Source organism: Penaeicola halotolerans (genome assembly GCF_016464625.1).
Taxonomy (GTDB): domain Bacteria; phylum Bacteroidota; class Bacteroidia; order Cytophagales; family Cyclobacteriaceae; genus Penaeicola; species Penaeicola halotolerans.
The window spans coordinates 1-57,671 of record NZ_JAEAGO010000002.1; the positions used below are offsets into that span (position 1 = coordinate 1).

Sequence of the window (57,671 nt, forward strand, 5' to 3'; positions counted from 1 at the left end):
ATGTCTTCAAAGGTATTGTCTCCATTATTGCGATAAACCCGACTGATTCGTCCACTTGCAGCTTGACCTGTTAATAAAATATCCAAATCACCATCACCATCATAATCTCCCCAGGCTACTGAACTAAAACCTACCCCTTCTAAACCTGCGTTAATGTCTTCAAAGGTATTGTCTCCATTATTGCGATAAACCCGACTGATTCGTCCACTTGCAGCTTGACCTGTTAATAATATGTCCAAATCGCCATCTCCATCATAGTCACCCCAAGCTACTGAACTAAAAGATACCCCTTCTAAACCTGCGCTGATAGCTGTAAAATTATCTCCTCCATCATTGCGATAAACCTGACTGATTCGACTACTTGCACTAAAACCAGTCAACAAAATATCGAGATCACCATCTCCATCATAATCTCCCCAAGCTACTGAACTAAAAGATACCCCTGCTAAACCAGCGTTAATGTCTGTAAAAGTGTTGTCTCCATTATTGCGATAAACCTGACTGATTCCTTGACCACTTGCATTTCGACCTGTTAATAAGACATCCAAATCGCCATCCCCATCATAGTCTCCCCAAGCTACTGAACCTTCAGCAACTCCTTCTAAAACTGCGTTGATAGCTTCAAAGGCTGGTAAAGCCTGTGCCATGACTTGCTGTACTGATATAGTCATCAAGCTACTAAAGATCAGGATGATTGTTAGTAAAAATCTCTGCATGTAAATTCGATTAGTGGTTAAGCTTTATTTGTTCAATGTCCTGTTCTATCTCTTGCTGCTTGAGCTGATAGTACCTGATGATCATGATTCCTATGAGTAGTAGTATCACGATGCAAAAAGCTAGCTTCAGTTCTCGAGCGGAAATAATATGATTCATGTACACAAGGTAGGCTGGGGACAAAAAAAAACGGGCGAAATGCCCGTTACAAGTGCGTTACAAATGCAGAAACCTGCCTTTATTGACCAGAAAAGAGGGTTTCAAAAAATAATGCAGGAGGGAAGTCTTTTTGCAAATCGAGCTTTTTACGGATCCTGTACCAAGTCACACGCAGGGAAGCAGGGGATACGCCTAAGGCATTGGCGATCTCTAATGAGGATAATTCTAGTTTGGTTAGCAGTAAAAATCTAACATCTGCTGGTGAAAGATTGGGGTAGCTATCCAGCAGTTTTTCCAGTAGCTGTGGAAAGGCTTTTTGAAACTGTGCCCTAAAAGCATCCCAATCAGTCTCTGTGAGGATCGTGGTAGCGCGAAGTGCCTCTATGGTCTTTTCCTTTTCACCTATATCTTCCGCATCTTCTAAAGATTGTATGATCTTAGAATTATTGTTGATCTTACGTCTGTAGGTTTCAAGTAAGGTTTTGGCACTTTCTAGTTCTATATGGGCTTGGCTCAACTCAGCCTTTTTAAGTTTCCGCTCTGCTTTGATGCGTTGACTTTGTTGTTGGTAAATGATCAACAAACCTATCAAGATAATTCCTAGGACAATCAAGCTAGTATTTCTGACCAACCTGTTTCTTTTCGCCTTTTCATTCAGCTCTTGGATGGCCTTTTCATTTTGGCTGGCTATCACCTCTTGGTTGGCCCTCATGAGTTGCAAAGCACTGAATTTTTCATTGACACTTTTCTGCCAGATGAGTGCTGAGTCTAGGTAAAGAATTGCCTTCTGGGGCTGATTCATTTTAGCTTGCCATTTACTGGCTATTGGGTAGTACCTTGCCAAGCGATCGAGTTGTTGTGTTTGGTAGATATACCTCTTTGCTTTTTTAAGATAATCGCCAGCCAGTGTTAGTTTACCTTCTGATAAGTAGATATCCGCCAGCGGGATATAGGCTCCAGCTGCAAGTCCAAGTTCTCCATATTGCTCTGCTATCTCAATGTCTTTTAGCAACAATGGAATCGCTCGGGCAAAATCCTTTCGCAAATAAGCATTATATCCCAAATTTCCTGATGCTATTCCTACCCACTGTGGGGAAGTAGAATCTGCATGAGCTAAAAGCTTCTCAAAGACTACATCTGAACTGTCTAATTGATTTAACTCCCTGTGAGAAAGGCCAAGGTCATTTAAGGCATGTCTAAAGGCAAAAGTATATAAATCAGTAAATGGCATATCGATGACCCTTTTAAAGTAGCTGATAGCTCTTTGATAATCACCAAAAAAGAAGAAGTCATTGCCAATTTCCTGCAGAAAGATGGGTTTGTCCGGAAATTCCTCCAATTCTAGATTACTCATGAGCTCATCTAAGAGCAAATGCCACCGGATAGATTTTTCAAATTCCTGTTGCTCCCAATAGGTTTCTGCGATCGCATTGGCCGCGCGACAGGCGATGTATAGTTGACCTTCTCGCTCGCTTTTCTCTTGTATAGCTATCAGTTTGTCTACTGGACTAAGCTTTCTTGAGACATAGTAAGAGGCTTCTAATAAATCTGCCTCCAACATCAAATCTGGATCATTCGCCAAAGCCGCCAACTGACGCATCCCCGATAAAGTATCTTGAATAGATATATCTGCATACTTCGCTTGATAATACAGCGAGGATAATATGCCTACTTGATCTTTGTACGGCTTACCCAGTAGCTGTGCATATTGCGCCTCAATACGCAGTGATAGTATAAAGAAGAAACCAATAAAGGCTATCGCAAATCTCATTCTAAAGCACTTATCCCTAAGCTTTCAAAGATAGTAGAAAAAACAAATTCCACTATTCATATTAAATAAAGACTATCTGTCATGGGTCTAATATTAAAATACTATAATTAAACAGACCATGGCTTAAATCACCCTCGGCACCAATTTCCCACATAGAGACGCGATAAATCGCGTCTCTACTTGTTATGATTTCGGATAGTTTTCTATGCCTAAGTGTATTTGGGCAATGTATTCCTCATCATGATTAAATAGGGTAAGGCTTATTTATGGCTTTGGTGACGGTTTGCATAGGGGTTAAGTCCCCTTTATATGCAGGTATTCTCCATTTATACATGGTGTTCTATTGGTGTTGAATTGGTGCTGAATTGGTGTTCTATTGGAGTTCCACTTTCTAAAATCTAAAATAATTACAATTTTTCTTGACATATTTTTAATTAGTTATTATTTTAGAATTTCACCAAATATTTACAACTATGGCGAGACAAGAAGGCTCAAATAAACTTAGAGGTAGAATAGGTGATATTACCTATTACAAAACTAAAACTGGTTATTTTGCCAAAAGATATACCTCACCAGTCAAAGCCCTTCAGCAAACAGCTGGATGGCATCGTAGTATTAAAACATTTGCTAATAGCTCCAATATTTCAAAAAACATCCGCGATTTGGTAAGTCCACTCACTCATGAGTATGAACACAGATATGTGTATCAAAAACTCAATGGTTTGATGCAGCGGATCACCAAAACTGACAAGATAAACGAAACTAAATACAAAAAAGTTACGTTCGGAGAACTTGGTTTATTGAAAGGTTTTGAATTTAGTAAAGAACCTAAGCTTAGGAACTACCTGCATAGCTTTCCTCGAATCAGTCAAGAGGGTATGCTACTCGAACTCAATCACGAGGTAATCTTCTCTAAAATCCCTCCATCTGTGACGCATTTCAAGATGCAGTATCATGTGATCATGTTTAATGAAACTTGGGAATTTAATGGCTTGCTGTGTCTCCATGAGAGTGATTACCTTCCTGTACCAAAGGCTCACCATGTAGGAGATCAGGTGTCTGTTTCGATGTCTGTAGAAGATATCTTGAAAGGAGTAGAAGGACCTGTCGTAGGCATTTTGATGTGTACGATGGAGTTCTTTGATGTGATCAATGGAGAGCCTAATAAGCTCTACACGGGTAGTGGCGCTGGGTTTGTGAGTGCTTGGCGACTGATCAAGTATTGACGCTTTATTTATGGCTATTTTATTGGGAGCCCGTGCATTTGCGCGGGCTTTTTATATACAAAACAAAAGCCCTGCTTTTATAAACAGGGCTTTGAAATGAAATATGTTTACAATTATTATTGAGCTCTATTCTTCAGATAAGCTTGAGCAAACTCATGATCGGTATCAATGAAGATATAATTATAGATCACTTTGCTGTCTCTGTGCATCAGGGTAATAAAGCCATCAGCCTCCAGATTGACCACTTCAAATACCTGCTGTTTTGTCTTTGGCACCCCACTAGTTTTGATCATCACCTTACCATCTTCTACATAAAAACCGTTCAAGGTGAGTTTCTCTAGAGGTTTCTTGGACTCATAAAAAGGATTAAAAGTATTAGGACTCCAAGCATTCCTATTAAGCTTATTGATCATAAAGGGCAGAAACTCCTTACCAGCAGTCATCGCTTGCACTTCATCTAAGCTGATCTTATCTGTAGAGAAAGCAGTCCCAGAAAGTGATGTCATCGTAGAGACGCCTGCTTGGTTTTTACCTCCAGCTTGATTGCCTCTTGTAAAAGTATTACCTACAAAAACCACATTAGCTCCTAGCATAGCTGCCTCTGCTTTAAGTTTATCTGTAGCACGATTATTCACTGTATTGATCGCACTCAGGGTTGTCACCCCTACTGCCTTAGAGAACACAGAGCCTTTGGACAAGAGGCCATCAACCTCATCTTGAATGTATGTCAGGTAAACATTATTCGCATCAGATAGCCCCTTGACTGGCTTCACAGGTACATCAAAAACCTCCTCTCTACCCGAAGCAAAGATGACCTTTTCTACCTGCAACTTACTCATTGAATAGATCGCCTCTTCACCAGGATATCGGTATTTAATCTGTTTAGACCCTACTTCTATGATCTTTACAGGGGTCTTCTCTCCTTTGTAGACAAGGTAGTCTACAGCATCTTGGGCCATAGCAGAGAATGCTACAGCAATGATTAGTAATGAGCTTATGAATATTTTTTGCATAGCATGAGGATTTGTATAAGTATTCTTTAAAAACTAAAATTAAGTAAGTCTACGGAACTTTTTCATGTAAAGTTATAAAATTACTTAGTAGTTAAAATTAACCTACTAGCCACTTTTCCATCATGGTTTAATAAAGTAACCATATTGTCTTTGATACTGACAACCTCCCAATTAATTATTTCATTGCCTGGATAGTTTACTTGCAAAAACACTTTGTTACCTACAGCCTCTACATTGTCTATATCTACAGCAACATCAAACGTTTCCTTATTATCAGTTGAGAACCAGAGTGATCTTCGAAATTTGCTTATAGAAGATACGTAGAGCTTATTGGCAGTTATAAAGTCATTGACTGTCTCAAGACTTGGTCTTGGATTAAGCGCGTAAGCTACTGCACTATAGGTTTGGAGCTTATCTCCAAAATCATGTTTTAATTCTGATTCTTGAATAAGCAGCACATCTGCTCCATAAAACTCAGCCTCTAATTTTAGCTTACGCAAAGCCCTATTATTGACATTGTTTACAGGACTAACCAGCAAGGTAGCTCTTGCTTTGCTGAATATTCTACCAACTTCAGTAAGCCCCGCTATATCTCGAGAATCCTTTGTAATGTACATGCCAGAGGCATACCCCTCATCTTTAAAACCATCGAAACGGTTAGGAATACTCTCCTTTGACCCATTGGCATAAGTGATCTCTGATATGGCAAGTGTAGATAAACTACGCAAAGCCTTTTGACCAACTAATTGGTACTTGATCTGTTTGTCATCTATTTCTACTACAGTACCCTCGATAGTGCTTCCATCTACTTTGGTAATACGATCTGAAGTGCCTTGCGCTATAGCTAGATAACTCAATGAAACGGTCAATAATGATAAAATGTACTTTTTCATAAAAATTGATTTAGATGGTAATTATTATATTAAATGGTTAATGAAATTCTTATTGCTGATTATTTAATGACATACTTCTTTTTCTATCCAACTGTGGATGATTTTCTATTTTGATCAATTCATAATTAACTAGAAAACCATCCTTCCGCTTCGCAAGCACTATTTTCCCCTCACTAGCAAATATGACATGACTACGATTAGCCTCTAAAACATGTAACTCTACATCTAAAAATACAGCTTCCCCTTCCGTGAAGAGGTTATTTACGCTGGCTGGAAATAAGCCATTAGAGGAATGATCAATTATTCTTGGACTATCCGCAAGCCAGCCATACCTAATTTCCTTTGATAGCCCATATAAATTAGTTTCAAGCCATCCTTGCAATGATTTTTTATCAATAGATTGGAGACTAAAAGCATGGATACTTGGAGATGCAGAGAGATAGTTACGTGAACCCATTAAATACTCGGGAGATATATAAACAATTTCAGCCCCAAGCATAGCTGCTTCTAATCTAATACGATCCATTATAGAATGGTCATAGTCAGGATCATCGTTATAACCAGAATAGTTATAGACAAAATCTGGGGATACTATTCCCATATCTACAAGACCAACTACATCCTCTTTATGATATGAGATATAGACATTCTTAAAATCTTCTAAACCATTTACTTCCTTGATAGGTGATTCAAAAATGAGCTTCCTACCACTGCTAAAGATGATACTATCAACGTAAAGTTTACTCTTAGAAAATACTGCATGTTCTTCAGGATACTTGTATTTTATGACCTCATCAGCTACCTCTGTTACTATAACTGCTTCTGAAGTACCTTCATAAAATAAGGTGTCCCAATTATCAAACCCTTGACCACTAGCCGATAAATAAAAGAAAGATACAACAAGGGGTATTATGAGAAAACTGATTTTCATTAAAGTAAATTTAAATAGTTTTTAAAACTGCTTTTACTTACGAAAATCGATCTATACGGTTACTAATATAATTAAAAATATATTTAATTTAATAAATATTAACCTCAAAGACATAAAAAAGGGCTACCAATGGCAGCCCTTTTTTATTGATTATCAGCTTATTGCTCAGTTGAAAATATATCTTAAGCTGAATTGTAATTGCCATACATCATTCAAAGAAGCGGCATCTCTAAATGTACTTGTTCCAAGCACACCGTTTGTTCTTTGTAACTGGTAAGTAGGTACACCATTCGCATCGATTGCCGATACAGATAGTAACTGAGTATTGTTAGTTACTCTAGCTACACCTAGGTCACTATTGATCAAGTTACCAGCGTTGATGATATCAGTTCTAAACTGGAAAGTATTTCTTTTTCCTCCAACATTTACGAAGAAATCTTGTACGATAGAAACATCCATTCTAGCTACCCATGGAAGGATACCACCATTTCTTTCAGCATAGCTACCTCTATTTGATCTTAGGTACTTATCCTGCTGAATATACTGCTCAAAGTAAGCTCTTTGCTGAGCAGCTGTAAATGGAGCATTAGCGCCACCAGTGATATCAGCAAAATTCATTGCTTGAACCTCATCAGCTGTTGGGATGTAGATCAAATCGTTACCAAAGATACCGTCTCTGTTAGCATCACCATTGTACACATAAGAGAATCTACCTAGGTTTCTACCCTCCCAGAAAGCTGAGATTTGCGTAGCACCTATTTTATATTCTTTTCTGTAAGAAGCAGTGAAGATCGCTCTATGTCTTTGATCATTATCTGAGAAAGATAGATCAAGTGTATTGTTGCTAGTAATTGTTCTACCGCCATTATAAGATGAACCCGCAGTTGACCCAAGAGATACTAGATCTTTAGTTGCTCCAAAGTTGTAAGCAGCTGAGAAGAAGAATCCATTAGAGAAAGACTTTTGAGCAGAGAAAGTCAAGTTATGACCAAATCCACCACCATAGTTTCCTAATACATAAGCATTGTTAATATTGTCATTAATTCTTCTAGCATTATTGCTTGAACCAAAGAAAGGTCTATTATCTGGACCCGCAAGGTTACCTACCGGCTCCTCAAGGTTTGCATCATAATAAATGACATTATTGATGTTCTGAGTGTAGATGTATTCTACTGTACCTACAATGCCCCCTGGAAGTTGTGCGTCCACTGCGATATTTGATCTCCATACTTGTGGCCATTTAAAATCTCTCTCAGTTGCATTGATAGCAAATGAAGAAGGAGTTGTTGCATTAGCAGGTATGTTTGCATTTACATCTGGGCTCCACGGGAACTGACCAGTATTCGTGTCATTTTCAAAAATGTTACCAGTCAAGATACCATTGTTACCAACTTGGTTAGAGATCCACACGAAAGCTGGACGACCAGAGAAGATACCTGTTCCACCTCTTACCTGTAAGCTTCTGTCACCTTTAGCATCCCAGTTGAAACCTACTCTTGGAGAGAAAAGAATTGAAGCTTCTGGAAGTTGGCTTGTGCTCAGTTGAATGTCATTTCTGTTTGGATCTTGGAAAGTCAAAGACTCAACAGCTGGGTTATTCAAGGCTGTATTACCAAAAGTTGGTATGTCAAATCTTAAACCTGCAGTTAGCTTGAAGTTTCTTGTTACATTCCACTCATCTTGGATATAAGCACCAATCTGATAAGCTCTAGTGATTGCAAATGGAATAGCGTTATTTTCAAGCGCTGAATACGTCAACTGATATCTTGCTAAATCTACGTTTGCTGGGTTGCCACTCAAGAATCCATCAGAAGCAGTATAGAAATCCTCTAGAGAGTTAAAGATATACTGACCATAATAGAATGGTGTAAATCCATTAGTAAACTCAAAAGACTCAAAGTTAGCTCCAACAGTTACTGTATGATCGTTGTAGTAAGCCGTGAAGTTATTCTGTACCTGCCAAGTATCAGTATCTAGTCTGTTATTTGGTGAGAATGGCTCATATCCAAATGAAAGATAGTTACGTCCACCTTCTAAGATATCAACTTGTGGGAATATACCTCCAGTAGATCCTCTAAAATCTCTATTAGCAGTAAAACCAACTAGGAGTCTGTTTGAGAATCTAGTACCAAATGTTGAGTTCAACTCAGCAATACCTGAGTAGATATCATTGTTGATGATGTAGTTAGTAGCCTGAGCACTAAGAGAGAATAGGTTATCTCTTCTTCCACTTATTGAGTTAGAGTTAGAAGCTGGAACATCTCTCAAAGACTTCAATTGATTGTATCTTAATGAAAGTCTGTGATTATTGTTGATGTTGTAATCAAGCTTGATCAAAATTTTGTCAGACTCAGTTCTTAAAGAATAGTTCTCAAACTCACCTGTGTTATATCCATAGTTATCTAGAAGATACTGTCTTAATTGCTGATAATCAGATCTTAGTACTCTAGTCACGTTAGTTCCTTCTCCTGGAGAAGCTATAAACTGAGAGTTTGGATCTGTTCTTCTTTCCGATTCAGCGTTAATGAAGAAGAATAGTTTATTCTTGATGATTGGACCACCTAATCTGAAACCATATTGGCTTACATCAAACTGATCTGTAATTACTGGATTGCCCTTAGCATTATCTCCAAGTAATTCGTTGTTTCTAAAGTTGTAGAAAACTGAACCTCTAAACTCGTTATCACCTGATCTAGTTACTGCGTTGATACCAGCACCTGTAAATCCACCTTGCGTTACATCATAAGGAGAAAGGTTAACTTGGATTTCTTCAATCGCATCAAGAGAAATTGGAGTAGAGTTAGTCTGACCGGCTGGTGTACTTGAAAGACCAAAAGAGTTGTTGAAAATAGATCCGTCAATTGTAAGGTTATTGAATCTTGAATCCGCACCAGCGAAACCTCCACCTGACGCTTGTGGTGTCAATCTTGTGAAGTCGAATATACTTCTGCTGATTGTAGGAAGGGAATTGATTTGCTCATTTGAGATGTTTGTAGCCGCACCTGAACGCTCATCGTTCAAAATTGGGCTTCTCTGAGAAAGAATTTCCACACCTGTTAGTTCAACACCTGCTTCAGTAAGTACTGGATCCAATCTGTAAACTTGACCTAAAGAAAGGTTGATGTTTTCAAACTTAGCTGTTTCAAAACCAACATAAGTAACGGTTACTGTGTAGGGACCGCCTAGACGCATCGCTGGGATTGTAAAACGACCGTCATTTCTAGTAGCTACACCATAACGAGTTCCTGAAGGCTCGTGGATGGCTAGTACGTTTGCTCCTGGTAATGTCTCACCATTCGCGTCTGTCACCACCCCTGTCATCGAGGCAGTAGTCACACCTTGTGCATACAATGTCTGTGCACCAAACACAAACATTACTGCTGCAAGGAGATTAATCAGTAATGATTTTTTCATAATTGATTTTTAGGTTTGTTTATTTTTGTAAAGGTTCTAGAATTACTTTTTCAACGTTACAAAGGTAGGCCTTCTCTGTGGTTTGAATTTTCCCTAATTATTAATTTTATGCGAACTTTATTTAAGTTTTGTTAACATTAACTTAACATTGAGACAAAATTTTATCTGCTGTTTTTATTCTTTCACCTTTCGTTTTTCATTAAGAACTGCTTCTATTCCCTATTAATCAAAATTATGTTCCCTCACTGTGATAAACGGTAAATTAACATAGCCTTTGTTAACAATATTAAAAAATTGCCATCATCTGAGTTTTTATTGCCTATTAACAACTCCCCTTTTTTGACACATTTTGCAGACTAATACCAACAGATCTAAAACCGCTCAATCGAACCGTTCACAAAATTTAACTATATATTTAGTATCGTATTTTTATTTTATTGCTTTTTTTTGCTTTATTGGTATTCTCAAAAGCTAAAACCTCAACATAATGCGCTTAACACATAAAGTTCTAGCATTTTTAATTCTATCCGCTCTCACACTTGCCTGTGCCGGAAAATCCGAAGAAGCTAGCAAAGAAGTAGATCCAGTCACTGTCAAAGGAGACATAGAGCCAACTACCGTCACCACTGGAAAAGCCAGCTACAAGACTTTTGAATACCTCGTCAATACGACTGGTAAGATAGAAGCTGCTGCTGAAGTACAGTTGGTCGTCCAGCAAAATGGTTACATCAGAAACCTCTCTGCCAAAGAAGGCCAGGTAGTCAATCAAGGACAGCTCATCGCTACTATCGATGCGCCTGAAGCACTACTAGCCTATGAAAAGGCTAAAATTGCTCTGGCATCTGCAGAGTTGGAGTTTGAAAATGAAAAGTTTGCCTTCACAGATGGTGACCTTTCTACCGAATCACTCGCTGCAAGGGAAAATAACTTTAGACTCAAATCAGGACTCAAGGCAGCTGAGATCAGTATGAAAGAAGCCGAACTAGCCCTCGAGAAGACTAAGATATATGCCCCTATCACTGGCAAAATAGCGGACTTATCGCTCAAGCCTGGGAGTCTGGTCAATTCTGGAGACAAGCTCTGCTTTGTCATCAGCAATCAAAACCTGATCCTCAAAGCTAAAGTCCTCGAAGCAGATATCAATCAAATCAAGATCGGCTATAAAGCAGAGATATTTCCTGTCACCGCCATCACCGAACCGATCTCTGCTACTGTCAGCAGTATCAATCCTAAAGTAGATGAAAATGGTATGGTCAGCGTCACTTTGCAAGTCAGCAATAACCAAGCACTCCTCCCTGGCATGAATGCTCGAGCCATCATCAAAGTCCCAAGACAAGACAACCTCATCGTTCCAAAATCCGCGGTAGTGATTCGCTCTGGCAGATCTGTTGTCTTCAAACTAGTCAATGGAGTAGCCAAGTGGAACTATGTAGTCACTGGGCTAGACAATGGCCGAGAGGTAGAGCTTTTAGAGTTTGACCAAATCAAAGATGGGGATGTAGTGATCACTAGCAACAACCTTCAGATCGCCAATGATGCGCCAGTCAAAGTCATCAATTAAGCATATTTAGCATGGTAAAATTTTTAATTGAAAGACCTATCGGGGTCATCATGTCCTTCATAGCCCTGATGGTGTTTAGTTTTATTACTTTCAGGCTACTTCCTGTATCGCTTTTGCCTGCCATAGATGTTCCGCAGATCATCGTCAAGGTCAATGCCCCAAATAGTTCTCCTGAGAATATCGAGCAAAACATTCTCTCCCGTGTCAGAGAATCCCTCATCACGCTCAATGGCCTAGAGTCTATGGAGAGCAAAGCGGGAAGTGAAAATGGTACCGTGCGTCTTTCTTTTGAATATGGCACTGCTATGGAACTAGCCTACATAGAGGTCAATGAGAAAATCGACCGCTTGACCAACTCCCTGCCTAGAGATCTCGAGCGACCTCAAGTAGTCCGTATCAATACTTCGGATATTCCAGTAGTACGTGTCCAAGTCATCCCAAGCAATACCATCAACTTCATACAAGCCTCTCTGCTCACAGAGAATGTGCTCAAAAAAAGACTGGAGCAAATAGAGGGCGTCTCCTTAGTAGATATCAATGGTAAAAAAGAAAATATCATCTCTGTAAAGCCCTATAAAGACATCCTCCGTTCGCTGAATATCACTGAGAATGACATCACCAATGCTATCAGGGCAGGAAATACTGACTTGAGCAATCTCAATGTGCAAGACGGCCAGTATCGCTATTCATTGCGTATGGCCAGTCGAGTAGATGGGGAAGCGGATATAAGAGAGCTTCCAGTCAGGGGGAGAGATGGTTCTGTTTTTAAGCTAGGTAGGTTAGCTGAAGTCAAAAACGAGACTAAAAAATCCTTTACTTATCACCTCTTTGGAGCAGAAGAAGGCTTGGTCATTACAGTGCATAAGCAAGCACAAGCCAAGATGAATGACCTACTTCCTAAAATTTATGAAGCTATTGAGGTCTTTAAAGTGGACTATCCTGGGGTAAACTTTGAACTGACACAAGATCAGTCACTGCTGCTCAATGCTGGTATAGACAATCTGAAAACTAGCTTACTCTTTGGAGGGATTTTCGCTTTTGGAGTGCTTTTCTTTTTTATGGGAAATTATCGTATGCCGATCATTATTGGTATCAGTCTTCCCACTTCTTTATTGATCAGCTTTATAGTCTTTTACCTTTTCGATATTTCTATCAATATCATTTCTCTTTCTGGCTTGGCACTTGGTCTAGGAATGCTCATTGACAATGCCATCATCGTCTTAGACAATATCACGCGTAAGCGAAAAGAAGGGCAAGACTTGATCAGCAGCTGTGTAGAGGGTGTCAATGAAGTGACAGGCGCCTTGATCAGTTCTGTCCTAACGACCTTAGCGGTATTCTTACCACTCGTATTTTTAAATGGACTTTCTGGAGCTCTTTTCTTTGATCAAGCGGTATCAGTGGCCGCTATATTGAGCGTCTCTTTGTTAGTTGCATTTATCTTATTACCGCTACTGTACAAATTGTTTTTCAGCAATCAAGAGCAAGCTGCTATTAAGGAAGACAGTCGTTTTTACCTTGCGATCTTAAAGGGATATAAAAAGCTTTTCTACCGCATTTTTGCAAATAAAGGCATCTCCTTCATTTTGATTGCAGCTTTGATCCCCTTGGCTATTTGGTTGGGTCTGTTTTTACCTAAAGCGGGTCTTCCACCGATTGAAAAAAATGAGACGCTTATCAATATCAATTGGAATGAACCGATCGATGCTGAGATCGGTAAGCAAAGGGTGTTGGATTTGGTCAATGGCCTGTCTGGTGAGTTCTTACAAGCTGAGTCAGATATAGGCCTGTTGCAATTCTTGCTCTTCGATGGTGAAAACTCTGTCCAACAGTCAAGTATATATTTTGCCTTTGATAGTCAAAAACAAAAAGAGGCAGCAGAGACCAAACTCTCTCAAAAGCTTAATCAAAACTATCCTGAGGCTTCATTTGAGATAGCCGATGCACCAAATGCTTTTGACCAACTCTTTAGCAGTAATGAGCCTTACTTGGAGGCACGCTGGAAAGACAACAAATCTAAAGCACCCATTCCGGGCAAACAACTCAATCCAATGCTCGAAGAGATCACTGTAGCCCCTTGGAAAAGAGGCCCAGGCACACTGGAAGAGACAGCGGTCAATCTACAAGTTGACCAAGTAAAGCTCAGCCTATATCGTATCAACTCATCCACTTTCGAAGACCAATTGAACAAACTCTTTGGTAACTTCAATATCTCCGATATCAAGCGATTTGGAGAAGTGACTCCTATTGTATTGAAGGAAGATGATGGGGATTTTGTCAATAAGATCAATACAAACTTCATCCAAGCAGATAGCTCTCGGTATCCTTTGAGCGAATTCGTCAGCTATGACTTGACGACTGGATACAAATATGTGACAGCAGATAAGACTGGTATCTATCAGTCCATCTACTTTGAAGAAGATGTCGATGTGGCTGCTGCTCAGTCCACTATGCAGGAGTGGGGTATCGACCACAATTTCGTAGTAGAGTTTACAGGTAGGTACTTTAGCGACCAAGAAAACCTCAAGCAATTGATCAATATCCTTCTGATTGCAGTCTTGCTCCTTTACTTTATCTTGGCTGCACAGTTTGAATCATTTGTACAGCCTTTGATTGTAGTATTTACCCTACCACTTGGTATAGGTGGTGCATTTTTAATCATTTGGCTTACAGGTTCTTCTCTCAATGTCATGTCTGCTATCGGACTAGTCGTGATGCTGGGTATCATGGTCAACGATGCCATCCTGAAGATCGACACGATCAATCGCTTAAGAAAAGACTACGCTGCTGAGGATGCTAGCCTCAATCCTAAACAAATATTGGAAAAGGCGATCTTAAAAGCTGGTGAAATCAGACTAAAGCCAATCCTGATGACTTCTATCACTACGATATTGGCTTTGATACCAGTGATTTTCTCTACTGGATTGGGAGCTGACTTACAGCGTCCGCTTGTATATAGTGTGATTGGCGGTTTGACGATCGGTACCTTCACCGCCTTGTATTTCATTCCATTGGCTTATTGGTTTATCACTCCAAGGAGTGCAAAGCGCGCAGCTTAAGGACTAATTCGTTACCTTTGAATTGATCAAATAATCATCTGATGAAGCGAAAACTATTCTTAGGTCTTTTTTGCCTCTTAGGACTCAGCGCTTGTGAGGAGCCAGAGGCACTTGGATGTGGCTGTGATGGTAAGCCTACAGCTGATGTGCTTTTGGCAGATGGTGTGCTTAGTCGATCAGGAGACCGTTACTTGATCACCGATGTCAGTCCTCCTTCTTTTACAATCATCTATGAAGTTTGTAATGAGACTTTAGCGAGTGATTTTTTAGGTAATCAAACCAGTGCGGAAGTAATCTTTAGCGGAGATGTCACCGAATACTGTGATGCCCAAACTTATCGCTATTTGATAAACCTGACTGATCTGAGGGCTGTGGAGTAATTTTTTAGTAATTTACTTCCATGCTTGCACTACGCTCTTACTTGCGCTACTATTGGCTGTTTCTTTTCTGGACAGCACTTTTGTTAGACTTATATTTCATAGAGGTTCAAATCTCCTCTTTTCGCTATATTACCAAGCCCGGCTTGATGATTTTTCTAGGGTTGTATTTTTATGATAGTATCAAAAAGTACGATCAAACGGGCGCCCTGAAAATGACCAGTTTTGCCATTGCCTTTTCATGGTTAGGAGATGTATTTTTGCTGATTCCTTATAGACAAGATTTACTTTTTATCTTTGGACTAGGGTCATTTTTGATTGCACACTTGCTATATATCATGATTTTTAGAAAGCTCGAAAATAGTCCTGCAGTGAGAAAGCACCCTAACTTCATCAGGCAGTTTATTTTCAACTTACCAATTTTGATAGCAGCAGCATTGATCTATTATATCATCTCTCCAGGGCTTGGAGGTATGAAATTTCCCGTGATCATCTACATCTTGACAATCACTACTATGGCTGCTACAGCGAGAGATCGCTTCAGCAAAACCAATGCTCAGAGCTTTTGGCTGATCTTCCTTGGGGCGATCTCCTTTATGGTCTCTGACGCTCTTTTAGCTATACAAAAGTTCAGTTTTGCGATTGCTTATGGACAACTATGGGTGATGGGTACTTATGGATTAGCGCAATATCTCTTGATAGAGGGGATCATCAAGCATCGGAAGGCTTAGACTGCCTCTTCCCCACCGTAGCTGTAGTAGGTCAAGACGATCTCTAGCGCTCTCTTGATGGCTTCATTGATCGGCATCTGCTCTTGTGCTAAGGCAAAGTCTATCGAATACAACTGCATATAAAACTCTGCGCTGTTGGGAATGGCAAGCTCTTTTGATTTGATCGCGCGATCAGTTTCTTGATATTTTTCGGCTTGACCTTCTTTGATCACTTTGCAGGTAATCATCGTAGGTAGTCCATTTTTGTCCTTTCTAGCAGAGAAGCCAAAAAGCCTACAGATCAAACCTCTTTGCTGATAACTGCCACAGTACCCTTGATTAGCTTCCTTATTGACTGGTCTAAAAAAATGACAAAAATCATCTGCTCCCAGCTGAGTCATCTCATCATAAACCTCGTCAGCACGACCTTCTTGATAAAGGGCATAAGCTAAGGGCAAAAACTCCAAAACGGAAGCATTGATATCAGGCTTTTGGCAACATTTACCACAGCCCGCTACACAGGATAATTGGGAAGTACTTTGAAAAGCGGCAATCTCCGCTCCTAGCTGGTCAAACACTTGATTGACTTCGCTAACTTTTTGTTTAATACTCAAGTAGGTAATAAATAATATGCGAATTTACGTGGAGTATCCTTCTCTTGTTGGGCTTCTTTGAAAAATATTTTAGTCATAAAAAAAGCTGGTCTTAAACCAGCTCTTGTTAGTTTTTTTCTACGATCTCTTTCAAACAAGAAATCCATAAGGGGTGACTATTGAGACTATCTACCAAGTCCCACTGCTCTCCTCCCTCTTCTATGAAGAGTTCTTTGTATTCCTCTCCTACTTCGAGTGTAGTCTCAAGACAGTCTGCTACAAAAGCTGGTGAGAATGCTAATATTTTTTTAACTCCCTTTTCAGCTAGATGCTCTACTACATCATCCGTGTACGGCTGTACCCATGGATCTGTTCCTAATCTTGATTGAAAGCAAACGGTATATTGATCATCTGAAAGTCCAAGCTTGGCGGCAACTTGTCGAGAGGTATGGAAGCATTGTGCTCTGTAACAAAGCTGATTTTTCTTATTGTATGTTGCGCAGCACTTTTCACTCAACTGGCAATATCCATCACACGAACCCTTTCTGATTTGACGCTCTGGTACACCGTGATACGAAAAGAGGTAATGATCATACGTCTGATTTTTCATCTGCTCTCTCGCCTGTGCTGCTATCGTCTCTATGAAGAGTGGCTCTTCTACGAAGTTGTTTACAAAGTTGATAGAAGGGATCGTCTGCCAAGTGGATGTGATCTCCATGACTTTTTCTACCACAGACCCTGAAGTAGCAGATGCATACTGAGGGAAAAGTGGAATACAGATAATACGAGAGACATTCGCCTTTCTGAGTTCTTCTAGACCATCTGCTATACTTGGTGTCTGATAGCGCATCGCCAGTGTGACTAGATACTCTTCACCCAACTGCTCTTGTAGCAAATGTTTGACATCTACCCCATGATATAGTAGCGGGGAGCCTCTTTCTGTCCAGAGTTTTTTGTATTCTTTGGCTGATTTAGGAGCTCTAAAAGGCGCTATGATCAAGTTGACAAGCATCCATCTAGGTACTAATGGGAAATCGATCACTCGCCCATCCATCAAAAACTCTCTGAGGTATTTCCTGACGTCTCCTGTTTCTGGACTATCAGGCGTCCCTAAGTTGACAAGGAGTACTCCGATTTTACCTTTACTTTTGGCCATTTTATTATTTATCTCAAATGTCTTGTGCAATATACTTCTCAAAGAAACAAATGCCCTGCATGAATGTTCCTGTAGGTCTTGGTATTATTTTCAATTGGCAGGCTATCAGTCGCTTCACTTTTTAGACAAACTCCACTTCATCAGTGGCCCACTTGTCATACTGGTCACGATCGCCATAATCACTAGCGCGACAAAGAGCTTTTCATCAATGAGTCCATTTTCTAATGCGATCAAACCCAAAATGATCTCCATCGCGCCCCGAGCATTCATCCCAAAGCCAACAGCTAGCGACTCTCTCTTGGTAAAGCCTCCGCCTTTATACGCTCCGATACCGCTACCTATGATCTTACCAGCAAAGGAGATGACTAATACTGCGAGTGTCAGTAGCAGATCAAAATTCGCTGCAAAGTTGACCTTTAAACCAATAGAGACAAAGAAAAGCGGGGCAAAAATGTTATTGATGAACTGATGGACGATCTCTTTGGCACGCTCTGGCATCTGATCCGAATCTCCCAGTGCTACCCCCAGTAAGAATGCCCCGAAAATAGAATGAATCCCCAACCACTCCGTAAATGCCGCTGCTAAAAAGCAGAAAGCCATAGAGAGTGATAGCAATCCTCCTGGCCAAGACAATTTCTTATTGATCCATGGCAGCATCTTATTGAGTAGTGCCTTTCCGATCGTGAGCATAAAGAGCGTGAAGCCTACTGTGATACCGATGGTCTCTAGTAAATTGAGATTACCACTTTTGCCCATAAAGGATAAAATCACCGAAAAGATCAACCAACCGATGATGTCATTGACCATGGCAGAAGCGACAATGAGCATCCCCATCTTTGATTTGAATAGGTTCATATCCATCAGGATTCTCACCACTACTGGCAGAGCGGTGATGGACATGGCTGTCCCCATAAAGAGTGCAAATAGCAGCTTGTTTCCTTCTGCCAAGCCAAAGAACTCTGGCATAAAGTAGGGTACTACAAAGCCCAAAGCAAAAGGAACAATCAAGCCTAGCATACTGATGCTTAGCGCAGATTTACCCTGAGAAAAAACCAAATGCAACTCTACCTCAAGACCCGCAATAAATAAGAGTAAAATGACTGCTATCTGCACGAAGCCATCCAAGGCTAGGTTTGCCTGGGGATTACTTGCAAACATGTACTCGAAGGCCTCAGGACCGAATGTCCCCAAAATAGTAGGGCCTAAAATAATCCCCGCCAAGAGCTCTCCTACCACGCTGGGTTGATTAAACTTGCGTGCTATCTCAGAAAATATCCTAGCCATCAGCAGCATAGTAGCTAGCTGAAGGAGGAGATTGATCACATCATGATGACTTAAACTTTCCATCTATTTAGCTTCTGAGAAAAAGAATATTGCTTGGGAGATTTTGAAGGATATCCTCCAAATCATGTGGAAATAGTCGGTCAAAAAAACCTAGCTTTTCATGTCCTAAGATGATCAAGTTGGCATTTATCTTTTCTGAGAACTTGACCAATTCAGGAGCCCATTTACCTGAGGTCACTTTGATATTGATTTTGAGTGTCCCCTTGTCTATATTTTTTAGGATATCTTCTACATATTTGATCTCTTCATTGACTAGCTGCTTACGCGCTTGAGAGACTTCATCCTCGCATCCTTCTGAAGCAGTCGCCATCTGCAGTCCGTACATTTTGATTTCATTGAGGATGTGTATGACTTGCGCGTCTAGTCTTTGAGCCACTGCTAAGCCTGATGCGATCACTTGAGGTGTCTGATTCAGTTGTGTACCATTGATCACGATCCGCTCAAATGGCTTCTCCTCCACACTTGGCTCTATGAGCATCATCACCGAGCAGTCTGCTTTTCTGATGATCTTACGTGCGATAGAACCTATATAATACTCTAGCAGTCCTTCCTTTTTCAATGCTCCAGCGATCAGTAGATCGACTTTCTCTTGTTTGCAAATGTGTAGTATTTGCTTAGCTGGCTTACCCTCTTCCCAGAATATTTTGACTCTAGACTTATCAAACTGATGCTTGACCAACAGTGCATCTAATTTATCTTCTAGCTCCGCACTTTTTTCTCCTATATGGATGAGGATGAGTTCGGCATCAAAACGGATTCTAAGTCTTCTCGCTTCGGCTAAAAGCGCTTCTATTCTGGGAGAAAAAGCTACGGCAAGAGCTATTTTTTGAAACATTTGCTATTAAATTTTTCTCAAAATAAGGAAAAATAATAAGAACTGACTTATGCGTCAGCATGCGCTCAGGTTAATAGTTAAACTTAACTAGGGAAGATGCCCATTTGACAAGGCTGTCTACTTTGACTTCATTGAGCTGGAAGGAAATTTCTTGCTGAGGAGGATTCACTGTACAATCGCAAGGTGTAGGTCTGTGATAAAGAAAATTAACAGCTGTCAAACAGAAAAGAAAAAATGCTCCGTAAAAATATCTGATTGCTGTTTTATCTCTTTTCATGGTCGGGCGATTTATAGCAGATTTACGACTAAGTCTCTATGCAAGTTGCATGCATTTTCAGAATAATCAAAAAAACCATTGTTAAAATTTATTAACAACTCACTATTTATCAGCTGGTTAAACTCAATAAAACCCCTTCCATCTAAATTTACTATTTTTGTCCTATGAGTCATGGTGAAAAGAAATGTGAAAACTGTGGTCAATGGTCCAGCTGGAACGGAAAGAGCAGTGATACCTGCGAGCACTGTGGAGAACTGCTTAGCTCCAAAAGCTATCAATATGATCATGAAAAGCAGTCCTCAGAAGCAGCTCGCGATTATAAAGGCATCTTTAAGATCACTGATGAAGACAGTGGTCTAATCAGGGTTTTTAAGAAAATAGGAAACTTTGGCTATTTCATCTTCATGGCCATCCTATCATTTTTGGCATGGGTAGTAGCAGCACTTCCTGGATGAGACAGATTTTATTCAACCCTTGGTTTTATGTGCCTGCCATTGTATTTGTGGTCAATCAAGTTTTAGAGAAAGTTTTTGCTATCTATATCCCTTATGTACATGCTTATCTAGATGACTTACTCTGCATGCCAGTGGTATTAGGCATCACATTGATGTTTTTTAGACGCTTCCATCATTTAGGCGAACGATATAGATTTAGTAAGACACATGTATGGGTAGCGGTACTATATTTCTCAGTGATCTTTGAAGTTTGGCTTCCCAGTCGATCTTCACTTTATACTACAGATTGGCTTGATGTCGTCTGCTACAGCATCGGTGCGGTAGTGTTTTGGTACAAGATCAATCTAGCCGAGTATTTTCGATAGATACATACTGAAATCAAAAGAACACATTAACTTTGCGCCATGGCAAAAAACGACAACCAACAAGAGAATAGTCAACTGAAAGATATCATCTCTCATGCTAAAGAGTACGGTTTTGTGTACCCTTCGAGTGAGATCTATGATGGTCTACAGGCAGTATATGATTTTGGTCCCTACGGTGTAGAGCTCAAAAACAACCTCAAGAAACTTTGGTGGGAAAGCATGACGAGACTGCACGAAAATGTAGTCGGTATCGATGCCGCCATCTTCATGCATCCGCTTACTTGGAAGGCTTCAGGTCATATAGATAGTTTCAATGACCCAATGATCGACAATAAGGATAGCAAAAAACGCTATCGTGCAGATGTACTGATCGAGGAGAAAGCAGCAACTTATGAAAATGCAGGTGATAAGGCTAAAGCTGATGCACTTTTAGCTGAGATGGGGCAACTGCTAGAAGCTGAAAATTTAGCAGGAGTGAAATCACTCATCGAGCGTGAAAAAATCACTTGTCCGATATCTGGCACTGCTAATTGGACGGATGTTCGTCAGTTTAATTTGATGTTTTCTACTCAAGTAGGCTCAGTAGCTGAAGAGTCTAGCACGATCTACTTGAGACCAGAGACAGCACAAGGGATTTTTGTCAATTTCCTCAATGTCCAAAAAACTGCCCGCATGAAAGTGCCTTTTGGGATCGCGCAGATCGGTAAGGCCTTCAGAAATGAGATCGTAGCCAGACAGTTCATCTTCCGTATGCGTGAGTTTGAGCAGATGGAGATGCAGTTTTTCGTACGTCCTGGCTCTGAGATGGAGTGGTATGAGCACTGGAAAGAAACTAGAGTGAAATGGCACCAAGCAATCGGTATTCCAGCCGACAAGATCAGACTTCATCCTCACGAGAAGCTCGCACACTATGCCAATGCTGCCCTAGATATCGAGTATCAGTTTCCATTTGGATTCAAAGAAGTAGAGGGTATCCACTCTCGTACAGACTTTGACCTAAAGCAGCATCAGGAGCTTTCTCGTAAAAAGCAGCAATACTTTGATCCAGAGATCAATCAGAACTATATCCCTTATGTGATCGAGACTTCTATCGGTGCTGATCGTCTCTTTTTGATGACGCTTTGCAATGCTTATACAGAAGAAGTCAATGAGGAAAAATCAAGAACTTACCTTAAACTGCACCCAGCTTTGGCTCCAGTGAAAGCGGCTATCTTACCTTTGATGAAAAAAGATGGCTTAGCAGAAAAAGGTAGAGAAATCTTTGATCAGTTGAAGTATGACTTTAACATCATCTATGAAGATGCTGGATCTATTGGTAAGCGCTACACGAGACAAGATCTCATCGGTACGCCTTTCTGTATAGCGGTGGATCATCAGACACTAGAAGATGAGACTGTCACTATCAGACACAGAGATACTACTGAGCAGGAGCGTTTACCTATCTCAGCCCTTCATGAGCGCATAGCCAAAGCGAGTAGTTTCAGACAAATATTTGAAAAACTCTAAATTTTAAGCCATAGCCCATCAGCTATGGCTTTTTTTATCCTTTACACTTCTGCTTCCTATCCCAAAGGATATTTTTTACCTTTGTCTATCATCAAATCGATCAAAATGGAGCAGTTTTTCATGGAGCAGTTTGGTATCAGCGACACCTTATTTACTTATCTGGTACTTCCGCTGATCATTTTCATAGCGAGATTGGCAGATGTTTCTTTGGCGACTATGCGTATCATGTTTGTGATGACTGGCAAACGTAAAATCGCTCCGCTTTTTGGTTTTTTTGAAGCACTCATCTGGCTACTCGCCATCGGACAGATCATCCAAAATATAGACAGTCCACTTTCTTATTTAGCTTATGCTGGTGGATTTGCTGGTGGTACGTATATCGGGATGTATATAGAGGAAAAACTTGCCCTTGGCAGAGTGGTCGTCAGGGTGATCACCCAAACTGCTGCTACTGATCTCATCGAGTATCTCAATAAAAAAGATATCCGCTATACCAATATTGATGCTGAGGATAATGATGGTAAAGCCAACATTCTCTTTTCTGTGATCAAGCGAGAGGATTTGAGAGAGTATATAGACACGATCAAGACTTTTAATCCGCGTGCTTTCTACACCGTAGAAAGTGTCAAAAAGGTAAGTGATGAAGAATTAGCGGTAGAAAGTGGTCGAGCATTTCCGCTGCGTTTTTGGACCTTTACGAGACGTTGATCAAGTGACCATACTGAGCATTGAATCCTGCTATGCCTTGAAGTCCACCTGTATGAATGGCACAGACTTGATCGCCTCGCCTAAAGTAGCCCTGCTTAAGCAAATCAAATAATCCGTACATCATTTTACCAGTGTAGATCGGGTCTAGTTGGATGTCTGTTTCTTGTTTGAAGGCATTGATGAAATCGATCAGTTCAGGTTTAAATTTGGCATAGCCCCCGAAGTGATAGTCTACATTAATCTGCCAGTTTTGAGGATCTATCTGACCTACTTTGGCAATCAAACTCTTAACCTCCTGCACTAAGAAATCACCCTTCAAAGCTGAAAAACCTATAGCTTGTGTATCTCCAGAGATGCCTAAAGCTATTCCAGCTAGCGTACCTCCCGTCCCACAGCAAGTGGCCACATAGTTGAGATCATGAGGCAGCTCTTGAACGATCTCTATACAGCCTTTGACTGCCGCAGCATTAGACCCTCCTTCGGGGATGAGATAGTAGGGATCTAGTGTGTCTAAAAGCTTTTTGATCTCATCAGATTCGGCTTTTGCCCGATAGGCCTCTCTAGAGACAAAGTGCAGTTGCATCCCTTGTGATTTGGCAAAATCCAAAGTTGGATTTGATACTGGCTCTCCTCTTATAATGCCCACAGTGCGAAAACCAGCCTCTCTACCAGCAGCTGCCGTAGCATAAATATGGTTGGAAAAAGCCCCACCAAAAGTAACGATTTGATCAAATCCTGCTTGCTTTGCTTCGGCTAGATTATACTTCAGCTTACGCCATTTATTCCCAGATATAGTTGGGTGGATGAGGTCTTCTCTTTTGATCCAAAGTTGTACCCCAGCTACATCCCATTCTGGATGAGAGATTTTTTGAAGGATAGGCTTTTGATCCATGCGAAGTGACATGAAACAAAATTAATGAATGAAATCACAATTGCGTCAAATAGTACAAATAGTAAAAGCATCGGGATTACTAAAATCATGAGCTATGGCTATTTTCCCTATCTTTGTGCAAAAATCAGCTTACATGCAACAATACGATCAATCTCCTGATGAAGAAAATGATGAACTCTATGAGCATCATCGCATTCAGGTAGACAAAAAGCAGTCGATGGTGAGGATAGACAAATTCCTCATGGACAGACTGGCCAATACCTCTCGCAATAGACTACAAAAGGCCATAGAAGACGGCTTTGTGAAAGTAAATGATCAACAAATCAAGACCAACTACAGAATACATCCAGGTGATGTAATCGTGATAGCACTCCCTGAGCCTCCCAGAGACACGGAAGTGATCCCTGAAAATATCCCTTTGGATATCGTATATGAAGATGACACACTGCTGATCGTCAATAAGCCAGCGGGTATGGTCGTACATCCAGCGCACTCTAACTGGACTGGTACACTTGTGAATGCACTGACTTATCATTTGCAAAACCTTCCAACTATGCCTGATAATGAGGGCAGACCTGGACTGGTACACCGAATCGACAAAGACACTTCTGGCTTGCTCGTGATTGCCAAAACAGAAAAGGCGATGACGCATCTTGCCAAACAATTTTTCAACCACAGCATAGAGCGCACTTACTATGCGCTTGTCTGGGGCGAACCAGATCCGGAAGACGGCACGGTAGATGTAAACCTTGGCAGAGGATTTAAGGATAGAAGAATCACAGAGGCCTTTCCCGAGGGAGACTATGGCCGTACGGCTATCACGCATTATAAAACACTCAAGCAGCTAAGATATGTGTCGCTTATTCAGTGTAATCTAGAAACAGGGCGTACTCATCAGATCCGTGCTCACATGAAATACATCGGACATCCGCTGTTCAATGATGCTACTTATGGAGGAGATCGCTTGGTAAAAGGCACTAAATTTTCTAAATACAAATCATTTGTAGATAATTGCTTCAAGATCATCCCTAGACAGGCACTTCATGCCAAATCTTTGGGCTTCATTCATCCTAAAACTGAGGAGTTTGTACAATTTGACTCTGAGCTTCCAGAAGATTTCAAACAGGTGCTCGAAAAGTGGGAAGGTTATGTCAATACGATAGACTAAATAGCGCTTTCATCTAGACCTCAAGGCTCATTTCTCCATTGTGAGGGATGAGCCTTTGAATTTTTTCTAAAAAATCAGTTCTCAAAAGCCTTCATATTATCATATCGTCACATGAAATCGATATTAAATAAATTATCTGTAAATTTTATTTAATTTCATTGCCATATTTAAAATTATTGGATGAATATATTAACTTTGTATCAATGATTATCCAAAAGCGGAAGATCATCTATACTGTAGGGTGTTGAAACTGGCAGACATGCCCTCCTCTCTCGGGGGTGCGGGATCGGGATAAAGCACACATAGAGCTCGTGTGATGCCTAACTACCGCGTGGAGGTTCGAATCCTTCTCCTACAGCAGTTATTTTGGGTTTATTGTTAATTACTAAAGTCGTGAAGGATTCCTTTACGACTTTTTTGATTTTAGCTCTAGCCCTCTTCTAGCCATGTCAAATTCAAAATTATTCTTAAGATTTTAGTATCTTTGAGAGAAAGCGATTCTTTTAGGAACGCTATTTTTATTTAGTTGCATGGAAGAAAACAAGCAGGACTCGTCAAGTGAACAGCCCAAAAAGCGAAGAAAGCCACGCAGGCCCAAAAGGTATGTCATTGGTAGCGGACTTTTTCTTCTACTGATCCTATTGATCCACTTTACAGTCTATTTTAGCTCGGATGCCCTTCTCCGCACTTATATTCAAGAAAAAGTAGAACAAGAGTCTCAAGGAGCATACTCTGTAGATTTTGATCGCTTTTATCTCAGCTTACTTCAGCGAGGTTTTTTTGTAGAAAACCTCCAGCTGATCCCCACAGAAGACCTGTCTAGCTACCCAGAAAAAAAACTTTTTGAAGCTAAAATCCCTCTTTTAGAAGTACTCAAAATCAGCTATTCCTTTCGCCAAAAAAGCATCAGCATTGGTGAACTCAAAATACATGAGCCAAGCTTAGCCGCGGTTAGCGACCCTACTCTTGAACCAAGTGGACAAAGTAAAATGACAAATCCTGTAGAACTTCTGAAAGAGGAAAGTCAAAAAAGCTTGAGTAAATATGTGAGTGGATTTGAGATCGAGAACCTATACCTCTACGGGGCACAGTCAGTACTCAATGATCTCTTTGAAGACTATGGGGTAAATGCCGATCACCTAGATGTACAATTAAAGGACTTAGACCTCTTTCAGTCTGAAGAGAAAGAACCCTTTTGGTCCAAAGGTTTTTCGCTTGCTTTTAAAAACTTCCAACTTCCTTTAGCCGATAGCATCCATCTTTTCACCGCTAAGGAGCTTCAGATCTCCTCTATCAGAGATGTGATCAGAGGGAGTGGTTTCACACTTTCCCCAGTAAAAAGCACTCCAGACAGCACTACAAAAATCTTGTACACGGCTGCTATGGATACAGTCAATATCAAAGGAGCTGATATCAATCGTGCTTTTTTACAAAAGGAAGTATTTGTGGATGAGATACGTCTCGGAAATCCTACTATTCAAGTAGCTACCGATCAGACTAATGAAGCACAAAGTAAAGACATTGCGCTAGCACGTGACTTATATCGACTGATCGATGGTGCTTTGAAGGAGATTAATATCGGTTTTCTACAAATTCAAAATGGTTCTTTTGAGCAAAAAGGCATCAGAGACCCACTTTCTAGAAGGATACAGATTGACAATGTACAGTTGGTATTGGTAGACTTTTTATTGAATGATCAATCTTATCAGACTACCGATAGAATTTTCTACAGCAATCAAGCAGATATTCGATTCAATGGATACCGCATGTCTCTCGCAGATAAGCAACACTGGCTGGCGAGTGAGCTGGTCGTGATCTCTACCAAAGATGACCGAGTCAAAGCAGAACAACTTAGTGTGTATGTAGATGAGGAATTGCAGCGCACAGGTCAGCTAAGCAATCCTGAAATCTATGACATCAAGCTAGCGGAGCTTGTATTGGATAACGTCAATCTCAGAAAGGTCTATAATGAACAAAACCTAGAGATGGAGCGACTAAATATCCAACAACCTATCGTTCACCTCAGCGACTTACAAAAATCAGGAGAGGTCAAAATTGAGAAAGACTTTTCATTGTACGACTTCACCAATGAATATCTCAAAAGTATCAAAATAGAAGAGCTTTCTTTAGAAGATGGCTCACTGATCTTAGACCTCAATACTGATGGCACTGCACAAGACTCCGTTTCTTTGGGCAAGTTGTCCTTTGTACTAAACAATTTTTCTATAGACTCCTCTCAGCTAGCACGTGAAAACCGTGTATTCTATGCAGAAAACCTAAGGTTTGAATTAGAGGACTACTCAATGAAATTAGCAGATAACTTTCATCAGCTCAAAGCCAAAAGAATCAGCTTAGATACAAAAACAGAGGAGCTATTGATCAGAGATTTTTACTTTCTCCCAGCTGATCAGAGCAAGATCAACGAGCGTATGGAGCGATTTGACAAGTCTAGCTACTTAGAGATCTATGTGCCAGAGTTTAGACTATTTGGTGCGGATATCCCGCGCGCTTACTTTGACAAGGATCTTCAAATCAAAACACTCCTAGTAAGCGATCCTGAGGTAACGATCTACACCTTTGATCGAGAGCAAAGACAAACTAAGGATAAAATCCAGAGGCGTGACCTTTATGATATTGTGAGTCCATATTTTGACCGCGTTTCGATAGAAAACCTCAAGCTTCTAGCAGGAAATCTTAATTTCAATTCAACTGTCAATGACTCGATCAGGACTTTTACAGAAAACGATATTTCAATTTCTTTGAAGTCATTCAGACTAGACTCCACCACATGGTTTGATGATCGCAGAACGCTCTTTTCTGATGAAGTGGAGCTAGAGATGAATCGCTATGTCTTCAATCTCGCCAATGAAAAATACGCCATCAGTGTAGATAAAATCAGCTTTAACTCAGAAGCGCAAGCCATCATTGCTTCCAATGTGCGTTTAAAGCCAAATCCCAACATCACCTCCAAACTACAGGTCGAAACGCTCATACCTGAAATGCAGCTTTCGGGAGTGGATATCGATAAGTTTCTATTCAATAATGAGCTCAAGCTGGAAAAAATTCGATTGGGCAAACCTAGAATCACGCTCAATATAGATGATGATATAGCTGATAATAAACAGACCAAGAGAGACCGAAAGACCGAACTTCCTAAAAACATCAACTCGATAGAAGTAGACACACTACTAACCAACGATGGGCTGTTAGAGATTTTCTTTCTGTCAGGTAAAAAAAGGAACAGACTAATCAATAGTGATGTAGAGCTACTGATCAATAACTTTAGAGTAGACTCTACTACATTAGAAAATAAAACCATCAGTGGTTTATTTGGCAATATCGATGCGCAGTTTGAAAACTTTAATCTTAAGTTGGCAGATAGTGTGCATACTGTGCTATTCGATAGACTATACACTAGCAATAGTGGTCAAGATATTCAGATCAAAAACTTGACGGTCAAACCAAGGCAATCTGCAATCGATCAAGGCACTCAAAATCTCTATGCGGTTTCTGCTCCGGAATTAATTTTTAGTGGTACCAACATCAATTATATAGAGCAAACCAAACTGCTCAAACTCAAAAGAATCCAGCTGATTTCACCTCAGATCACTTATTATGTCAATGAATCCGCTCAAATAGGTGATAGTCCTGCTCCTTCCTTTGAGAAAATACTCAATGAATCTCTCGCCTCGATCGGCATAGAAGAGATTGATTTAGAGCGCGGAGCGATCAAAATTATTAGCAAAGACCCTGTGAATGCACAAAGTTTTGTCATGCAAGACTTAAATGGTAACTGGCAAGACTTATTCATAGATCTCAAAAGTTCATTTGAAAATGATCCGCTCTTTTTTAGTAAGGCCTTTGAAGTCACTATCCCAAGTTATGAGATCAAAACAGCGGATAGTCTCTACTATCTCAGATCTGGCCCTATCAAGATCAGCCCAAATAGCCTAGAAATCAACCGACTTCAGCTCATCCCTCGACTTGGTAAATTTGCCTTTGGACGGAAAGTGGGTGAGCAAACAGATCGAATGCAATTTGAAACCCGATACATTTTGCTTGACGGACTAGATGTGAAAACGCTTTTCAAGAATGGTGAAATATCTGCTCAAACAGCTCTAATCGATAGTTTAGCATTGTATACGTTTAGAGATAAGCGTAATATCCTTCCAGAGGACAGAAAGGTTCTCATGCCTCAGCAGCTCTTAAAACTTATCGAAAGCCCTTTGAAAATAGATAGCATCAGTCTCACAAGTGGTTATATCCAATACGAGGAGTTTGGTAGTAAATCCCTTATTCCGGGCAGACTGTTTTTCTCAGATCTCAATGTAGCCATAAGCCAAGTAGATATATCAAGAGATGAGCCGATTCTAGTCAAAGCTAGCGCAAACCTAATGGGAACCTCCACGATGGAAGTTTCTATTTTGCTCCAGCAAGTATTTCCATACGCTATGGATGTCACTGGAAATATGGGTACTTTCGATCTTCAACAGATCAATAGCATCTTAGAACCGATCACCTTTGTTAGTGTAAAGAAAGGAACCATAGATCAACTAGACTTCAACTTCATGGCCAACCTAGACAGTGCACATGGCGAAATGACCCTGCTCTACCATGACTTGAAGATCGCCCTGATAGAGCCACAGGATATGAGACCTGGAGGTTTCACTAAAAAGCTTCAAGCAGCCATAGCTAATGCCTTTATCGTCAAAAAGAAAAATCCACGTTTCTGGAAGGGAACAGTCACAGGTCCTATTCATACCAAAAGAGATGAGCGCAAATTTATATTCAACTATTGGTGGAAATCTCTCCTCTCTGGTATTCGAGAAACCATTGGCCTAAAAGAAAAAGAAAGCAAGTGATAGATTAGTCTTAATCCTGAGCATCTATTAGTTTTGTGATCAGAGAATATCAAAGAATCATATGCAAGACAAAGTCCAGTCGATCAAAGCAGAAATATCTGCCGCCACAGCTAATTCACAAGAGGAATTGGAAGCCTACAGAATGCGCTTTATCAGTAAGAAAAGTGTGGTAGGAGAGCTGTTTGCAGGTATGAAAGATGTGGCTCCCGAAGAAAGAAAAAGCTATGGTCAAGTCATCAATGAGGTAAAGGATCTAGCAGAAGCCAAATTTAAAGAACTCATCGACCAACTCAATCAGCAAAGTGCAGGTACTCATACCGATCACATAGACTTGACGCTACCGCCTGTATCTGGCTCGCTTGGCAGCGTACATCCTTTGACAGCAGTAAGACAGCGCATCATAGAGATCTTTGAGCGTATAGGATTCAACTTGTCTGAGGGCCCTGAGATAGAGGATGACTGGCACAATTTCACCGCACTGAACTTCCCTGAAAATCACCCTGCCAGAGAAATGCAGGATACCTTCTTCATCGAAAAGAATCCTGATATCGCCTTGCGTACACATACATCCTCTGTACAGGTGAGGGTCATGGAAAATCAAAAACCGCCTATTCGTACCCTATCGCCAGGGAGAGTCTTCAGAAATGAAGCGATCTCTGCTAGAGCACACTGTGTGTTTCACCAAGTAGAGGGCTTGTATGTAGACGAAAATGTAGGATTTGCTGATCTCAAACAAACGCTTTATCACTTTGCTAAGGAGATGTTTGGTAAACAGACCAAAGTGAGATTCAGACCTTCCTACTTTCCATTCACCGAACCGAGTGCAGAGATAGACATTACTTGCATGATCTGCGGTGGCAAAGGTTGTAATATCTGTAAAGGTAGCGGCTGGGTAGAAATTGGAGGATCTGGTATGGTAGATCCTAATGTTTTAGAAAACTGCGGCATCGATTCTACCAAGTATAGTGGTTTTGCTTTTGGTATGGGTATAGAGCGCATCACGATGCTCAAATATCAAATCAAAGACTTGAGACTCTTCACTGAAAATGATGTGAGGTTCTTAAAACAATTTACTCCAATGAGTTAGTGCTTTAGAATAAGTAAAGTATAATACAACAAAAAAGCCTCTATTCGAGGCTTTTTTTGTTATGCTATCAATCTATGGTAAGCATAGTACAGTTTTTATACTGAGGATCTATCTCTATGAAAACCTCATTTTTAGCTTCTCTGAACCATTGTTTGACGCGTTCATTTTGCTTTTTACTCAATGCAGATACCCTGATTTTTTCATAATCATCATCTAAGTTAGCTTGATGGGGTCTCATCCTGCTTTTGTAGTAGATGATACGTACAAGGTCCTCACCTTGCTCTGATTTGAATCTGATAGGCTTCGTCACTGAACCTACTTTCATACTATCTATCGTGAAGAAAAGAACTGGATCGAGCTGCTTCATAGATACCCTATTAGAGTTTGTTGTAGGATCTATAAAGAATCCACCTGTCTCTTTGCTCATCGCATCATCTGAATTGTCCTTAGCTGCTTTAGCAAAGTCTAGGGAATCTGCTACAATCAATGTTCTCAAGCTATCAAGAAAACGCTCTGCCTTGACGATATCAGCCTCAGAAGGCTCTGGTCTTAGGAGGATATGGCGCGCATTGAAGGTATTTCCTCTACGCTCTATCAACTGTATCAAGTGATATCCATACTCAGACTCTACTGCTCCAGAGAGTTCTCCTGGCTCTAGTGTAAAAGCGACTGCTTCAAACTCTGGCACGAAGTCCCCTCTATTGACATAGCCTAGATCTCCTCCATAACGTGCACTACCTGGATCCTGTGAATACTGACTGGCTAATCTTCCGAAATCTTCTCCATTGAGGATTCTTTGCTTGAGATCTAAGAGAAACTGCCTTGTTTTTTCCTTCTCCGCTGGTCCTGGCTCAGGTCTTTTGACTATCTGAGAGACACTTACTTCAGCAGAAAAATATGGAATACTATCTTTTGGAATACTGTTGAAAAATTTACGAACATCTGATGGAGTGACTGTGACATCCTTTGTGATCTCACCTCTCATACGCTGCTCGATCTTACGCTCACGTATATCATCAAACAGTTCAGCTTTGAGTTGGTCAGCTGTTTTGCCATAAAGCTCCACTAACTTACTTTCCTCACCCACTTGAGCTAAGATGATGTCAAACCTACGATCCATGTCTAGCTGCACTTCAGCATCAGTGACGGTCACCGAATCTATATCGGCTTTCGCGACCATCAGTTTACTGACTACAAGTTGCTCTAGCACCTCACATTCAGTGACATTACCACCGTATTGAGGATTAGATTTGATCTCTAGATAAGCCTTATCTAGGTCGGATTTCAAGATGATATAATTATTTACTTTAGCGATGATTTTATCCACCACTTGCGCCTGCTGGGCAGACAGTGGGCCTGCTATGCACAAGCCCAACAATAGAAAAATAGCACTAATCCTTTTCATCGAATATCTCAAAATCATCATTCTCTTTTGCTCTATTATAGACATCATTCTCCAATTTCGCAGCCAACTCTACTTTTCGTTTATTGATGATGATCTTTCTGATCTCATCCTTTACAAACTCCAACGGTGACTCTTGATCCGAAATTTTATATTGTAGTATTTTAAAGTAATAGGTGAAGTTATCATCAGACACTTCTATAAACTTATTTCCTCTGAGGAGTCCTACCTTGTTTGGCTCGTTGATCAAAGGCGTATTCATCGCCAACTCGTCAAAATTGATCCAAGTAGAATCCTCTAGAAAATAGTTATTTGCAAATCTAATAGACTCTGCCTTAAGTTTCTCTTTATCCGAGCTTTTATCAGATCTCAAAAGGCGTTCCATTTGATTCCTTTGTCTAAGCTTATTGTCTAACTTGAGGAAGTTAGCTCTTACGATATTCTGCTTAAGGATGAAGTTATCTTTGTGATCATTATAGTATTGAACGATTTCCTCATCTGTCACAGCATCGCTTAACTGCTCTTGGATGTACTCCTTTTGATACTCGTACACCATCAAAGCATATTTATAGTCAAGGAGTTTTCGCTCTAGCTCCGCCTCGTTAAAGGCTATTTTTGAAGCCGCCTCTTTGATCATCAATTGTTTTTTGACCCAAGTATTGACATATCGCTGAGTGAGTCCAGCGCTATCATCAGCACTGATACTATTAGGGAAAAGCCCTTCTAACTCATCTTCAAAAAGGTAAGTGTCATCCACTCTTGCAAGTGCGCGCCTACCCTCTGTCGGATTTTCTTTGTTTTTCAAGTTCAAAAACTCACACCCAGAAAATAGTATACTCGTAATAAATATGATGATGACTCTATTCAAATGATTGCTTGATTTCATTCCAAACTGTTTCGTTGATCATAACGCTGTATCGACTTCTTAATGTATCGATCAACTGCTGATCTAAATAATTCTGATAATCCATCAGCACTTGACCTCTGACCTCTTCAAGTAGTTGTGGTCTCGCTGCCTGCCCATTTTTAAGGTTGACAATATAGAGCTTACCATCCATATTCACCTCATGATAGTCCACATTATCGGTGATTTTACTGAGGATTGGATGTTTGCTTTGTTCAAATGTCCCCTCGAGCAGTTGAATCGCTGTAGGCTGTCTAAGTAAAATCTTTTCCTCTAGCTTCTCTTTCACTTCTTCAAAACCTGCCCCTTCAGACATGATTTCTTTGACAGTAGATTCATAAGTTGGTGACAGCACCTCCACTATTAATGCATCTACTCTTGGCTCCCAGTGATATTTGGATTGATAGGTAGCGAAATATTGATTGAGTCCAAGGGTATCATTCAGAGATTTATTCCAAACTAGATCATTCATCAAATTGAATAGTAAAATCCCCTCTTCAAACTCTGCCAATAATAATCGATAGTCTTTATTTTCCGCCAAAAGATCGCGCTCTTCTAAACTGTCAAGCATTGCATGAACATAGGATTTGTATTGCAGATTTAAAGGCTGACCATTAGATGCGATAAATGGTAAAAAGTCCTTAACTCGATACGAAGAATCTTGTAGCATAAACAATGACCTAGTTTTCATCTCTTCAGACAAATCTTCTAAGCTACCTGATGCTACTGTTTTCTCTAATGTACCGAGTATTTCTTGCGTATTTGATTGCTCTTGATAGTCATACACGCTCATTAGTTGCTTATAAGCAGTCTCCTCTATAAACTCAGTGCGCGTATTTCTCATCACCCTGCCTCTGAGTGACTCTTCCATCTCCTCATAGCTTTTGATCGGTCGCTTACCCTCCAGTCTTATGAGATGGTAGCCAAAATTAGTCTTTACAGGAGCGGATATCTCACCCAAGTTTGTTAGCGCAAAAGCAGCCTGCTCTATCTCGGCTACTAGCGTACCTGGGCCATACCAGCCGGGTAGTTTCCCGCCATTATCTTTTGTGGAGATTTCTTCAGAAAAAGTCGCCACTAATTTTTCCCATGTTGGCGCATTCTCACCATTCAGCTCATTATAAAGTTGGAAGATCTTACGCTGAGCTAGGGCGTTAGAGATACTATCTCCCGGAACTGTCCTCAAAATCAAATGAGAAAGACTTAACTCTCCAGGATGGGGTCTTCTCTCCATCAACTTGATCACATGATAGCCAAATCTGGTCTTAACAGGAGCAGAAACCTGTCCTTTTTTCAGTGCATAAGCTGCATCTTCAAAAGGCTTTACCATTTGCATAGCAGTGAAAAAGCCCAAATCTCCAGCGTTATACGCTACACTTGGATCATCTGAATAGGCGACTGCTAAACTTGCAAAATCTTCTCCTGCTCTAGCTTTATCTGCGACCATCTGTGCTTGCCGATAGACGGCCATTGTATCTTCTGGAGAGGCCGCATTTGGAAACTGTATCAATACATGACTAGCGCGTAACATCTCAGACATGCGAGCATATGCTTTCTTTACCTCTGAATCTAACAGCGTGCTCTTTAATAAAAAAGGTTGTTTCAGTTGCTCTTTATAGCTTGCTAACTCCGCTCGATAAGTCGCAAGTGTATCATATCCTAGCCTTTTGGCCTCTTGTACTTTGAGTTTAAAGTCGACAAAAAGCTTTAAACTCTCCTCAAGGTCTTGGGTAGAATCTAGTGGATTATTTTTTTCAAAGAGGTAAAGAAATTCCTCTTGGCTGATAGGCTTTCCCGCTATCGAAACCAAGGTCGATTGATCTAATGTTTGTATTGGCTTAGTCGCACATGACACTGCCAATAATCCATACAAAATAAAAGGAAGATACCTCATCTAATAGTCCGCTGTGTGTGGTGATCCAACTACAATGTTACGAAATAAATCGCAAGAGAAGCGTTAAGGTATTTAATGATTTGATCGAGAACCATTCGTAGCAAAGCTGACTCTCTTGAAGAGTCGGCAGACATTATGATCATTTTTGGAAAGAAACTGTATATCATCCATGATATTGCGGACAAGCATGATGCCTATTCCACCTTTTTTCTTGGATTTGATGACCTCTTGCACGCTAGGCGTTTTGTATTCGGTAATATTAAAGCTATTCCCTATGTCCGTGATTTCAAAAGTGACGCCTTCTTTGGTGATATTGACTGTGATACTGATATGCTCATCAGGATTGCATCGATGACTATGAATCATGAGATTGGCACATACCTCATCTACAGCTAATACCATCATACCAGTATCAGCATCAGAAACATGATGCTGCTCTAGTACGTCTTGCACAAACTTACGTAGCTCGCTTAAGCGCTCCCTCTCACAATTTACCCGCAAATGATACTTCATTACACCTCCAACGCTTCACTCTTATCAGCCTTAATCATGAGTAGCTCATCAAGACCTAATATTCTAAAAACACTATATACTTTATCACTCAACCCAAAGAGCACAAACTTGACGTTTTGCGCTTTCATATCTTCTATATATGACATGAAAACACCCAACCCAGCAGAAGAAATATACTCTAATCTGCTTCCGTCTACTACGATATGCTGCTCTCCTGATTTCAGTGCTCTGGCGATCGTTTGATCTAGCTCTAGCGAGTTGCTAGCATCTATCTCCCCTATCAAGGTGATGAGCAAATAACCTGTCTCTTTTTTCTCTTCGATCTTCACCATAATATTCTATACGCTTGTAAAACCTTCAATGTTCTCATTATCAGATAAATTTAACAATCACTAAGCTGTAATCATCATCTACGTGGGTTCCTTCGCAGAAGGTATATACCGCTTCCATGAGTTTATCTTTGATTTCTTCGGCTGACTTTTCAGCATGCTCTTGAAGTACTGCCGCTAGCCTATCCATACCAAACTCCTCTTTTTGAGAGTTTCTAGCTTCTATGATTCCATCTGTGTACAGGACTAGGACATCCCCAGCTTCATAACGCTGTTTATTGACATGGATATACTGCTCATAGTGTTCATTACGCACCATCCCCAATGCCATTCCTTTTGTATCAAAGTAAAATGCCCGCTCAGTTTTTTTCTCATAAAATAAGCTCGGACACTGCCCTGCTCTACCAAATTCCATCTCCTGCTTAGCAGTATCGATGATGAAGTAAGCCACTGTGATAAAGGAATGTTTCTCCAGACAGCTACCTAGTGCTTGATTAGCATACTTCAAGAAGTCCTTCACGTCTAGTTTTAAAGGACTTAGACTATGAAAAACCCCCTTCATCTGAGACATATTGAAAGCTGCAGAAGTTCCTTTACCAGACACATCCCCTAATATCAATGCGTATTTATCGTCTGAGATATTATAAGTCTCATAGTAGTCACCTCCCACCTCATCCGCAGCTTCTGAAAAAGCAACTATTTCGAAGCTATCATTGTGATGAAGCTGATCTGGTAGCAGGGCTCTCTGTACTCTTTTGGCGATTTTGAGCTCTTCTTTGTAGCGTTCATTGACAAGCGCTTCTGAAAGCAACTCATAGTTTTCTACAGAGATGCTTGCCTGACTCACGAAGGTAGAGACGATATTAATCATCTCTTTATTAAACCCATCCTTGACCTCTTTGAGTAAGACCAAGTTTCCGATATGACTTTTATTCACTTGAATCGGGAAGATCAATACAGATTTGAAGCTACTATCTCTTAGAGTAGCCCCTACATGCTCTTTTTTAGTAGGCAATTCGTGTTTTTGGAGTAGGTTTCCCATGGACTTTACGCTCGTCAGTACCTTACGAGTCTTGGAAGCTTCTTCCTTAGATAGGCTCTTGCATATCTGAAACTCGCAGTCATCACCTGAGCTGTAAATCTCTAGCCATCCAGCATCTGCATAAACAGCACTCATCGAGCTATCAATGAGGATATCATAGACTTGCTCTTCACTTTGACCTGCTTGAATCGATTGGCTTAGTCGCTGAAAATTAAGGGCTTCCACTAATTTTTGCTCAAATACTGATGAAGTAGGTAAGTTGAATAAAATCACCAACAGTGAGAAAACACTATACAGAAAGATAAAACTGAAAAGCGCCAAGATGAAAGCATTGTCCAGAAGATCGTTGATCAAAGGGTATGCTTTGGAGTAGTCTATCAAGCTATCAAAAAAGAAGTATAGATATACTGAAGCGAGCAATACTAGCAAGACTGCTTGCCATTTTTGCTTAAAATTCAAATAAGGTACCCACTTGAGATTGACTGACTGAAATAGACCAAAAAGAAACAGAAATGTCAGAGAAATGATGAATTCTGAGCTATAAGGCTCTACAAAAAATACTAAAAACATTCCGATAAGGAGTGCATACTCGAAGAGGTTCCATCGTTTGATGAGTTGTGTGCTTCTCTGATAGAGGATCAGCTCCTTCCAAACTACAAAAGTGGATATCAGATAAATGGACACAAGCCCGATATTGATATGGTATAAGAGATTGACCCAGACAGCATCTTGACCAAGTCTAGAAGTACTGATACTTGCTAACACCATCTTGATCACAAAAGCTATGATGGTGGTCACTAGCCCTGTAGCGAAAACTTTCCACAAAAGATTAATGAAATCTAAATCTTCAAACCTTTTGATCCGTTGATTGAAATAGTAAAAAAGCGAAATGAAATAAAGGATGAGTAAAAACCTAGAAGCTTCCTGCGGAACTCCGATAACCATATCATTCTGCTCTCCAAAAACTAAAGCGAGGTCTACCAAGACCATAGCTATCCATGACAAGACAGCTAGCAGCAAGGTTAGTCGCATTTTGTTTTTATAAGAGATCGCCAAGGTTATTATGTTTTAACCCTCGAAGATAAGGAATTAGGACTTGAAACTACAAATCGAGTGTAGGATTCATCCTTGCATATTGATGAAATAAATTTAAATTGGAATATCTATGAAAAAGACACTCTTATTAATCCTTATCAGCTGTATCAGTTGGAGCTGTACAGATGCCCAAATCAAAGGCTTGCTCAATAAAATTCCTATCCAAGTCTCAGAAAAAGAGGTAGCATCTGGACTCAAGCAAGCTCTAGAAAAAGGTATCGAAAAAGGAACACAAGTAGCTTCAGCACCCAATGGCTTCTTCGGTAACCCTTTGATCAAAATTCCATTTCCAGAGGATGTAAAACAAGTAGAGACTAGACTCAGGCAGGCAGGCTTGAATAAGCAGGTTGATGAGTTTATACTTACACTAAATAGAGCCGCAGAAGATGCTTCTAAAGAAGCTTTGCCTATCTTCAAAGAAGCGATCTTGCAAATGAGTGTACAAGATGCTTTTGGGATACTCAAAGGTGAAAATGATGCAGCTACTTCTTACCTCAAAAGAACAACCTCTGCATCACTAGAGGCTAAATTTGAGCCAGTGATCGATGCTGCTTTGGATAAAGTAAATGCCACTAAATATTATGAAGACTTGGTGAATACGTACAATAAGATCCCTCTTGTCAAAAAGGTAGAGTCTGATCTCACGGAGTACGCTACTCAAAAAGCCCTAGACGGCCTCTTCACACTCGTAGCACAAGAGGAACTAAACATCAGAGAAAATCCAGGCGCTAGAACCACAGATCTACTGAAAAAAGTATTTGCACAGTAGGATTAGTTTGCAGCATCAGGACAGACTACAGATCAGTCCTGATGCCTATTTTTGATTGTTCGCACTTTCCAATAGCCCATCTTGTAATAAGTAAAAGCCACTATAGCGGCCACCAAATTTGAGATCGGGAAAGCCCACCAGATTCCATCAGAAGCTAATGCGGTCTTTTCTGAAAGCACGAAAGCTACTGGAAATCTGATCACCCATAAGCCGAAAACAGATATCAAAAGTGAGGCTTTAGTAAAACCAGCACCATTAAAGACTCCATTCAGCACTTGCTGTACACCTAGCAGACCAAAACTAGGTGCCATGATCTTGATGAACAGTGCTCCATCTTTGATCACCTGCTCATCACCTGGCACAAAAAAAGCAGTCAAAGGCTCTGCTAATAGATAAAGGATCAGTCCTATCCCTGTCAAGCCGAAAAATGCAATCTTGCTACTCAAGTCTCCAATTTTTTCTGCTCGCTTGATCTTATTGGCTCCTATATTTTGACCGACTAGACTTGTAGTCGCCATGGCAAAACCCAAGGCAGGCACTATCACTAGACTCAAGATGCGACTACCTATACCATAAGCTGCTACTACGCTACTACCAAAACTCGTTACTAGCATCACCATGACCGTCATAGCTGCTGAGCGGGAGGACTGCTCTAAGCTCGATGGAAGTCCTAATGTAAACATCCGCTTAGTCCATGACCAGTCGAAGTGCATGTCTTTGAAATTAATTTTGATGCCTCTCTTGCCTTTCCACAAAATCCAAATACCTATCAATGCGGATAATGCCTGTGTCGCTACACTTGCTACAGCAGCTCCTGAGACGCCATAGGCAGGAATTGGTCCCCAACCAAAAATAAAAAGTGGATCTAGAATCAGATTTAAAAAGACCGTTAGCAAAACGATGTACATAGGCAACATCACATTGCCGATTCCTCTCATGAGTGACTGAAAGACAAAAAACATAAATAAAAAAATAAAGCCTAGTGAGGAAATTTTAAAATACTCTACCGAATCTTCCAAAATGCTTTGCTCTGCTCCGACTAAACGCATGAGTGGTGCTGCTAAAAAGTACCCGACCATAGCTAAGAATATAGAGGTGAAAAAAATCACGAAGACCGTTTGAGAAGCACTGTAGTTGACTGCCCCTTGATCACCTGCTCCTTTGTGATTCGCTACAATGACTGTGCCTGCCAATGTCAGTCCAGCACCAAGTGAGAGCACCAAAAAGAGTATAGGAAAACTCAAACTTACTGCCGCTACCGCTTCCGCTCCTAATCTACCTAGCCAGAAAGTATCTATCAACTGATACATAGTCTGTAGGACATTGGCCATGATGATGGGTATCGCTAGACTGATGAGTGAGTTGAGTATCTTTCCTTCTGTATATTTGGATGGCTTCAAAGCTGATTAATCTGCTACTACTATGAAAAATGAATGCTACATCATATAAGGTAATAGATGCGTATAAAATTCCCTATGCATAAAAAAACCCCGTCATGTGACGGGGTCTCTGATTAGATATTTACCCTGATATGCAGCTCTTTGAGTTGCTCATCTGCTATTGTGCTAGGAGAGTCTATCATGACATCTCTACCTGAGTTATTTTTTGGGAAAGCGATATAATCCCTGATCGAATCAGACCCACCAAACATGGCACAGAGTCTATCAAATCCAAAGGCGATACCTCCGTGTGGTGGTGCTCCAAATTCAAACGCTTCCAATAAGAAACCAAATTGCTTCTGCGCCTCTTCTGGTGTAAAGCCAAGGTGCTTAAACATCAGTGACTGTGTCGTTCTATCATGGATACGGATCGAACCTCCACCAACTTCCACACCATTGATCACCATGTCATAAGCATTGGCTCTGACCTTGCCTGGATCTGTATCTAGGAGAGGGATGTCCTCTGTCTTCGGAGAAGTAAATGGATGATGCATCGCATGGTAGCGCTTAGTCTCCTCATCCCACTCTAGCAGTGGAAAATCTATCACCCAAAGGGGTTTGAATATATTGCGATCTCTTAACCCTAAATCTTCCCCCATTTTCAGACGAAGCTCTGACATTTGCTTTCTCACAGTAGCCGTATCTCCACTAAGCAGTAGCATCAGATCACCTGGCTTTGCACCCATAGCATCTGCCCAAGCTTTAAGATCTTCTTGGTTGAAAAATTTATCCACTGTAGACTTCAGCGTACCGTCAGTATTATACCTCACATAAACGAGTCCTTTAGCACCTATCTGAGGGCGCTTTACCCATTCGGTCAACTCATCAAGTTGCTTTCTAGTGTACTCGGCAGCACCTTGAGCATTGATACCGATGATTAGCTCAGCACTGTCAAATATGCCAAATCCTTTACCTTGAGCCACTTGATTGAGCTCGACAAATTTCATATCGAAACGTGTATCAGGCTTATCGTTACCATAATACTTCATAGCATCTGCAAAGGTCATCCTTGGGAAGTCCTTCAATTCTACACCTTTTACATTTTTAAAAAGATGTCTAGCGAGCCCTTCAAAAGTTGACAAAATATCCTCTTGACTGACAAAAGACATCTCACAGTCTATCTGAGTAAACTCTGGCTGTCTATCTGCTCTCAAATCTTCGTCTCTGAAGCATTTGACGATCTGGAAGTAGCGATCGAAGCCACTAACCATGAGCAGCTGCTTGAAAGTCTGTGGAGACTGGGGCAAGGCATAAAACTCCCCTGCATTGACCCTACTGGGCACTACGAAATCTCTAGCTCCCTCAGGAGTAGATTTGATCAGTACAGGAGTCTCTACCTCTATAAACTGCTGTGCATCTAGGTATCTTCTTGTCTCTTGCATCATGCGATGACGAAGCTGTAGCTTCTCTCTGACTACATTTCTGCGCAGATCTAAGTAGCGATACTTCATCCTCAGCTCATCCCCTCCATCTGTCTCATCTTCTATGATAAATGGTGGTACTTTAGCAGGATTCAAAACTTCGAGCGATTGGATTTTGATCTCTATATCTCCTGTTGGAATTTTATCATTTTTAGAAAAACGCTCTGAAACAACACCCTGGGCTTGGATGACGAACTCACGACCTAGTGATGCTGCCTTATCCAGCAACTCTGATGATACCTGACCGTCTTCAAGGATCAACTGTGTCAGACCATAGCGATCTCTCAAGTCTACCCAAATGATCCCTCCTTTATTTCTGACGCGCTGAACCCATCCGCATAGTGTTACTGACTGACCTACGTGCGCTATTCTGAGTTCTCCACAAGTATGTGTTCTGAGCATTTGATTGATTTTTTAATTAAAAAAACAAAGATAGAAGGTCTACAGCAATGCACCAATCGACCTAAAACTATTTTAATGGATCAATGAGAATATTTAAACTTTTGCCTTACTCTCTGTACCAGCTAAAAGACGCTTGATATTTGACCTATGGGTAAATACAAGCAGTACCACCACCACAAAACCGAAAATGACTAAACGCTGATCCACTGGCTGAAAATAAGGAACGAAAAGCAGCATCAAAGGAAAACACAGGGCTGATAACATAGAACTTAGTGAGACATACTTAGTGATCTTAAGCAAAATCAAAAAGACCACAAAACTAGCTAGTGTAGCTACTAGCTGTATGCCCAATACCATTCCCATAACCGTAGCTACGCCTTTGCCTCCTTTGAAGCCAGCAAAGATTGGATAAATATGACCCCCCACTGCCAATGCGCCTAATACGAGTTTATAATAGAAGGCAGCCTCCATGCTGATGAGTGATTGATCCACCATGCAAATACTAAGTGAGACCGCAGCAAAGCCCTTTAGCACATCTATCAGGAAGACAGCAAACCCAGGCTTTTTACCCAAAACTCTAAAAGTATTGGTAGCTCCAGCATTGCCACTACCATGCGCTCTCACATCTATGTTATAAAAAGCCTTTCCTACCCATACAGCTGTAGGAATCGATCCAAGTAAATAAGCCCCTAACAAGTAGAGGCCTATCGTCATATATGTCATCATCATTTATTAAAATCCATCTTTTTTCTCAACTGGTGCTTTTTCTTGCGCTGGCACATCCAAGTTGTATTTCTCTACGATACCGAAGTATGTCTTGCGGAAATTATCCACGAAGCGTTGCGCTTCTTCGAGATCTGCTGGCAAATAGGTAAACTCTCCAATCTTAGCAGATAGCGCATTATTTTTTGTTTTTACCAAGTCATAAAAGACCTTATTAGAAGAAGCAATAGAAAGTCTGATACCATCATAAGTAAAATAGTACCACTCACCTGCTGTCACATGTAGCAGAAGTGTGAAGAAATCTCCCTCATCTGATTTTCTGAGCTCCATAAAGCCTGGGACTTTAGCATTGATCGAGGTGCCTAGCACATTGGAGATGCCGATCTTACCTTCATTATAAAATGCCTTGCGCTCTCTAGACCACTTGAGATCTACACCAGATAGTACTAGTGGCATAGCAGCCAGCTCTGGAGAGTAACCCACGAGTGAGGTGTCTTTAGTAGCGATGGCTTCTTCATAGGCTTTGGCATTCGCATGACCTGTAAATTCGGAGGCTTTGTACAAGTAAGAAGTCAAGTCTCCATCTGCTTTTTCTAACCCAAGTCTAGGCACTAGCTTAGCCAGTTCTGAGGCCATTCCTGAGATCATTTCTGGATTGACTGGCCACTTGAAACCTATGAAAGCATCTATCTCAAAAGTACTGCTATCAGCATTACCTAAGCCAATACCAGAAGCTACCATCGCCAAGCGTTTATCATTACTGAAGTTCATCTTTCCTTCAAACTTCACCTCACCTGTAGTTTCATTGTAGGCATACATCTGACCATTATATTGCTCTCCTTTAGCTTTCGCGGGTGTTTCTATACGATACTCTCCTTTTTCTTCTTCAAAAGTCAGATTGCCCGATGGTCTGAAGAAAAGCTCATCATCCATCCTTTTAGTAGCTGCCAAGAAAGTACTATATAGCGCATAGTTAGAATAATAAAGTCCTGCGGTGAGGGGACTTCCATCCTCTGATTTTGCTTGATCAAAGTCTAGAGATATCTCTGGCTGCTCTGCAGAAGCTTTATAAGCGATCCACTCTAGCTTACCTTGTTTTTTCAAGTCTACTTTGATATATCCCTCTAGTTCCAGTCCTGGCTTGTTGGCTTTCATGATGAGATCGCCTTTATACTTAAAGCCTGGATAAAGCCCTAGATTCTCTCTCTCTAAAACTACTCCTGTTGCTTGTGTATAAGGTTTCTCTCCTGCAGGCTCGATCCACTGAAACTTACTAAACTTGATATTGAAAGTATCTCCAAGAGAGATGAACTGATAGAACCCCTCTCCTTCCATCCTATTTTTTGAAATGATATCGATGGAAGCATTGGTGATCGTGTGGTATTCGTTCTCAGCATCTAGGACTACTCTTGCATTGGTTAGCTGTCTGATCTTAGAGTTTTCGAGTACGGTTAGCTTATTTTCTGCTGGGAAAATCTTGCCATCCGCTACTAGAATATAAGGTACACCGCTGATCTCAAGCTCTTGCTTAGCGATGTCATAGACGGCATCCGTACCATTAAAAGAAAGCGAATCCATGCTTTCTCTAGTAGAGTAGAAGTAGCTATCCTCGAGTGGCGTACTCTCTGGCTTCTTCATGATGATCTTCTCAGCATTGAGATCCCAGCGAGCATTCGGAATGGATGTCTTATAGTACGCATAAGGAAACTCTAAGCTAGCCTTACCCGCATCTTCAGACTGGAGGTCAGCATAGTTTTCTGCGAAGTTGAAGTTGAGCTTGACGCTGTCTCCTTTCAGCAAAGCCCTACCTCCAGTATTAGAGTTTACCGTAAAGTCCGCCCCACGCGCGATCATCTCTGTTTCCTTGAAGGTGAAATCAGTCGATTTAGTGAGCGTATTTAGGATATCAAAGTCTCCTTGACCTTTGACTCCGTTCTTCGTGAGATAGAGTTCTCCTTTGAGATTTCCTTGTTTTTGGTAAAAAGCGAATGGCTCCGAGATCGTCCCTAGTCGCATACTATCTAATCCAGGAAACCACTTAAGTCTATGCGCTGGTAAATCCATCTGAGGAGTAGAGATGCCTTCATAGCTGCCAGCTATCATGCTACCACCTTTGCCTTTGGCTATGAGTGAGTCAGGGAAAAAAGTGCCATCCTCTAACTCCAGCGTAGCATTCATGTGTTTTAGTTCGCCATAGCCTTTGATACCAGACTTATCCATACTGATCGCTCCACTGAAAGTCGACTTGCTCTCATAGACAGCATAACCCTCAGCGGGCGTTTCGTGACTAAAGCCAAGTGAATTGTCAGGTCGTATCTTGAGCTTTTCCTCAAATTCAGGAAAGATTTTTCCAGAAACGAACTTCCCTTGGAAGCTGATCTTTGCAGGGTCTGAAGTCACTGTACTATCGATCTCAAATGGCGGCACATCAAAAAACACTTCTCTTCCATAGACTCCATCCAGTGTTTTCTCAGAATCAAAAAAGACCTTGGCCGTATCTAATGAAGCAAATTTTGGATATTCTGGCTTGGGTTTTAAGAAGGACTTATTATTTGGTTCATTGATGTAAAGAATACCGCTCGTCTCTGTGAGTTCATTATCAATCTCCACTTTTTCCTTATTCTCATTCTCTATTTTGAGTTGTATCTTATCGATCTGTTCTAGATTGATTGCAAAGGTATCGTAGTCCATCATGAACTTCTTTCCTTTGAAAGCAAACTTTCCTGACTCTATCCCTCCATCAAATCCTATCCTACGATTTGGATGAATTGTCACCAATTTATCCTCAGGCGTGATCACCATGTCTATCGAGTCACTGACATAAAACTTGTCTACCCCTACTAGGTTGAGCGTATTGTCACTAAGCAAAACGTAAGCACTGTATTTTTCATCCGATACAGAGGGTATCAAGATATTATCATAGTCCGTCTTTCTGGTGGATGATTCGAAAGCATGGATAAGTTTATCCTTGATAATCACATAGCGACTTGACCTGTCAAAGGAGATAAAGCCTTCTGCATCTAGTGAAGCGCAGATCGTGACAAGTGTATTTTCATTCTTGCCTTTTTCGAAAGCTAAATCACCGATAAAAAACTCACGCACACCTTTTTCTTCAGCATAGCTAGCGAGCAATCCTATCGGATGAAAGTCTAGCATATATGACTGCTGAAGGTATTCCTTTCTGTTGAAATAGTTTTTGGAAATCGCCATCGTAGGGATTTCACTTTTTCCTCTGAGCACACTGAAACCGAGCGTATCACCATCTAGTGTCCAGTTCATCGTCTGTGCCATCAGCTCCATCTCAAACATACTCAGGTGATAGTTGGCATAGCGATAAGCACCCACCTCACTGATCTCTAAGGAAAGATCTTTAGTCTTAGCATCGAATCGTACGATAGCTCCAGGATGATAGATCGAGTCAGCTCCATGAAAAATCGTCACACTGGCGGGATCACTAGAGACTCGGCCATTGACTTTATCAATGTTGAAAAATGGTGAAGCCACTTTGAAGGCCAGCTCAGACCCTCTATAATACTCCATTTCAGTCTTGGCACTGTAGAGACCTGCATTGCTTTGCTTACTTCCGACTAGGGAAAATCCACTCGTAAATTTGATCTCGGATCCCATGCCATAGTCTATAGGCAAGTCATTATTGTAAGATCTAAAAGCTGGACTAGAGGTATCTACTGGACCTTTGACTACATACCTGAAAGTCCCTTCGATGGGTTTGTCTACAGCAGGATGGGTCATGACGGCACTTTCTCCACTTAGCTCTAACATGGAAAAATTGAAATCATAGTTTTGAAGTGCTACCGAGATATTCTGACCATTGCTCTTAGAGCTTGGCCAGATATAGTTGCCTGCCTCGCCATAAGCGAAGTCATTGCCAAAAGTGAAAAAGAATTTAGTGTTTTCTAGTGTGGATTTTTCTGCACCTTTTGTGATCTGAATACTAGTTCCTTTGAGCGCTATAGAGGGATCAGGAGCATAGTATTCTTCGCTATCCATGGCATTGTCTGGATAGAGTAGTTGCATGCTTCCTCCTGAGATGCTTGCTTGATAGCCATTGCCTTTGAGAAAAACTCCAGAAGTAGCAAAATCTGCCATTTTATTATAATAAGCAATGATCTCAGGTTGAGACCTATTTTCCAGCATCCATCTCACAGTCTTGAGTGCTACAGATTTCTCAGAACTAGGTAAGACATTACCTTCTTTGATCGCAAATAATACCGCCAACATGGACTTGCCCGTTTCAGAGGAAAAATTATAATCCAGCAAAACTGCACTCGCTGCTGATATCTCATCTCGCTCACTACCCGTCCAACTACCATCAGCCCATGCAGTCTCAAACTTCTGAGCCAAAGCAGTAGCTTCGGCAGTGCGCAGTCCTTTGACTTTGATCACTAGCTCGCCCACAGCATCTCTCGTAGCTCCTTGAGAGAAGCCTAATTGTTGACTCGCGATGAGTATTAGGACTAAAACACACTTGATTGCTTTCATATTTATCCCTTTATCAATCTTAAAGCTGCCCAGTCATTTCGAACTTTACTTTGATCTAATGTAAATCCACAAGCTTCAGCCTCTGCTTGTACCTGTGGGATATCCGTCTCATAAAACCCACTCAAAAGCAAGTAAGTGCCTTCCTTTGCTAGCTTCACATAAGCTTCCATCTCGTTGAGCAAAACATTCTTATTGATATTCGCAATCAATATGTCAAATGCGCCCGTAGGATTCACTGTAGTAACGATTCCTTGAGCTAATTTGATATCTGGCATTTCATTGAGTAGGAAGTTTTCATGACTATTTTCGACAGACCATTCATCCATGTCAAAAGCCTCTATATCAGTAGCTCCCAGTTTTCGTGCCATGATCGCTAGGATACCTGTTCCGCATCCAATGTCTAGGACGCGCTTGCCTTGGTGATCGATCTCCAGCTGATGCTCTATCATCAAGTGTGTAGTGGCATGATGACCCGTGCCAAAGGACATCTTAGGATTGATCAAAATCTCATATGGATATGCTGGCTGTGGCTTATGAAAAGACGCTCGTATGAGTACTTTTTCACTCACGATGATAGGATCGTAGCTTTTTTCCCACTCTTCATTCCAGTTTTTTTTCTCCAAGACACCTTCTGTAACAATGATCGAAGCGATCTCCTCATAGCGATCTATTACTTCTTGATAGGTAGCCCTATCAAATAGGCTCTCTTCGACATAGGCATCAAGACCAGTATCTGTCTCCAAAAATGAATCAAAACCCACTTCTGATAGCTCTGCTACTAGGATATCTACAAAGTCTAACTGGCAAGTGATCTGAAAAGAAAGGTAATTCATAAGCTATAGAAAATAAGCCCGATGAAGGGCTTATGTGAATTAAAATGATTTGACGATATCTACGAAATCTCTAGATTTTAAGGACGCGCCTCCGATGAGACCTCCATCTACATCTGGCTGACTAAACAGCTCATGCGCATTGTCTGGCTTACAACTACCTCCGTAAAGAATAGATATATTATCCGAAATATCTCTACCATACTGTGCAGCTAGATGCTCCCTGACCACCAAGTGTATCTCTTGTGCCTGTGCGGATGACGCTGTCTTACCAGTACCGATCGCCCATATAGGTTCATAAGCGATGATCATCTTCTGAATATCTTCCGCACTAAAATCGAAAAGACTCTCTGTCAATTGTTGCTTGACATAAGCGTTTTGTTGATCAGCTTCACGAATTTCCAAAGGCTCTCCACAGCAAAATATCGGAGTCAAACCATTTGCCAAAGCTTGCTTAACCTTGTCAGTCAAAAGTGTATTAGACTCTGCATGATACTCTCTGCGCTCACTGTGTCCTATGATTACATGACTCACCCCTACAGATTTCAACATACTTGCTGAGACTTCCCCAGTGTATGCTCCTGCCTCTTTGGCACTGCAATCCTGCGCACCTACATGGACTTGTGCTACACCTTGACTAAGCTTACTCACACCAGATAGATGGATAAAAGGTGCACACATGATGACTTTCACATCTGACTTGACCTCATCTTGTACCATATGGATGACCTCAGAGGCTAACTTTAAGCCTTGGTCATATGTATTATTCATCTTCCAGTTTCCTGCTACTATTTTTTGTCTCATGATTGTGCGTTTGTATTAGATAGGTTTGAATATTGATCAGACAAATTTAGCAAAATAAGAGAAAGGACAAGGTATATAAAAGCAAAGCGGATCAAGTGAGTAAAGCAATCATTCGTCATTTTATTAATAATTGAATAAATTTATCCCATGGCTTATTACGACTTTAGTGAAAACAAAAAGAAAGTGCGCAAAAAGCTCACCCCTGCCGCTGCTAAGGAAAAGATAGCCGCCTACTGCGCCTATCAAGAGCGCTGTCAGCAAGAGGTCAGGACTAAGCTCTACGAATATCAATTGTCCTCAGATGACGTAGATGAACTGATCGTTTGGTTGATTACTGAAGGATTTTTAAATGAAGAAAGATTTGCTCAAAGCTATGTCAGGGGAAAGTTTAGGATAAAAAAGTGGGGAAGAATCAAAATACTCCAAGGGCTCAAACAAAAGAATATCTCTGAATACTGTATCAAATCTGGCATGAAGGAGATCGACCCAGAGGAATATTGGAACACACTCTGCACGGTGGCTGAGCAGAGAGCGAGCAAAACTACCGCACCGAATGACTATATCCGACAACAGAAACTAGCACAATACCTCATGAGCAGGGGCTTTGAAACAGACCTCGTCTGGGAAGCTGTCAAATCACTTGAGTCGCGGTAACCATCTGCTATAAAGCACATAGAGTCTCAGCAGCGCTAATACGATCAGCGGCAAAGCAACTGCATGATAGGACTGCACACCAAAAACCCACACGAGCAAGGCAGCATCTACTATAATAATCGCCCCTAAGAGATATTTAGAAAGCCATGCAAGTGGTTTATTTCTAATAAGTGCCACAGCGAGCAAAAGGTGAGTAGGCATTGCCCAGAGGATATTCCAGTTTCCAGCGGTAGCCTGATGATCCGTCCCAAACCAAAGAAAAGCGACCAAGAGTCCTAAGAGACCATAAGCCAAAGTCCATGCAATATCAAACCCTCTAAAAATCCGGTTTCTCTTAAAGCTAACGTAAGACAATACCACACCAATCAAGAGTAAAATCCAGAAAATCCTAGGTGATACCAGCAAGCTTGATTCATTTACTGGTTCAAAATCAAAAATGACCTCTTGCGAAGCTACAAGTGGGCGTGTAGGACCATCTCCTACGATACTCGCCTCAGCAAATCCAGACTCCATGTAGTCTGGCAAAAACATGGCTTCTTCAGATGTAGCCACCTCATCTATCACACTCCCCAGCGCCAAGTCTATCCCAAAGTCAGCCCACGGCATATTGCCTAAATATTCATCGATCAGATTTCTGAAGGTCTTGTCACTTTCCTGTACGGGTATCTTCAATCGATCTCCCAAAACAGTCTGCAAGACATCCCGTATCCTCGTAGCGCAATTGTCAAAAAAGAAATCATACTGATAGTATCTATTTTCCTCTTGAGCGTTTATCATCAAAAAGTCAAAAACCTCTTGCTTCTGATCTTCAGAAAGGTTCAAAACCTGCTCCCGCATGCTTCTCTGCTCTCTGTAGTAAGCTCTATAGAAATTTTCATAATTATTTACTGCCAAAAAGTAGTTGAGCTTACCTCTGACAAAATTGACATAAAAGCCCGGTGCATTGAAATCAAAAGTGCCATAATTAAATACCAAGTCTAAGCCCATCACAGGATCATGTACCCTAAGTGCACTATGCCCAAAAGCTGAATATAGCGCAGACCCAGGGTCGCAAGTTAGGAGGCTGACTTTTGCCTGATCACTTAACTGCTGCGCTTGAACTTGCTGACAAAAGACTAGAATTAAAATACTAAGGATTAGACTTCTCATGCCATTTGGTTTTAAATATCAAACATACATAAAAAAATGAAAGCGCACGCTCAGACATAGCCAAGCAACCTGATGGAATCTAGTCGATCAAAAATCTTAGTGACAATAAAGTAATATTAATTTTATATAATTTTAAACATATTTTTATATATTAAAACAATTTTAAAAGTCTTAATAATACTTATAAGACATATATATTAATAAATGCATTATGAATCGCTATTTTTTGATCATATACATTTTTCTCTGTCTCTATTTCCCTTCAAATGGGCAGACTATAGGGGACTATCGCAACGCGATTCAAAATGGGAATTGGAATGAGGCCTCTACTTGGGAGACATATAATGGTACTACTTGGGTAGCTGCCACACAAAAACCTGCACTAAATGATGATGTCTATCTCAACTTTGATGCACAAGTCAATCTTACCCAAACAGAAAGCTGTCGTAATCTCTACCTCAATGGTGATGCTGGCACCAATGCGGTACTCTTACTCGCTGATTTTACTTTAGAAGTATTTGGGACATTAAATGCCTTCACGGGATCTGCGCCTGGATTACCTAGCAGTGTCAATATCGGCAGTGGATGGATCCAAGGTAATCCATCTGGCGCTATTCTTATCAAAGGATCTTCACGTGACTTAAATAATTCAGCAGGTGCTTGGTCTGCTGGCACTAATCACGCCTTTAGACTCCTTATAGACCTCGATCCTGGTCAAATTGTCACTCTGCTCACCAATATCAAAGTAGGTGAACTTAGGCTTATCAGCGGAAGACTCAACGCTGGAAACAATAACATCGGAGCACAGGATCTAACTATCCAAAGCGGGGCTATCCTACAGTCTAATTCTGGTACTATTGCTGCACTTAATGCTGGTGGAACTGGAGTGGGCAATAGCTTTACGCTGGAGGCAGGTGGTACTTTTGACATAGATGCACTCAATCCATCCATCGAGTATAGCCAAGTCATACTACAAGGGACAGTTCGCTACACAAGAGATGAAAAGCAAAATAGTCTCAATGAAATCAGCCTAGGAGTATCTCCTAACCTTTATGAAGGGGATTTGGTCAATGTGTTTGGGCGTGAACTTGAGCTTAGAGATGATATTGTGCTCCAAGGCGACTTCATCGGAGCTGTTGGAACTTTCCTATCTGGTACTTTCCGTCTATCACTCACAGGAAATCGCAATCAACAACTAACTAATCTTAATGCTCCTAGACTGACCATAGACAAATCTACAGGCAATACTACACTGCTGACTAATTTGACAATCACTAATAACCTGACGCTCAATGCTGGTATACTCAATCTTAACAACTTTCAGCTTAACTTAGGGAATAGTGCAAGTCTTACAACAACTAATGGAAGAATTAATGCCAATGGGACAGTTCGAAAATCTTATGCCAATGGTGAAAATCTCACCATCACCATTCCTTTTTGGGTAGGCCCTTTCAATCGAACCATTCGTATCAATGGTGCAAGCTTTCTATCCTCTGGAAATGCTTTTACTTTCAGTCATACACTCTCCGAGACTGTCAATAATGTCAGCTTCTTAGACGGTCTCGCCACCATCAGAAGGGTCAATACTTCTGCTTGGAATATCGTCCGTGAGGGGAGTTCACTATTGACTGGAGCATCGCTAAGCTTGACTGCTGGAGGGATGGATATAGCCAGTGCAGATCAAATACGCATCACAAGGCTAAACAGCAGCGCACCTGGAAGCAATACTGTAGGAAGTTTAATAGGAGGTGATTTCGTAGCTAATAGAACTGGTATATCTCTCAATAATCTCTCTGGCAACTTCTATGTCTCTTCTACTAATACCAACTCAACACTCCCCGTAGAATTGGTATATTTACAAGCAGTACAAGTAGAGAATAGCGTCCAGCTGAAATGGCAAACAGCCAGTGAAGAAAACAATTCTCACTTTGAAATAGAGCGATCCATTGGAAGTGCAATGAACTTTGAGCAAATAGGCCTCATTGATGGTCATGGTACAACAACTACGCCTAAAGCCTATCAATATATAGACGATGTTGTCCCTGTCAAAAATCAAAATCTATATTACCGATTAAAGCAAATCGACTATGATGGAGCTTATGAATACAGCCCAGTAATTAAAGCTAGTATTGATTATAAAGCAAAGACTGAAACCTCTTGGGCTGTATATCCAAACCCATATAGACAAGGTAGGTTGAGCATCACTTTACTTGATCCATCCTTATTAACTCATGATCAGCACACCTTTAGTCTGCACAATATGTATGGAGAACTTAAAGTAAAGGTAAAAGACTCTATCTCGAGAGGTGCTTCCAGTATAGAATCATTTTTGGTCACGGCACCTAAAGGCATATATATTTTACAAATTAAAAGCGGTCAACAAATACAAAGTTTTCGACTGATAAGAGACTAAAGGTACTTGATCATGGTATCTATGATCCTTTTAGCCTTGGCTCCATAAGGAGGATGTAGCAACTTAGTAGCGGTCAAGCCTGTTCGCTGTTTCATGACCCCTTTTTCATTGCTAAAAGCTTTAAAACCAAAGTAGCCATGTGCTTTTCCTATACCACTGTTATTGACTCCACCAAATGGCAACTCTGGGTGCAAAAAATGTAGCACACAATCATTGATCAATGCACCTCCTGCAGAGGTTTTTTCTAGCACTTCTTGACTACATTCTTTCTCTTGAGAAAACACATAGAGTGCTAATGGCTTAGGCTTTTGATTGATCAAATCTATCGCCTCTTGAATATTTTGATAGGTTTTGATAGGTAGTATTGGACCAAATATCTCCTCTTGCATGATTTGTGAATCATCTGATGGATTTAAAACCAAAGTAGGTTCCATATACCTATCTGCTCTATTCACCATTCCTCCTTTGATCACCTGCCCGCCTTTGGCTTGTACGTCATTGAGCATCTCATTTAAGCGATCAAAGTGCTTTTCATTCACTATCCTTGCGTAGTCAGCCGATGCATGAATTCCTTTATCATCTGCATTGTACATTTTATCGATTTGCTCCTTCATAGCATCTATGAGCGGTGCTATCTTAGACTCATGTACTAGCAGATAGTCAGGCGCTATGCAAGTCTGCCCACAGTTGACAAATTTCCCATAAACAATCTTACCAGCCGCATCTGCTATGTTAGCAGAAGCATCAATGATTGCAGGAGATTTTCCTCCAAGCTCTAGCGTAACGGAGGTCAGGTGCTCTGCTGCAGCCCGCATGACGATCTTGCCTACTTGAGGACTTCCTGTAAAAAAAATATGGTCAAAAGGCAGGTTTAAAAGCATGGTAGAGACCTCCACTTCTCCTTCAAAAATTGCTACCTCAGCAGGATAAAAAAGATCTCCCACCATCTGAACGAGGAGTCTAGCTGTATGAGGAGTCATCTCTGATGGCTTCAAAATCGCTGTGTTCCCAGCGGCTATAGCAGACACCAATGGCCCCACCATCAGATTAAATGGATAGTTCCATGGTGCGATGATGAGACATACACCCTTTGGCTCATATTGGACATAAGAAGAAGTTCCTAGCAAACTAAGTGGAGTAGAAACAGGCTCATCTTTCATCCACTTCTTCAGATCTTTGAGGGCATGATTGATCTCTGCAAGGACCACATAGATCTCAGTCATGTCTACCTCAGCAGCTGGTTTTCTAAAGTCTTGATAGAGTGCTTCTCTGATGGCATCTTTATGGGTCAGTATCCATTCTTTGAGTTTCTTCAACTTAACCAGTCGTTCTTCAGCATTGCTAGACCTGAGCCTGATCGCTTGCTCCTTTTGCTTGTCGAAAGTATCTTGAATAGTCTCCTTGAGTCTGAGATATGCGAGTGTTTCCATGAGGTATGCTTTTGTGGTAAGTTACAACATGAGTGGCATAAACAAAAGAAAGAGCACCCCTCATCACAGAGAAGCGCTCATTTATCAATTTGCTTTTTATTATTAAAAGGAAAACCCAAAAATCTTCTCAGCTAAGATCACGAGAAAAAATAGTCCTAATGCCACTGGTGCGATATAGCTTATGACAAAATTGATATACTTATTCATAAAGCTTCCTCGATAGCTTTCATTCCCCTGTGCTATTTCATCAGTGAGCGCAGCTAGTTTCCATCTGTGCGCAATGAAGATCGACATCAAAAATCCTCCTAATGGCAATCCTATGTCTGAGAAAACTTCCGCCACAAAATCCAGGGTGGATTTTCCTCCATAAAAAGGGAGCGAAGAGAAAGCCGCTACAGCACCTTGAGATAACATACTTGGCAATCCAATCAAGAATACTAAAAGTGCCATACCCCATACAGCCCATTTACGTGCTACTTTTTTCTGGTCTACGATATAGGCTACAGGGATTTCTAGAAGCGAAATCGTGGATGTCAATGCCGCAAAACAAAGTAATAGGAAAAAGCCTCCACCGATCACTTTGCCCAAGATAGGCCCCATCGCTTGAAAGATGCCTGGAAGTACGATAAAAACAAGTCCTGGTCCTTGCGCTGGCTCTTGACCTTGAGAAAATACCAAAGGAAAAATCAGTAATCCCGCTAAAAAAGCAACTGCTATGTCCATAAAAGTAATCATAGTCGCTGACTGCGTGATGTTTTGATTTTTCTCTACATAAGATCCATAAGTAATCAATCCTCCCAAGCCTAATGATAAGGAGAAAAAAGCCTGACCCACCGCTGAGTAAATAGTCTCTAAATTCAACTCTGAAAAGTCCGGTAAGAGATAAAACTTAACACCATCCATCGCATTAGGAAGTGTCAAGCTATAGCCAATCAAAACCAATAAAATGATGAAAAGCATCGGCATCATGATCTTAGAGGCCTTTTCTATACCACCTTTTACCCCTTTGGCCACTATAAATGCCGTAATCAACATAAAACCCAAAGAAAAGATCAGGTTGTCAGACACATCTGCCACGTACGTCCCAAAGAAATCTCCAAAACTTGGCGTCTCTAGCAGGTCTCCAAATGATATCTCCAAGAAATATCCAAAGGCCCAGCCAGCAACTACATTGTAAAAAGAGAGAATCATAACTCCACATAGGATTCCAAATAGACCTAGAAAACCCCAAGATTTTCCCCCAAGGAGCTTATATGATCCATAAGCATCAGATTGAGCTCTGCGACCGATGGCGATTTCTCCTACCATGATCGGGTAGCAAATCAAGAATGTGCAGAGGATATAAATTAACAAAAATGCAGCACCGCCATTTTCACCAGTCTCATAGGGAAACTTCCAAATGTTACCTAGACCTACTGCTGAACCTGCCGCTGCTAATACAAACCCTAATCTGCTAGAAAAACCTCCTCTTGCTGCCATATCTTTTCACAATAATTAAAATGAAGCCATGAAAATGAGCTTTTCCTCAAAAGAAAACAAATCTAAAGTACTTGATTTGTCAAAATTGTATTTGAGAGAATCCTCAAAAGCTAACCTTTTGTGTTCAGGAGGCGTTATATATGTATATAAAAGGAGAAATGTGATGGATATCAGTTTAAAATCAATCATCAGTAGTGAGCATATCAAGCCAAACTTGAAACTGAACATGCTCAAAAACTACATACAGAAAATCAAGAAAGAAAGGCACGCCAGACGTGCGCATAAAAAATCAAAGGGAGCTTAAAGCTCCCTTTTTTGTTGGTTTATTCTTTGGTGATCATCAGTTCAACCCTTCGATTGAGTTCTCGACCAAAAGAGAACATATTATTAGATATTGGATATACTTCTCCATAGCCAACTGCTGTTAGCCTATTTTCAGACACTCCTTTTTCAATCAGATATTGTCTGACTGCCTGAGCGCGCTTCTCTGAAAGCTTCTGGTTGTATGCATCATCTCCTATGCTGTCTGTATGCCCGCTCACCTCTATCTCTATAGTTGGGTTATCTAGGAGGAATTTGGCGATACGATCTAGCTCTTTAAAGGATTTCTGCTTTAACACAGCTTTGTCAAAATCAAAGAAGATATGTCTGACAGCAGCCTTATTTCCTTTGATCGCTTTGACTGGATAGATATTTCCTTCGAAGCTATCATTTCCTGCCATCAGATCACTGATCTCTATGCCGCTTTCTGGTATGCTTACCGCTTTATCATCTAGTAGTTTGCGTAGATCTATTGCGACAGATATAGGCAGATAGCCCTCGATCAAAGCTCTATATAGATACTCTTCACCAATAGGAAGTGATACTTCATACTCACCAGTGACCGGATCACTCTTAGTACGTGCTACGATAGTACCATCACTTAACCTCTCAAAGACAATATCCGCACCTAGTGGAATATTAGAATTAGAGTCCAATACCTTACCTCTCACCTTGACCATGAGGTTAGGTGGATTATTGATCGGCAGGTCAAACTCATAGATATCTGCATTCCCCAAACTATCATCTCTAGTGATGAGCCCTTTACCCAGTATGTCTGAGATATGCAGGTATTGATCATTATACTTGCTATTAATCTGAGGCCCTAGATTGTAAGGTGTAGACCAGTTTTTCCAAGTATCATCTAGTCTAGTCGTCACAAAGATATCATAGCCACCATAGCCGGGGTGTCCTGATGAAGAGAAGTAGAGTGTCTTATTATCACTTTCGAGAAAAGGCGCAAACTCCTCTCCAGCAGTATTGATCGCAGTACCGAGCGAAGAAGGCTCCGACCATGTACCTTCAGGCAATAAAAACGAGACGTATAAGTCTCGATTTCCTTGCGATTCTGTTCGCTCAGCTGA

At 40.8% G+C, this 57,671-nt stretch carries 45 protein-coding genes (1 of these 45 running past the window's edge); 16 read left to right on the top strand and 29 right to left on the bottom strand.

Translation table 11 applies throughout. The features are described from left to right. The 3 genes from I5349_RS04310 to I5349_RS04320 form a co-directional block, all read right to left on the bottom strand. Nucleotides 1-716 (bottom strand): FG-GAP-like repeat-containing protein (locus tag I5349_RS04310; RefSeq protein ID WP_226389509.1); only part of this gene is annotated, 716 nt, incomplete at its 3' end. 10 nt (nt 717-726) lie between these two features. Then, entirely contained in the window at nt 727-873 is a 147-nt protein-coding gene (locus I5349_RS04315; protein ID WP_226389510.1) for a hypothetical protein, read from the bottom strand. A 79-nt stretch (nt 874-952) separates the two neighbouring features. Then, complete coding sequence (locus I5349_RS04320; RefSeq protein ID WP_226389511.1) at nt 953-2,644, bottom strand: tetratricopeptide repeat protein; 1,692 nt, start codon at nt 2,642-2,644, stop codon at nt 953-955. 473 nt (nt 2,645-3,117) lie between these two features. On the opposite strand from I5349_RS04320, the gene I5349_RS04325 reads away from it, so the two are divergent. Next, nucleotides 3,118-3,870, top strand: coding sequence for a hypothetical protein (locus I5349_RS04325; protein WP_226389512.1), 753 nt, complete (start codon nt 3,118-3,120; stop codon nt 3,868-3,870). Between the two features lie 116 nt (nt 3,871-3,986). On the opposite strand, the gene I5349_RS04330 is transcribed toward I5349_RS04325, so the two are convergent. From I5349_RS04330 to I5349_RS04345, 4 genes are all read right to left on the bottom strand, one after another. Next, complete coding sequence (locus tag I5349_RS04330; RefSeq protein WP_226389513.1) at nt 3,987-4,883, bottom strand: hypothetical protein; 897 nt, start codon at nt 4,881-4,883, stop codon at nt 3,987-3,989. 80 nt (nt 4,884-4,963) lie between these two features. Then, on the bottom strand, nt 4,964-5,776 hold the full coding sequence (locus I5349_RS04335) for a hypothetical protein (protein ID WP_226389514.1): 813 nt from the start codon (nt 5,774-5,776) through the stop codon (nt 4,964-4,966). A 49-nt stretch (nt 5,777-5,825) separates the two neighbouring features. Continuing rightward, on the bottom strand, nt 5,826-6,707 hold the full coding sequence (locus I5349_RS04340) for a hypothetical protein (protein ID WP_226389515.1): 882 nt from the start codon (nt 6,705-6,707) through the stop codon (nt 5,826-5,828). A 165-nt stretch (nt 6,708-6,872) separates the two neighbouring features. Continuing rightward, nucleotides 6,873-10,121, bottom strand: coding sequence for a TonB-dependent receptor (locus I5349_RS04345; RefSeq protein WP_226389516.1), 3,249 nt, complete (start codon nt 10,119-10,121; stop codon nt 6,873-6,875). 487 nt (nt 10,122-10,608) lie between these two features. Between I5349_RS04345 and I5349_RS04350 the strand changes: the two genes are divergently transcribed. The 4 genes from I5349_RS04350 to I5349_RS04365 are packed head-to-tail and all read left to right on the top strand — an operon-like array spanning nt 10,609 to nt 15,849. Beyond that, entirely contained in the window at nt 10,609-11,682 is a 1,074-nt protein-coding gene (locus I5349_RS04350) for an efflux RND transporter periplasmic adaptor subunit (RefSeq protein ID WP_226389517.1), read from the top strand. An 11-nt stretch (nt 11,683-11,693) separates the two neighbouring features. After that, nucleotides 11,694-14,741, top strand: a complete 3,048-nt coding sequence (locus tag I5349_RS04355) for an efflux RND transporter permease subunit (RefSeq protein ID WP_226389518.1) — start codon at nt 11,694-11,696, stop codon at nt 14,739-14,741. A 41-nt stretch (nt 14,742-14,782) separates the two neighbouring features. Next, nucleotides 14,783-15,121 (top strand): hypothetical protein, encoded by a 339-nt coding sequence (locus I5349_RS04360; protein WP_226389519.1) that lies wholly within the window; start codon nt 14,783-14,785, stop codon nt 15,119-15,121. A 20-nt stretch (nt 15,122-15,141) separates the two neighbouring features. Continuing rightward, nucleotides 15,142-15,849 (top strand): lysoplasmalogenase, encoded by a 708-nt coding sequence (locus tag I5349_RS04365; RefSeq protein ID WP_226389520.1) that lies wholly within the window; start codon nt 15,142-15,144, stop codon nt 15,847-15,849. Here I5349_RS04365 and I5349_RS04370 read toward each other — a convergent pair. The 5 genes from I5349_RS04370 to I5349_RS04390 all read right to left on the bottom strand — a co-directional run bounded on the left by I5349_RS04370 (nt 15,846) and on the right by I5349_RS04390 (nt 20,033). After that, the gene (locus I5349_RS04370; RefSeq protein WP_226389521.1) at nt 15,846-16,442 is read right to left on the bottom strand and encodes a YkgJ family cysteine cluster protein; all 597 of its coding nucleotides are present in this window, start codon (nt 16,440-16,442) and stop codon (nt 15,846-15,848) included. The genes I5349_RS04365 and I5349_RS04370 overlap by 4 nt on opposite strands. 106 nt (nt 16,443-16,548) lie before the next feature. Next, nucleotides 16,549-17,577, bottom strand: a complete 1,029-nt coding sequence (hemH, locus tag I5349_RS04375) for a ferrochelatase (protein ID WP_226389522.1) — start codon at nt 17,575-17,577, stop codon at nt 16,549-16,551. 114 nt (nt 17,578-17,691) lie between these two features. After that, entirely contained in the window at nt 17,692-18,924 is a 1,233-nt protein-coding gene (locus tag I5349_RS04380) for a cation:proton antiporter (RefSeq protein ID WP_226389523.1), read from the bottom strand. A 4-nt stretch (nt 18,925-18,928) separates the two neighbouring features. Beyond that, on the bottom strand, nt 18,929-19,756 hold the full coding sequence (locus tag I5349_RS04385; RefSeq protein ID WP_226389524.1) for a universal stress protein: 828 nt from the start codon (nt 19,754-19,756) through the stop codon (nt 18,929-18,931). Between the two features lie 70 nt (nt 19,757-19,826). After that, nucleotides 19,827-20,033 carry a hypothetical protein gene (locus I5349_RS04390; RefSeq protein WP_226389525.1) on the bottom strand — a complete coding sequence of 69 codons (207 nt, stop codon included), beginning with the start codon at nt 20,031-20,033 and terminating at the stop codon, nt 19,827-19,829. Nucleotides 20,034-20,197: 164 nt separating this feature from the next. Here I5349_RS04390 and I5349_RS04395 point away from each other — a divergent pair, with 164 nt between their 5' ends. The 4 genes from I5349_RS04395 to I5349_RS04410 all read left to right on the top strand — a co-directional run bounded on the left by I5349_RS04395 (nt 20,198) and on the right by I5349_RS04410 (nt 23,067). Beyond that, a complete protein-coding gene (locus I5349_RS04395) occupies nt 20,198-20,488 on the top strand; it encodes a hypothetical protein (protein ID WP_226389526.1) in 291 nt (96 codons plus the stop codon). Continuing rightward, complete coding sequence (locus I5349_RS04400; protein WP_226389527.1) at nt 20,485-20,853, top strand: magnesium citrate secondary transporter; 369 nt, start codon at nt 20,485-20,487, stop codon at nt 20,851-20,853. The genes I5349_RS04395 and I5349_RS04400 overlap by 4 nt, the downstream gene beginning before the upstream one ends. A 39-nt stretch (nt 20,854-20,892) precedes the next feature. After that, complete coding sequence (locus I5349_RS04405) at nt 20,893-22,359, top strand: glycine--tRNA ligase (RefSeq protein WP_226389528.1); 1,467 nt, start codon at nt 20,893-20,895, stop codon at nt 22,357-22,359. 105 nt (nt 22,360-22,464) lie between these two features. After that, entirely contained in the window at nt 22,465-23,067 is a 603-nt protein-coding gene (locus tag I5349_RS04410; protein WP_226390143.1) for a DUF2179 domain-containing protein, read from the top strand. Here the strand turns inward: I5349_RS04410 and I5349_RS04415 are convergent. After that, nucleotides 23,054-23,971 carry a 1-aminocyclopropane-1-carboxylate deaminase/D-cysteine desulfhydrase gene (locus tag I5349_RS04415; RefSeq protein WP_226389529.1) on the bottom strand — a complete coding sequence of 306 codons (918 nt, stop codon included), beginning with the start codon at nt 23,969-23,971 and terminating at the stop codon, nt 23,054-23,056. The genes I5349_RS04410 and I5349_RS04415 overlap by 14 nt on opposite strands. A 121-nt stretch (nt 23,972-24,092) precedes the next feature. Here I5349_RS04415 and I5349_RS04420 point away from each other — a divergent pair, with 121 nt between their 5' ends. From I5349_RS04420 to pheS, 3 genes are all read left to right on the top strand, one after another. Continuing rightward, nucleotides 24,093-25,127 (top strand): RluA family pseudouridine synthase, encoded by a 1,035-nt coding sequence (locus I5349_RS04420; protein WP_226389530.1) that lies wholly within the window; start codon nt 24,093-24,095, stop codon nt 25,125-25,127. 530 nt (nt 25,128-25,657) lie between these two features. Further along, a complete protein-coding gene (locus tag I5349_RS04425; protein ID WP_226389531.1) occupies nt 25,658-29,989 on the top strand; it encodes a hypothetical protein in 4,332 nt (1,443 codons plus the stop codon). Between the two features lie 61 nt (nt 29,990-30,050). Further along, nucleotides 30,051-31,076 carry a phenylalanine--tRNA ligase subunit alpha gene (gene pheS / locus I5349_RS04430; protein WP_226389532.1) on the top strand — a complete coding sequence of 342 codons (1,026 nt, stop codon included), beginning with the start codon at nt 30,051-30,053 and terminating at the stop codon, nt 31,074-31,076. A 67-nt stretch (nt 31,077-31,143) separates the two neighbouring features. Here pheS and I5349_RS04435 read toward each other — a convergent pair whose 3' ends face one another. The 6 genes from I5349_RS04435 to I5349_RS04460 all read right to left on the bottom strand — a co-directional run bounded on the left by I5349_RS04435 (nt 31,144) and on the right by I5349_RS04460 (nt 38,192). After that, the gene (locus I5349_RS04435; RefSeq protein ID WP_226389533.1) at nt 31,144-32,481 is read right to left on the bottom strand and encodes a peptidylprolyl isomerase; all 1,338 of its coding nucleotides are present in this window, start codon (nt 32,479-32,481) and stop codon (nt 31,144-31,146) included. Next, nucleotides 32,468-33,364: a peptidyl-prolyl cis-trans isomerase gene (locus I5349_RS04440; RefSeq protein ID WP_226389534.1), complete on the bottom strand. Its 897-nt coding sequence runs from the start codon at nt 33,362-33,364 to the stop codon at nt 32,468-32,470. Before I5349_RS04440 ends, I5349_RS04435 begins: the two co-directional genes overlap by 14 nt. Continuing rightward, nucleotides 33,339-35,276, bottom strand: a complete 1,938-nt coding sequence (locus tag I5349_RS04445; protein ID WP_226389535.1) for a peptidylprolyl isomerase — start codon at nt 35,274-35,276, stop codon at nt 33,339-33,341. The genes I5349_RS04440 and I5349_RS04445 overlap by 26 nt, the downstream gene beginning before the upstream one ends. A 72-nt stretch (nt 35,277-35,348) precedes the next feature. Next, a complete protein-coding gene (locus I5349_RS04450) occupies nt 35,349-35,789 on the bottom strand; it encodes an ATP-binding protein (RefSeq protein WP_226389536.1) in 441 nt (146 codons plus the stop codon). Continuing rightward, nucleotides 35,789-36,121 carry an STAS domain-containing protein gene (locus I5349_RS04455; protein WP_226389537.1) on the bottom strand — a complete coding sequence of 111 codons (333 nt, stop codon included), beginning with the start codon at nt 36,119-36,121 and terminating at the stop codon, nt 35,789-35,791. The genes I5349_RS04450 and I5349_RS04455 overlap by 1 nt, the downstream gene beginning before the upstream one ends. Nucleotides 36,122-36,161: 40 nt before the next feature. Then, nucleotides 36,162-38,192 (bottom strand): GAF domain-containing SpoIIE family protein phosphatase, encoded by a 2,031-nt coding sequence (locus I5349_RS04460; protein ID WP_226389538.1) that lies wholly within the window; start codon nt 38,190-38,192, stop codon nt 36,162-36,164. Between the two features lie 133 nt (nt 38,193-38,325). Between I5349_RS04460 and I5349_RS04465 the strand changes: the two genes are divergently transcribed. Continuing rightward, the gene (locus I5349_RS04465) at nt 38,326-39,024 is read left to right on the top strand and encodes a DUF4197 domain-containing protein (RefSeq protein ID WP_226389539.1); all 699 of its coding nucleotides are present in this window, start codon (nt 38,326-38,328) and stop codon (nt 39,022-39,024) included. Nucleotides 39,025-39,056: 32 nt separating this feature from the next. Here I5349_RS04465 and I5349_RS04470 read toward each other — a convergent pair whose 3' ends face one another. From I5349_RS04470 to tpiA, 6 genes are all read right to left on the bottom strand, one after another. Continuing rightward, entirely contained in the window at nt 39,057-40,424 is a 1,368-nt protein-coding gene (locus I5349_RS04470; RefSeq protein WP_226389540.1) for an MATE family efflux transporter, read from the bottom strand. A 113-nt stretch (nt 40,425-40,537) separates the two neighbouring features. Next, on the bottom strand, nt 40,538-42,286 hold the full coding sequence (aspS, locus tag I5349_RS04475) for an aspartate--tRNA ligase (RefSeq protein WP_226389541.1): 1,749 nt from the start codon (nt 42,284-42,286) through the stop codon (nt 40,538-40,540). A gap of 93 nt (nt 42,287-42,379) precedes the next feature. After that, nucleotides 42,380-43,015: a glycerol-3-phosphate 1-O-acyltransferase PlsY gene (plsY, locus tag I5349_RS04480; protein ID WP_317194224.1), complete on the bottom strand. Its 636-nt coding sequence runs from the start codon at nt 43,013-43,015 to the stop codon at nt 42,380-42,382. A gap of 3 nt (nt 43,016-43,018) precedes the next feature. After that, nucleotides 43,019-47,509, bottom strand: a complete 4,491-nt coding sequence (locus I5349_RS04485; protein ID WP_226389542.1) for a hypothetical protein — start codon at nt 47,507-47,509, stop codon at nt 43,019-43,021. Between the two features lie 2 nt (nt 47,510-47,511). Further along, nucleotides 47,512-48,342 (bottom strand): 50S ribosomal protein L11 methyltransferase, encoded by an 831-nt coding sequence (prmA, locus tag I5349_RS04490; protein ID WP_226389543.1) that lies wholly within the window; start codon nt 48,340-48,342, stop codon nt 47,512-47,514. A gap of 39 nt (nt 48,343-48,381) precedes the next feature. Beyond that, nucleotides 48,382-49,143 (bottom strand): triose-phosphate isomerase, encoded by a 762-nt coding sequence (gene tpiA / locus I5349_RS04495; protein WP_226389544.1) that lies wholly within the window; start codon nt 49,141-49,143, stop codon nt 48,382-48,384. Between the two features lie 147 nt (nt 49,144-49,290). Here tpiA and I5349_RS04500 point away from each other — a divergent pair, with 147 nt between their 5' ends. Then, nucleotides 49,291-49,797, top strand: coding sequence for a regulatory protein RecX (locus I5349_RS04500; protein ID WP_226389545.1), 507 nt, complete (start codon nt 49,291-49,293; stop codon nt 49,795-49,797). Here I5349_RS04500 and I5349_RS04505 read toward each other — a convergent pair. Then, nucleotides 49,780-50,946, bottom strand: a complete 1,167-nt coding sequence (locus tag I5349_RS04505) for a lipoprotein N-acyltransferase Lnb domain-containing protein (RefSeq protein WP_226389546.1) — start codon at nt 50,944-50,946, stop codon at nt 49,780-49,782. The genes I5349_RS04500 and I5349_RS04505 overlap by 18 nt on opposite strands. A 211-nt stretch (nt 50,947-51,157) precedes the next feature. Here I5349_RS04505 and I5349_RS04510 point away from each other — a divergent pair, with 211 nt between their 5' ends. After that, nucleotides 51,158-53,359, top strand: coding sequence for a T9SS type A sorting domain-containing protein (locus I5349_RS04510; RefSeq protein WP_226389547.1), 2,202 nt, complete (start codon nt 51,158-51,160; stop codon nt 53,357-53,359). Here I5349_RS04510 and I5349_RS04515 read toward each other — a convergent pair. After that, nucleotides 53,356-54,789 (bottom strand): aldehyde dehydrogenase family protein, encoded by a 1,434-nt coding sequence (locus I5349_RS04515; protein ID WP_226389548.1) that lies wholly within the window; start codon nt 54,787-54,789, stop codon nt 53,356-53,358. The two genes, I5349_RS04510 and I5349_RS04515, sit on opposite strands and share 4 nt — an antisense overlap. A gap of 102 nt (nt 54,790-54,891) precedes the next feature. Continuing rightward, on the bottom strand, nt 54,892-56,268 hold the full coding sequence (locus I5349_RS04520) for a sodium-dependent transporter (protein WP_226389549.1): 1,377 nt from the start codon (nt 56,266-56,268) through the stop codon (nt 54,892-54,894). A gap of 163 nt (nt 56,269-56,431) precedes the next feature. Here I5349_RS04520 and I5349_RS04525 point away from each other — a divergent pair, with 163 nt between their 5' ends. After that, nucleotides 56,432-56,572, top strand: coding sequence for a hypothetical protein (locus tag I5349_RS04525; RefSeq protein ID WP_226389550.1), 141 nt, complete (start codon nt 56,432-56,434; stop codon nt 56,570-56,572). Nucleotides 56,573-56,591: 19 nt separating this feature from the next. On the opposite strand, the gene I5349_RS04530 is transcribed toward I5349_RS04525, so the two are convergent. Next, on the bottom strand, nt 56,592-57,671 hold the 3' portion of the coding sequence (locus I5349_RS04530) for an OmpA family protein (protein ID WP_226389551.1). 984 nt of this gene lie beyond the right edge of the window; only the last 1,080 of its 2,064 coding nucleotides appear in the window; the start codon falls outside the window, past its right edge; the stop codon is at nt 56,592-56,594.

What these genes read in the sequence shown, in the direction of transcription:
- I5349_RS04315 (WP_226389510.1), bottom strand. Translation starts at nt 873, where the DNA reads ATGAATCATATTATTTCCGCTCGAGAACTGAAGCTAGCTTTTTGCATC.
- I5349_RS04320 (WP_226389511.1), bottom strand. Translation starts at nt 2,644, where the DNA reads ATGAGATTTGCGATAGCCTTTATTGGTTTCTTCTTTATACTATCACTG.
- I5349_RS04325 (WP_226389512.1), top strand. Translation starts at nt 3,118, where the DNA reads ATGGCGAGACAAGAAGGCTCAAATAAACTTAGAGGTAGAATAGGTGAT.
- I5349_RS04330 (WP_226389513.1), bottom strand. Translation starts at nt 4,883, where the DNA reads ATGCAAAAAATATTCATAAGCTCATTACTAATCATTGCTGTAGCATTC.
- I5349_RS04335 (WP_226389514.1), bottom strand. Translation starts at nt 5,776, where the DNA reads ATGAAAAAGTACATTTTATCATTATTGACCGTTTCATTGAGTTATCTA.
- I5349_RS04340 (WP_226389515.1), bottom strand. Translation starts at nt 6,707, where the DNA reads ATGAAAATCAGTTTTCTCATAATACCCCTTGTTGTATCTTTCTTTTAT.
- I5349_RS04345 (WP_226389516.1), bottom strand. Translation starts at nt 10,121, where the DNA reads ATGAAAAAATCATTACTGATTAATCTCCTTGCAGCAGTAATGTTTGTG.
- I5349_RS04350 (WP_226389517.1), top strand. Translation starts at nt 10,609, where the DNA reads ATGCGCTTAACACATAAAGTTCTAGCATTTTTAATTCTATCCGCTCTC.
- I5349_RS04355 (WP_226389518.1), top strand. Translation starts at nt 11,694, where the DNA reads ATGGTAAAATTTTTAATTGAAAGACCTATCGGGGTCATCATGTCCTTC.
- I5349_RS04360 (WP_226389519.1), top strand. Translation starts at nt 14,783, where the DNA reads ATGAAGCGAAAACTATTCTTAGGTCTTTTTTGCCTCTTAGGACTCAGC.
- I5349_RS04365 (WP_226389520.1), top strand. Translation starts at nt 15,142, where the DNA reads ATGCTTGCACTACGCTCTTACTTGCGCTACTATTGGCTGTTTCTTTTC.
- hemH (WP_226389522.1), bottom strand. Translation starts at nt 17,577, where the DNA reads ATGGCCAAAAGTAAAGGTAAAATCGGAGTACTCCTTGTCAACTTAGGG.
- I5349_RS04380 (WP_226389523.1), bottom strand. Translation starts at nt 18,924, where the DNA reads ATGGAAAGTTTAAGTCATCATGATGTGATCAATCTCCTCCTTCAGCTA.
- I5349_RS04385 (WP_226389524.1), bottom strand. Translation starts at nt 19,756, where the DNA reads ATGTTTCAAAAAATAGCTCTTGCCGTAGCTTTTTCTCCCAGAATAGAA.
- I5349_RS04390 (WP_226389525.1), bottom strand. Translation starts at nt 20,033, where the DNA reads ATGAAAAGAGATAAAACAGCAATCAGATATTTTTACGGAGCATTTTTT.
- I5349_RS04395 (WP_226389526.1), top strand. Translation starts at nt 20,198, where the DNA reads ATGAGTCATGGTGAAAAGAAATGTGAAAACTGTGGTCAATGGTCCAGC.
- I5349_RS04400 (WP_226389527.1), top strand. Translation starts at nt 20,485, where the DNA reads ATGAGACAGATTTTATTCAACCCTTGGTTTTATGTGCCTGCCATTGTA.
- I5349_RS04405 (WP_226389528.1), top strand. Translation starts at nt 20,893, where the DNA reads ATGGCAAAAAACGACAACCAACAAGAGAATAGTCAACTGAAAGATATC.
- I5349_RS04410 (WP_226390143.1), top strand. Translation starts at nt 22,465, where the DNA reads ATGGAGCAGTTTTTCATGGAGCAGTTTGGTATCAGCGACACCTTATTT.
- I5349_RS04415 (WP_226389529.1), bottom strand. Translation starts at nt 23,971, where the DNA reads ATGTCACTTCGCATGGATCAAAAGCCTATCCTTCAAAAAATCTCTCAT.
- I5349_RS04420 (WP_226389530.1), top strand. Translation starts at nt 24,093, where the DNA reads ATGCAACAATACGATCAATCTCCTGATGAAGAAAATGATGAACTCTAT.
- I5349_RS04425 (WP_226389531.1), top strand. Translation starts at nt 25,658, where the DNA reads ATGGAAGAAAACAAGCAGGACTCGTCAAGTGAACAGCCCAAAAAGCGA.
- pheS (WP_226389532.1), top strand. Translation starts at nt 30,051, where the DNA reads ATGCAAGACAAAGTCCAGTCGATCAAAGCAGAAATATCTGCCGCCACA.
- I5349_RS04435 (WP_226389533.1), bottom strand. Translation starts at nt 32,481, where the DNA reads ATGAAAAGGATTAGTGCTATTTTTCTATTGTTGGGCTTGTGCATAGCA.
- I5349_RS04440 (WP_226389534.1), bottom strand. Translation starts at nt 33,364, where the DNA reads ATGAAATCAAGCAATCATTTGAATAGAGTCATCATCATATTTATTACG.
- I5349_RS04445 (WP_226389535.1), bottom strand. Translation starts at nt 35,276, where the DNA reads ATGAGGTATCTTCCTTTTATTTTGTATGGATTATTGGCAGTGTCATGT.
- I5349_RS04450 (WP_226389536.1), bottom strand. Translation starts at nt 35,789, where the DNA reads ATGAAGTATCATTTGCGGGTAAATTGTGAGAGGGAGCGCTTAAGCGAG.
- I5349_RS04455 (WP_226389537.1), bottom strand. Translation starts at nt 36,121, where the DNA reads ATGGTGAAGATCGAAGAGAAAAAAGAGACAGGTTATTTGCTCATCACC.
- I5349_RS04460 (WP_226389538.1), bottom strand. Translation starts at nt 38,192, where the DNA reads ATGCGACTAACCTTGCTGCTAGCTGTCTTGTCATGGATAGCTATGGTC.
- I5349_RS04465 (WP_226389539.1), top strand. Translation starts at nt 38,326, where the DNA reads ATGAAAAAGACACTCTTATTAATCCTTATCAGCTGTATCAGTTGGAGC.
- aspS (WP_226389541.1), bottom strand. Translation starts at nt 42,286, where the DNA reads ATGCTCAGAACACATACTTGTGGAGAACTCAGAATAGCGCACGTAGGT.
- plsY (WP_317194224.1), bottom strand. Translation starts at nt 43,015, where the DNA reads ATGATGATGACATATATGACGATAGGCCTCTACTTGTTAGGGGCTTAT.
- I5349_RS04485 (WP_226389542.1), bottom strand. Translation starts at nt 47,509, where the DNA reads ATGAAAGCAATCAAGTGTGTTTTAGTCCTAATACTCATCGCGAGTCAA.
- prmA (WP_226389543.1), bottom strand. Translation starts at nt 48,342, where the DNA reads ATGAATTACCTTTCTTTTCAGATCACTTGCCAGTTAGACTTTGTAGAT.
- tpiA (WP_226389544.1), bottom strand. Translation starts at nt 49,143, where the DNA reads ATGAGACAAAAAATAGTAGCAGGAAACTGGAAGATGAATAATACATAT.
- I5349_RS04500 (WP_226389545.1), top strand. Translation starts at nt 49,291, where the DNA reads ATGGCTTATTACGACTTTAGTGAAAACAAAAAGAAAGTGCGCAAAAAG.
- I5349_RS04505 (WP_226389546.1), bottom strand. Translation starts at nt 50,946, where the DNA reads ATGAGAAGTCTAATCCTTAGTATTTTAATTCTAGTCTTTTGTCAGCAA.
- I5349_RS04510 (WP_226389547.1), top strand. Translation starts at nt 51,158, where the DNA reads ATGAATCGCTATTTTTTGATCATATACATTTTTCTCTGTCTCTATTTC.
- I5349_RS04515 (WP_226389548.1), bottom strand. Translation starts at nt 54,789, where the DNA reads ATGGAAACACTCGCATATCTCAGACTCAAGGAGACTATTCAAGATACT.
- I5349_RS04520 (WP_226389549.1), bottom strand. Translation starts at nt 56,268, where the DNA reads ATGGCAGCAAGAGGAGGTTTTTCTAGCAGATTAGGGTTTGTATTAGCA.
- I5349_RS04525 (WP_226389550.1), top strand. Translation starts at nt 56,432, where the DNA reads ATGGATATCAGTTTAAAATCAATCATCAGTAGTGAGCATATCAAGCCA.